Origin of the sequence: Azospirillum sp. INR13 (assembly GCF_015390205.1) — a bacterium.
Lineage (GTDB): Bacteria > Pseudomonadota > Alphaproteobacteria > Azospirillales > Azospirillaceae > Azospirillum.
In genome coordinates this window covers 110,256-164,326 of record NZ_VUOI01000008.1, presented here as the reverse complement: position 1 = coordinate 164,326, position 54,071 = coordinate 110,256, and the positions used below count along the sequence as shown (strand labels likewise).

The following is a 54,071-nucleotide window of genomic DNA, read 5'->3' as shown; positions in this document are numbered from 1 at the left end:
TTGGCCGGGTCCGGAAGTCGGCTGGGCGATCATGCGGGACTGCTGGGGCCGCGGCTATGCTGTCGAGAGTGCCGCCGCGGCCATCGACTGGGTGTTCGACCATCTCGGCTGGACCGAGGTCATCCATACCATCCATCCCCGCAACACGGCCTCGCAGGCGGTTGCGCGCAGGCTGGGAGCGGAGGTGCGCGGAACCACACTGCTGCCCGAGCCGGTCAACCCGCCCGAGGCCGACGTCTGGCACCAGACGCGCGAAGAATGGCGGGCGCGCCGGCGGCCGGCCGTATTGGCCCGTTGAGGCCGCTTCCTCGTTCGAGTCGCGGCCACCTATTCCCGGCATCCTTCATACGTGTGCGTTTCAGGCGGTCGCATCGCTCCTCATGACGATTGCGGGCTATGATTGGGACGCTGCCCCGCCTGTTCTGCGCCATCCTGCCGTCTTGCAGGCGGGCCGAGCCGGCAATGGACGTTAAATTTCGGTGTCAGGCATAGATTCTTGTGTGTTTTCACTAGAATTTTTGCGGATTGCCTATGCTATTGGTTTAGCCGTTGCATTCCATTCGCAGCAATCCTATTGGCTGACCGATTGCAGGAGGGGCCCGTAAATGGCCAAGGAACAGGCACTCGCCCTCATTAAGCGCCTCGCCACCGACGGCGAATTCCGTAATCAGCTGAACGCCCTCGATATTCCGGGGAAGCAGGCACTTCTGGCGCAGAGCGGGTTCGGCGGCGTCCTTCCCGACCACGTCCGCAGCGCCGCCGCCGCCGCCTTCAATTCCTTGACCGGCAAAGAGAGCGGCTTGGACAGCGACGTGGCGGTCGAATCGATCGCGACGGCTGCTTCCGCTTCGGCCACTTCGGCCTCTGCCACCTCCGCTTCGGCAACCTCCGCGTCGGCGTCTCCGGCACCCGCTTTCTCGGCCCATGCGCAGTCCGCCTCCGCGTCGGCAACTTCGGCGTCCGCGACCTCCGCGGCGGCGCAATCCGCGTCTGCGGTTCCGACCCCGATAGCCTTCTCGGCGGTGGCTGCTCCGGCATCGGCCTTCTCCGCCGCTGCGCAGTCTGCGTCCGCGGTTCCGGCCCCGGCCTTCTCGGCGGTGGCTGCTCCGGCATCGGCCTTCTCCGCCGCCGCACAGTCTGCGTCTGCGGTTCCGGCCCCGGCCTTCTCGGCGGTTGCCGCCCCGGCGTCCGCCTTCTCGGCCGCTGCGCAGTCTGCGTCTGCGGTTCCGGCCCCGGCCTTCTCCGCCGTGGCTGCTCCGGCATCGGCCTTCTCCGCCGCCGCACAGTCGGCGTCTGCGGTTCCGGCTCCTGCCTTCTCGGCGGTTGCCGCCCCGGCGTCCGCCTTCTCGGCTGCTGCGCAGTCTGCGTCCGCGGTTCCGGCCCCGGCCTTCTCGGCGGTTGCCGCCCCGGCGTCCGCCTTCTCGGCTGCTGCGCAGTCTGCGTCCGCGGTTCCGGCCCCGGCCTTCTCCGCCGTGGCCGCTCCGGCGTCCGCCTTCTCGGCTGCCGCACAGTCGGCGTCTGCGGTTCCGGCTCCTGCCTTCTCGGCCGTGGCCGCCCCGGCGTCCGCCTTCTCGGCTGCTGCGCAGTCTGCGTCCGCGGTTCCGGCCCCGGCCTTCTCCGCCGTGGCCGCTCCGGCGTCTGCTCACTCCGCGTCTGCGATGTCGGCGTCGGCGACTTCTGCGTCGGCCACCTCCGCTGCGGCGCAGTCCGCTTCGGCGACCTCCGCCGCAGCCGCTCCGGGGGCGTCGGCCTCCGCCTCGCAGGGGCCTGCAGCGGCGAGCGACGATCCCACGACCGAGGCGTGATAGGATCGAGGCCGGCCTTTCCTTCGGGAGACGGCCGGCCCCGTCCCTTGGCTTCCCGCACTCTGCGGGACTGCAATCCATCTCCCCGAACCGGCCGGAGCCGCGAGTCCTGACCCATCCCATGGCTGACAGCGCATCGCCCGACACCGTCTATCCGGAGTTTCCCGGCATTCGCCTGGGCGACACCGTCCACCGCGCCGCCAAGCGCTTCTTCCTCGGCACCCATCGCACGGCGACGCCGGAAGAGACGCTGGCCCGCATATCGCCCCATTTCGCCCGTTGCGGCATCACGCGGCTGGCCGACGTGACCGGGCTGGACCGCTTGGGAATCCACACGGTCATCGGGCACCGGCCGAACAGCCCGACCCTGTCGGGCAGCGCTGGCAAGGGCTTCAGCCTCGCCGCCGCGACCGTTTCCGCCGCAATGGAGGCGATCGAGTTCCACCATGCCGAGCATCTGCGCCTGCCCCATGTCGAGGCGGCGTGGAACGACCTGCCGGCGGACGGCCGCATCCCGCTGGACCGGCTGCCGGGGACCAAGCACGGCGCCTTCCGTCCCGACCGGCCGGAAATCTGGACCTGGGGCTGGGATCTGATGAGCGGCCGTCCGGTCGCCGCGCCCTGGACCTCGGTCGGACTGCACAGCATGCCGCCGGGCACCAAGCCGGGCGCCCGCAGCTTCTACGCCATGGGCACCAACGGGCTGGCCAGCGGCAACCATATCCTGGAGGCGATCGCCGCCGGCCTTTACGAGGTGATCGAGCGCGATTCCGTCGCCTGCTGGCGCTATGCCGGCGACCGGCTGAACTGGCCGACGCCGCGGGTCGATCTGTCCAGCATCGACGCGCCGTCCGTCCGCGATCTGCTGCACCGCTTCGAGCTGGCCGGCATCCGTCCGCTGCTGTTCGACGTCACCACGGACATGGGCGTGCCGAGCTACATGGCCATCGTTTATGACCGCGAACTGCGCAAGACCGGCATGAACCGCGGTTATGGCAGCCATCTGGAGCCGGCGGTCGCCATGTGCCGCGCCCTGACCGAGGCGGTGCAGTCGCGGCTGGTCCTGATTGCAGGCTCGCGCGACGACTTCTTCCGCCGCGACCTGGTCCGCAATCAGAATGCCGACGGCAGCGCCGAGATCGCGGCACTGGAGGCGACGCCGATCAACACCAACGGCCGCCGCCGCCTGAACCATGCCACTCCGACCTTCGAAGGCGACATCACCATCCTGCTGACCGTGCTCCGCCGCGCCGGGATCGAACAGGCGCTGGTCTTCGACCTGACCCTGCCGGAAATCGGCATTCCGGTGGTCCGCGTTCTGGTGCCGGGGCTGGAAGGCTATCAGTTCGACTTCTACACTCCGGGTGCGCGTCCGCTGGCCTTTGGGGAGGCGCTGAAAGCGCACGCATCTCAGGCGCAAGTGGGGTCGGTGGCATGAAGATCTGTGTGTTCCTGGGGCCCACCATGCCGGTGGAGGATGCCCGCGCCCTCCTGCCGGGCGCGGTCTTTCTGCCGCCGGCGGCGCAGGCCGACGTCATCAGCGCCATGACCATCCACCGGCCGGACGTGATCGCCCTGATCGACGGGGTGTTCGGCCAGTCCCTGTCGGTCTGGCACAAGGAGATCCTCTATGCCCTGCACATGGGCGTGGCGGTCTACGGCGCGTCCAGCATGGGCGCCTTGCGGGCGGCCGAATGCCATCCCTTCGGCATGGTGCCGGTCGGCGAGGTGGCGCGCGGCTATGTCGACGGCCGGCTGACCGGTGACGACGAGGTGGCGCTGGCCCATGCCGGGCCGGAAGACGGCTGGTTCCCGTTGTCGGAGCCGCTGGTGAATTTGCGCGCCAGCATGGCCGCGGCGCTGGCCGCCGGTGCGGTGGACCTGAGCCTGCATGACCGGGTGATCGCCGCCGCGAAGGCGCTGTATTTCACCGAACGCACCCGGGACCGCATCTTCGCCGAAGCCGGGCTGAGCCGGGAGGAGACGGATCGGCTGGAGCGCTTCCTGGAAGCCGGCGCGATCGACCAGAAGCGCCGCGATGCGGAGATTCTGCTCGGCCATCTTGCCAGCCTGATCATGCCGCCGCGGCCGGCGCCCTTCGACTTCAACGCCTCCCATTACTTCGACGTGCTGTACGAGCGCGACCGCCGCGTCTGCCATGGCGGCAACACCGTGCCGCTGTCGGAGATCGCGTCGCACGCCGCCCTGCACCGGCCGGACTTCGCCGAGATCAACAACGCCGCGCTCGGCCGCCTGCTGATCCGCCAGTTCGCCGAAGTCATGGGCGTGACGGTGGACGAGGCGGCGGTGCGGACGGAAACCCAGCGTTTCTGTGCCATGCGCGACCTCAATGGGGCGGAGGCGCTGGCAGACTGGTGCCGCCGCAACGACCTGACCGATGCCGAGTTCTCTGAACTGATGACCGAACTGGCCGTCGAACGGGCGATGCGGCTCTGGCTGATCCCGCGCCGTTTCCTGGCGCGCACGACCAAGCCGGTGCTGAATGAGCTTCGGCTGCGCGGGCTCTACGAGTCCACCGCCGAGGAGGCGGCGCTGGTCGACCGGGTGATGGAGCTGCATTTCGGCGACGCCAGCCGCCAGCCCAAGGAAACGGTGGAGCAGCTGTTGGCCGAGCATGTCGCCGGCACCGCCTGCCGGGTCGATGCGCCGGCCGACGTCTGGTCCTATGAATATGGCTTCAAGGACCTGCTGGACCTGCGCATCGACCTGATGCGGGCCAAGCAGGTGCGCGACCTGTTCCGCCAACTGGCGGTGGAGGCGGAGGCGGCGCTGGCTCAGGCGGTACCGCAGGAGTCCATGCCGGAACAGCCCGTGCCGGAAGAGGAGATGCAGACGTGACGACCGCAGAGGTGACCATCCGCGTGCCGACCCCGTTGCGTGGCTTCGTCGGCGGGCGCGATCAGGTGACGGTGCCGGGCGCCACGGTGCGCGAGGCGCTGTCGGCGCTGACCGCCGGGCAGGACGCCTTCCGCGACCGGCTGTTCACCGCCGAAGGCGAGCTGCGCCGCTTCGTGAACGTCTATCTCGGCCGGGATGACGTGCGGCGGCTGGGCGGGCTGGAGGCGGCGTTGCCGGCCGGCGCCACCCTGACCCTGATGGTCGCCCTGGCGGGCGGTTGAGGAGCGTCTCGTCATGAGCTTGAAGGACCGCCGCCTTGCCGATCTGCGCGCCCGCATCGCGGAAGTGACCGCTGCCGATGCGCTCGCCCTGCAACGGGAGGGTGCCCTGCTGGTCGATGTCCGCGAGGACGAGGAGACGGCGACCGGCAGCCCCGCCGGGGCGCTGCGCCTGCCGCGCGGCTTCCTGGAATTGCGGATCGAGGAGAAGGCGCCCGACCCGGCGCGTCCCCTGCTGCTGCTGTGCGCCGGTGGCACCCGGTCGCTGTTCGCGGCGGAGGATCTGCTGCGGCTGGGCTACGGGGATGTGCGGTCGGTCGTCGGCGGCTTCTCCGCCTGGAAGGCCGCGGGTCTGCCGGTGGAGGTGCCGCCGCAGCTCGACGCCGCCCAGCGCGAGCGCTACCGCCGCCACCTGACCATGCCGGAGGTGGGAGAGGCTGGGCAGCACAGGCTTCTGCGCAGCCGCGTTGCGCTGATCGGTGCCGGCGGGCTGGGCTCGCCCATCGCGCTCTACCTCGCCGCCGCGGGGGTCGGGCGCCTGACCCTGATCGACGACGACCGGGTCGAGCGCAGCAACCTGCAGCGCCAGATCCTCCATGCCGAAAGCCGGCTCGGCCAGCGCAAGGTGGAGAGCGGGCGCGCCGCACTGCTGGATCTCAACCCGACCATCGAGGTGGTGTCGCACGACACGCGGCTGGAGGCGGCCAATGTGCTGGACCTGCTGGCCGACCATGATGTCGTGGTCGACGGGTCCGACAATCTGCCGACGCGCTATCTGGTCAACGACGCCTGCCTGCGGCTGGGCGTGCCGAACGTCTATGGCGCGATCTTCCGCTTCGAAGGGCAGGTGTCGGTGTTCGGCGGCGCCGCGCCGGGGCTGCGGCCCTGCTATCGCTGCCTGTTCCCGGAACCGCCGCCGGCCGAATACGCACCGTCCTGCGCCGAGGCCGGCGTGCTGGGTGTGCTGCCGGGCGTGATCGGCACCATCATGGCGGCCGAGACGATCAAGCTGCTGCTCGGTCTCGGCGAACCGTTGGCCGGCCGGCTGCTGCTCTATGACGGCCTGCGCGGCGAGTTCAACGAGATCGCGGTTCCGGTCGATCCGGACTGTCCGTCCTGTTCGGCGGGCGCACGGCCGGAGTTGAGCGACATCGCGGCGGTCTGTGCGGGGTGAACGGTGCGGGGGTGTCCGCCCCCTCTCCGGCCGGGGCAGGCGAAAGCCTGCGCTCAGGCCGCCGTCTTCTGGACGATGACGTTCTGGACCAGCTTCTTCAGCGCGACGAAATCGACGGGCTTGGTCACGAGCTCTGTCGCGCCGATGTCCAGCGCGCGGCGGCGGTTTTCGGTGTCGCCATAGGCGGTGACCATGATGACCGGCACCTGCGGAGCGTCCGCGCGGAGGCGCTGCAGGAAGTCGAGACCGCTCATGCCGGGCATATTGATATCGCTCAGGACAAGAACAGCTTCCGGTTGCAGGCCGGTGTTCAAGCTTTCAAGTGCCTCCTCCGCAGAAGAGGCGAAGTGAAGGGCCAGTTCTCCACGGCGCAATTCTGCGCGAAAGCGCTGACGGAACAGATCCTCGATATCCGGTTCGTCATCGACGACGAGGATTCCCAGGGTCATGACTTCCGGCGCTCCCCTAGCGACATTGCCGTCACGGTTCGTGGCAGCGTGATCGTAAACTCGGCATGCTCGTTTTCGATGCTGGATACGTCGAAACGGCCCCTATGCTGATGTACCACGATGTCATAGCTGAGTGAAAGGCCTAAGCCGGTTCCTTCGCCGGTCGGCTTCGTGGTGAAAAAAGGCGTGAACAGCTTGTCGACCACGGCGGGTGGCATGCCGACGCCATTGTCGTGAATCCGTATGGAAACTTCAGTTCCTCTTGTTTCGGTTGTCACCGTCAGCGTCGGTTCATAAACCGGGTCGCCACAGGTCAACTGCCGCTTGCGGACGGCGTAAAAGCTGTTCGTGAACAAATTGACCAGGACACGCGACATGTCCTGCGGAACCAGCTTCACCTCACCCACATCCGCGGCGAATCGACGCTCCAGCGTGGCGTTGAAGTTGCGGTCCTGGGCGCGCACGGCGTGGTAGGACAGAGACAGAGCCTCTTCCACCAAAGCGTTCAGATCGGTCGTCTGCCATTCGCCGCCGCCGCCGCGCGAATGGGCCAGCATGCTCTTGACGATGTTGTCGGCGCGCCGGCCATGGTCGGCGATCTTGCGCAGGTTGCTCTGCAGGCTGTCGACCAGATCGTCCACGTCGGCGCGGGTCGCGTCGTCCAGATGGTCGTTCAGCGGTTCCAGCAGCGCCAGCATCTCGTCCAGCAGCTCTCCCGACAGTTCGGCGAAGTTGTTGACGAAGTTCAGCGGGTTCTTCAGCTCGTGGGCGATGCCCGCGGTGAGCTGGCCGAGCGATGCCATCTTCTCCTGCACGATCAGCTGCTGCTGGGTCTCGCGCAGTTCTTTCAGGATCGCTTCGGCCCGCTCCTTGGCCTCCCGCAGTTCATCCTCGATCCGCTTGCGGTCGGTGATGTCGTGCTGGGTGATGACGTAGCCGCCGTCGGCGCGCGGAGCGGTGCGGATGTCAAGGATGCGGCCGTTCGTCGGCACCTGGCGTTCGGAATTGATGACGCCCTTGACCAGGAAGCGGGTGCACAGCTCCGCCACCGTCTCCTCGCAGGGGACGTCGCCGTAATCGCCGCGCCGGTGATTGTAATGGAGCGTCTCGGCCACCGGGGTGCCGGGCGGGAACATGCCGGGGGGATAGTCCCACAGCCGGAAATACTCGCTGTTGGCCCCTTCCAGCCGCAGGTCGCGGTCCAGCATCAGCACGCCGTTGGGCATGGCGTCGATGGCCGCCTGCAGCAATTGCCCCTGATGCGGCACCTCGGCATTGGCGGCCTCGGGGCGCATCTGGGTCAGCATCTCCATCACCGCGGGCGTACCACCCCAGGCCACCGGCTCCAGCAACTGGTCGAACCATTGGATGCTGGTGTCGGCGCGGTGGCGCTTGATGCGGCGGGCCAGCGGCTGGGTCGGACCCTGCAGGCAACGGGCATAGGCGTTGCGTTCCGCCAGATGGGCATCTTCCGGGACCAGCGTCATGACATCGGGCAGGGCCATCACCTGTTCCGCCGACTCGTAGCCCAGCAGGCGGGCCAGCGTGCCGCTGCAATGGAGGATCACGCCGTCGCGATGGACGATCAGGCCCGGCATCGCCGCGACCAGCTGGTCATGGTAGAGCCGCGCCCGGTCCAGCGAGTGCGCCACCGATTCCTCCGGCGAATAGGACGACAGCGGGGGCAGGGATCGGAGCAGATCGGTCTTGTCGTGCATGGGCAAGGATCCCGAAGATGTCGTCCACAGGGCTTCTGCCGCTTACCGGGCAGGATCAGGGGGCGGCAGGATCAGGGAGCATCCAGCGGCAGCCGCAGGAGGACGCTGGTTCCGCGGCCGACCTCGCTGTCGATGTCGATCTCGCCGCCGAGCTTGCCGGTGACCAGGTTGAACACGGCGTAGAGCCCCAGCCCCATGCTGCCGGCACCGCGGCGGGTGGTGGTGAAGGGCTGGAACAGCCGCGGCCGGATGTCCGCCGGGATGCCGCGGCCGTTGTCGGACACGCGCAGCTCCACCCGGTCCTCCCCCAGCATCCGCACCGAAACCGTGACTTTGCCGCCGGGGCGGCGGTCGGCGGCTGCATCCTCCGGCATCCCGTCCCCGGCATCCGCGCCGATGGCGGCGATCGCAGGCTCCTGTTCGAAGGCGTGGGCGAAGGCATTGGTCAGCAGGGCCAGCAGCACCTCGGTCAGCGCGCCGGGATAGGTGTCCAGCGCCAGCCCGTCCGGGCAGTCCAGCGACAGCTGGTGTCCCGCCGCCGCCGGCTGCACCTGCACCGCCAGCACGATGTCGGACAGGTAGTCGCGCAGGCCGACACTGCTGCGCGGCGAGCTGGCCTTGCCCTCCGTCACCAGCTTCAGGCTCTGGATCAGGGCGGCGGCGCGTTCGATGTTGGCGACCAGCAGGGTGGAGACCTCGCTGGCGGTGCCGACATAGTCCTGGAAGTCGCTCTTGCGCAGCTGGCCGCCCTTGAAGGTCATGATGATCGCCTCCGACGCCGTCTGCAGGTGGGTGGCGGCGGTCAGCGCGATGCCGACGGGCGTGTTGATCTCGTGCGCGACCGCGGCGATCAGCTGGGCGATCACCGCCATCTTCTCCGCCCGGATCAGGTCGGACTGCATGCGCTCCAGGTCGGCCAGCGCCTGTTCGGCCGAATCCTTGGCGCTGCGCAGCGCCTCCGCCTGCACCTTGCGTTCGGTGATGTCGTAGAGCCAGACGATGAAGACCGGCTGGTTCTCGTAAGTGGTGCGGTCGACGGACAGCGCCATCCACACCGTCCGCCGATCCTCGCGCACGTAATGGATTTCGTCCGACGCGGGCGCAGCCCCGGGCGGCCGGTCGGGCAGCCTTTCCCGCACATGGCGGAACAGGGTGGGGGAGCAGCGCTCGTGCATCGCCTCCGCCGGCACGCCGAAGAGGTCGGTGCAGCGCTGGTTGCAGTAGAGCAGCTCGCCGGTCTCGGTGATGATCGACACGCCGATGGGGCTGCCGTCCAGCACCCGGCGCAGGCGGGCGGCCTGGGCGCGCGATGCCGCTTCGGCCGTCCGCGTCTCCTGCAGCGCGTCACGCAGCCGCCGCACGGCGCGGCAGGCCTCCAGCGTCTTGTGGATGGTGGCTTCCAGATCGCTGAAATCGATGGGCTTGATAATAAAGTCGAAGGCGCCGCGGTTCATCGCCGCCCGCACGTTGCCCAGGTCGCCATAGGCGGAGACCATCACCGCGCGGATGTCGGCATTCACTTGCGGCAGATGGTCGAGCAGGGTCAGCCCGTCCATCCCCGGCATGTTGATGTCGCTCAGCACCATGTCGATGTCGGGCCGGGCGCGCAGGGTTTCCAGCGCCTCCTGCCCGTCATGGGCGAACAGAAACTCCAGTTCACCGGCGCGGACGGCGCGACGGAAACGCTGCATGATCAGCGTTTCGACGTCCCTCTCGTCGTCGACAACCAGAATCTTTCCCATCCCGCCTTCCTACCGCCAACCCGCCCGACCCGTGCCGCAACCGGATCCGGGCGCCACACCATAAGCGCGGATCGCCCGAACGGGAAGCACCGTGGCGTACGGTGCCCCATCGGTTGTATGGCACTGTGGCCCCAACCCGGGATCAGGCTGCATGACGGGAAGCCCCCAATCGATTATCACGCACGGTCGGCGGGCAGGATAACACGGGATTGCAATGCGGCGAGATGGTTGTGATTGAGACATTGCCGGTCAGCCGGCGGCTCCCTGCGGCGCCTGCGCTTCCGCAAGGGGCAGAGTGAACCAGAAGGTGGCTCCCTTGCCCGATTCGGCGTCCAGCCCGGCGGGGGCGTCCTCCACCCCGATCCGGCCGCCCAGATGCTCGACGATGCGCTTGGCGATGGCGAGTCCCAGGCCGGTGCCGGCCGGCTTGCCCGTCAGTATGTCGCCGGCCTGACGGAAACGCTCGAACACGATGTTGCGGTCCTTCCGCGCCACGCCGGGGCCGCTGTCGATAACCGCGATTCGCAGCGTGTCCCCGTCCAGCTTCGCCTCCAGCCGGGTCCGGCCGCCGGTGGGCGTGAATTTCGCTGCGTTGGACAACAGGTTCACCACCACCTGGATCACCCGGTCCTCGTCGCCGCGCACCGGCGGCAGGTTGCCGGGGATGTCCACCGACAGGGCAATGCCGCGCTCCAGGAACAGCGCCTCGGTCGCCGCGACCGCCTGGGTTAGCAGAAGGGCCGGATCGATGGCCTCGATCCGCCAGTCGAGCGCGCCGGCTTCGATTTTCGCCATGTCGAGCACTTGGTTGATCAGGCGGGTCAGCCGCTCGCTCTCCTTGATGATGACGGCCAGGAACTCCTGCCGCTGTTCGGCTTCCAGGTCCGGATCGTCGTGCAGGATCTCGCTGAGGGCGCGAATCGAGGTCAGCGGCGTGCGCAGTTCGTGAGTCACCGTTGACAGGAAATCGTCCTTCAGCCGGTCCAGCTCGGTCAGCCGGTCGTTGGCGGCGCGCAGCGCGTCGGTGGCGCGCTCCAGCTCCGCCGTCTTCATCTCCAGCTGGCGGCTGTGGGCGATGACGTCGCTGGTCTCGTCCAGCATGCGCAGAAGCTCCGCCGCCTCCACCGCTCCTGCGGAGACGGAGGAGGCGAGCGCCACCCGCGCCGAAGCCCCGCCGATGGCGCCGGCCAGCAGCCGTTCGGCCAGCCGCAGCCGTTCCGGCCCCGCCGGCTCGTCCGGGTCGGCACCGGCGAAGGCCTGCTCGGCGCGCTGCGGCCCGAGGAAGCGGGCAACGACGCGGGCGAGATCGCCGACGCTGGCGGCGTTGCGCCAATCCGCCGGGGACGTCGGCGGCATGGCGGCGGAGGTCGGTTCGAACACATCGACGAAGGCGGCGGCCTGCGCCCGCTCCGCCGCGTCGGGCCGGTCGAACAGCGACAGCCCGACATAGGCGCCGATGTTGGCAAGCGCGCTCCAGAACAGGGCATGGGCCAGCGGGTCCCAGCTCTCCAGCCCGAACAGCGCATAGGGCCGCAGCGCCGCGATGCTCCACGGCCCATCGGCGATGAAGCTGGCGGGCAGCCATCCAGACCGCGCGAAGCTGGGCAGCAGCAGCGTGTAGGCCCAGACCAGCGCGCCGGCCGCCACCCCGGCGACGGCGCCGCGCCGGGTCGCTCCGCGCCAATAGAGCCCGCCGATCAGGGCCGGGGCGAACTGCGCCACCGCCGCGAAGGAGATCAGCCCGATCGACACCAGCGCATAGGCCGATCCCGCCAGCCGGTAATAGCCGTATCCGAACAGCAGGATCGCGACGATGGCGACCCGCCGGACCATCAGCAGCAGCGGCGCCGGATCGGCCGAGCGCGCCAGCGCCGCCGGCCGGAAGCGCAGCAGCACCGGCACCACGAGGTCGTTGCACAGCATGGTGGACAGCGCCACCGTCTCCACCACGATCATCCCCGCCGCCGCCGACAATCCGCCGAGGAAGGCCAGCAGGGCCAGCCACTCCGCCCCGCCATGCAGGGGCAGGGCGACCACGAACAGGTCGGGGTCCACCCGCCCGCCGAAGGTCAGCAATCCCGACAGCGCCACCGGCAGGACGAACAGGTTTATCAGCAGAAGATAGAGCGGGAACAGCCAGACGGCACGGTCCAGCTGGCGTTCATCCACCGATTCGATGACCATCACCTGGAACTGGCGCGGCAGGCACAGCATCGCCGCCGCCGACAGGATGGTGGTGGTGACCCAGACCCCGGATGCCGCCCCTTCCAGCGCGATGTCGCCGCCGAACAGCCGGGCGAGGTCGGGGCGGGCAGTGGCGGCGGCGAACAGGCTGTCCAACCCGCCGTGCAGGCCCCAGACCACGAAAATCCCCACGGCCAGGAAGGCGACCAGCTTCACCAGCGATTCGAGTGCGATGGCCGCGACCATGCCGGGGTGATGCTCCGCCGCGTCGATCTGGCGGGCGCCGAAGACGATGGCGAACAGCGCCATCACCGCGGCGATCAGGAACCCCTGGTCGAGGAAGAGGGCATGAGTGGTTTCCAGCCCGCCGCCGGTCAGCGCGTCGAAGCTGACGGCGACCGCCTTCAACTGCAGGGCGATGTAGGGGGTGACGCCGATGGTGGCGGTCAGCGCCACGAGTCCGCCCAGCAGGGGGCTGTGGCCGTAGCGCCTGGACAGGAAATCGGCGATGGAGGTGATGCGCTGCGCCTTGGCGATGCGCAGGATCTTGCGCAGCAGCAGCGGGGCCAGCAGCATCAGCAGGGTGGGGCCGAGATAGACCGGCAGGAAGCCGATCCCCAGCGTCGCCGCCCGCCCGACCGAGCCGTAGAAGGTCCAGGTCGTGCAGTAGACCGCCAGCGACAGGGCGAAGACGGTGGGCGAGGCGATGACGCTGCGTCCCGCCGCCTGCCGCCGGTCGGCCCAATGGGCGATGGCGAACAGGGCGGACAGGTAGGCCAGCGCTGCAACCAGGACCGTGCCCCAATCGAGCCCGACCTCCATGCCGCCCCCTATCGGGTCCGGCCGGCGAGCGCCGCCAGCAGGATCACCACAGCCCAGACGCCGAAGACCCCGGCATAGAGGGCCGGCACCCCGAGAACCGTGCCCTCCACCCCGAACAGGCCGAGCAGCGGCGGGCTGAACAGCACGGCGGCCAGCAGGAACAGCCCGGCCATGCGCTCGCGGCGGCGGGGCGCGGGCTGTTCGTCGCGGGCCGGCGCGCTCAAAAGGCGCGTTCCCTTGCGGCGAGTTCGACCAGGATGTTGGCGCCGCGGATGGCGTCGTCCAGCGTCCGCACGTCGCGTTCGCGCAGCATCTCGATCATCCGCAGGAAGACCGCGGCGGTGACCAGGCTGTCGCCCAGCGCGGTGTGGCGGTCGACCACCTCGATGCCCAGCCGCTCGGCGATGCCGTCCAGCGTGTGGTCGCCGTCATTGCCCAGCAGCATGCGCGACAGCAGCATGGTGTCCAGCACCGGGCAATCGAACGCGACACCCGCCGCCCGTTCCTTCATCTTCAGGAATTTCAGGTCGAAGGCGGCATTGTGCGCCACCATCACCGCACCGGAGACGAAGCCGCGGAACTGCGGCAGCACGGCGTCGATGGTCGGCTTGCCCACGACCATGCCGTCGGTGATGCCGTGGAAGGGGACCGACTCCGGCGGGATCGGCCGCTTCGGGTCGACGAGCGTGTTGAAGGTCTCCCCGGTCAGGATGCGCCCGCCGACGACGCGGACCGCGGCGATCTGGATGATCTCGTCGCCGGTGCTGGGCGACAGGCCGGTGGTCTCGGTGTCGAACACGACGTAATGCAGCCGGTCGAGCGGCGTGCGGCCAAGCTCGCTGGTCGCCAGCGGCTGGTGCAGCAACCCGAAGTCGAAGAACTCCGGCCGGGCGCCGGCCCGTGGCCGCGGCTGGGCGGAGCGCGGCGACTGCGCCGGCGGCAGCGGCACGCGCAGCCGTGCCCGTGTTGCGGTCCCGTCGGCGGTGGGCAGCGGCTCGCTCCAGGCGGTGCTGCGGTGGTGCTGCAGCACGTCGCCGGCACTCAGGCCCCCCAGCCCGCCCGGCAGCGTCTGGTCCAGCCAGCCGTCCAGCGTGGCGCTGGGCACCGCCGGCCCCTCCCACACCAGATCGAGATAGACCCAGCGGTCGCCGTCCTGCGGCCCGGCGGCCTCCAGGTCGAAGGCGGTGGCGCCGGTCAGGCCGTGCACCTTCTCGATCAGATAGGCGAACAACAGGACCAGCCCGTGGCTGTCGCCATGCACCCATTGCGGCAGGCCGGTCAGCGTGACCGTGGTGGGGGATTCGGTCCCGACCCGGTGGGCAACGAGGTTGATCAGGTTGTTGGAGTGGATGTCGCTCATCGGCCAGCTGCCGGTGACGACGTTTGCGGTAGGCGGCGGTCACCTGCTCCAGCCGGCGGGACAGGCTGTCGCAGGAGTCCAGCATCGAGCTTTCGAAGGCCGCACGGTCGCCGGGGCCGAGGTCCGGCGCGTCGTACAGGGTCTCCACCGCGGCACGCAGGTTGGCGATCGGCGCGCGGAACCCCTCCGTCGCCTCGCGCAGCAGGGCGTCGCGCTGGCCCAGCGCCGCCAGTTCGCTGGTGGCGTCGGACAGGGTCAGCACATAACCGGTGATGACGGGAGGCTCGTCCGATCCCGGGTCGGGGTCCTGCAGGATGGCGCTCATGCGGCCTTCCAGCAGGATGCGGCCGTCGGTGGTGGCGCCGACGAACTGGGCGGTGGTGCCGTGCTCGTGATTGATGTGCCGGCCTTCGCGCACCCGCAAGGAGAGCCGTTCCAGCGTGTGGGTCAGCGGCTCCGCCACCACGAAATGAAGCAGCGAGCGGCCGAGCCCCAGCTCCCCGGTCAGGTGCAGGATGTCGAGGGCGGTCTGGTTGTAGAGCAGGATCTGGTGCCGGGTGTTGCAGACCAGGACGCCTTCATGCAGGTCGCGCAGCACGGCGGCGAGCTGGGTCTTCTGCTCCTCCGCCTTGGCGGTCGACTCGGCGACGGTGCGGGCGATGTCGCGGCGGACCTGGGCCAGCTTGTCCGACAGGTCGTTGACCGCGCGGGCGATCGGCTGCAGGTCGCCGTAGCGCGCCAGCGGCACCCGGCCGCCGACCGCGCCCTCCGCATTGCCGTGGGCGATCAGCCCGGCCTCCCGCCCCAGCGTTTCGGCAGCGCGCAGCAGGTAGCGGTCGACCGCCAGCCACAGCCCCCACACCGCCGCCGCGCAGGACGCCGTCATCACCACGGCATAGGTCAGCAGCGGATCCGCGGCATCCGACCCGCGCACCGCCATCGCCAGCCCGACCGACAGCGCCACCAGCCCCAGCCCGGCGGCACGGAAGGCCAGCGGGACGATCCGCCGGGGCTGTGGGGCAGGGGTGGTCACGGACCCGGTCACGGCGCCGGCTCCACGCTTCCGGCCGCCGGCAAGCCGAGATGGCGGCGGACGGTGGTCAGCAGGTCGCGGGTGGAGAATGGCTTGGTGATGTAGTCGGTGGCGCCCAGCGCCAGCCCCTTCTGCCGTTCGACGTCGCGGCTGCGCGCCGTCAGCATGATGATGGGAAGGGATTTCCAGGCCGGGTTGGTCCGCAGGGTCTGGCACACGTCGAAGCCGTCGCGCTTCGGCATCATGGCGTCGAGCAGGATCAGGTCGGGGGTGAAGCTCTCCACCGAGCGAAGCGCCTCGTCCCCGTCGCGGGCGATGCGCACGTCGAACCCGGCGCGCTGCATGAGGACCTGGAGCGACAGGACGATGCTGGGTTCGTCGTCGACGACCAGGATGGTCGACTTCATGGCGGGGCGTCCTCCGGTGCGCCGGTCTGCTGCCGGCTTCCCAAATTTGTGGCCGGGGCAATGCATTCGTGCCCTGGAATGTCCATGGTACGAGCAAAGACAAGCGGGGATCAAGCGGCACTCCCGGCTCCCCCGACCAAAGAACGGGGGTGGGTGGCACAAGAAAAAGCCCGGCCGCGACCAAATGTCGCCGCCGGGCCATCGCTTGCATGACAGGTTGTCGCAGGGAAAGGACCGGCATCGCGCCTCCGCCGGTCCGTCAGGGGATCAGCGGGCTGTGATCACGACCGGGTTGAGCCCCATCTTCGTTTTCAACTGTTCCGCCTCGCGCTTGGCTGCGGTCTGATCGGCGAATCCGCCGACGCGCACCGCCCGCCAGGACCGGTTGGAGTTGTCGGTCCAGTCCACCGTATAGGCCTGGAAGCCGCCGCCCTGCAGCCGCTGCGCCAGCGAATCGGCGTTCGCCGTCACCGAGAAGGTCCCGACCTGCACGGTATAACGCCCGGCGGGCATCGAAGCCGGCGGGGTGGCGGCCTTGGCCGGGGGCTTCGCCTCGCCATTGGCGGAGGGAGGCACAGATGCCGTGGCCGGGGGAGCCGGCGGGGCGGCCGGAGTCGCGGCGGGGGAGGCAGCGGCGGGCGGACGCTTGGCGGCTTCCTTCGGCGGGGCCAGCATCGCCTGGAGGGAGCCGGTGTCGGCAGGCCCGCCGGCGGCCGGCTGCTCCGGCTTGGCAGCATCAGGCTTGACGGTATCGGGTTTGGCGGCTTCCGGCTTCTGGGCGGCCGGTGGCGGTGCGCTTTCGGCCGGGGCCGTGGCGCGCGGCTTCGGCGCGGCGGCGGGCGCCGTGGCCGGGACGGCCGGCGGTTCCGGCACCTTCAGCACCGGCGGCGGGCTGGCGGGCAGGGCGGCGACCGGCGGCGGCGGGGCGGCGGACGCGGCCGGCGGTGTTGCCGGGGCTGCCTGGGTGGGGGGTGTCTGTGCCGGCGGCGTGACGGCTGCGGCCGGCGCGCTGTTGGTCGCTGCGCCGGACGGTGCCGCGTTGGACGGCGCAGCGTTTTGCTGTGTGGCGTTTTGGGGCGCGCGGGTGATGGCCGGGGCCGGCACCATCGGCGAGGAGGTGTTGGCCGCCGTGGTCACCGGCTCCGGGTCGCCCGATCCGAGATACACGACACCGACGGCGATGCCGCCCGCCGCCAGCAGGGCGAGCGCGATCTTGCCCAGCGGCAGGCTGCGGCTTGCCGGCTCTTCCTCGTCGTCCTCGACCTCGTCCTGCTGCTCGGCGTGCAGATCCTCGTTCAGGGCACGAAGCAGCTTGGCGATGTCCTCGTTCTCCGGCGGGGGAGTCTCGGAAGGTTTGCCGTTTGCTTTCATCTCGTCCTTGAACGTCGGTGTCGACAGGGTGGGAGCCTGCCGGGGCGGTGGCTTGAGCGTCACGGTCGACCTGCGCTTGCCCGTCATGGCGGGCCGGCTGGAAACAAAGAGGGGCCTTCCGGCGGCCGTTCCGCGGAACACGGACCGGCTGCGGAAAGCCCCTTCTCTTTATCGTATTTTACCGCCCCATCAAACCGCCATGCGGTCGCGCCCGGCGGACGGGCGATGCAAAGAAGGGGCTGCCGTCCCGCGGTGCCGGTCAGCCCTGATGCGGCTTGGCCGGATCGACCGGGTGCGGCTGGGTGGCGGTGGGAGGCGTCGGGTGGACGGTCGAGGACGCGGCCGGGGGCACCGGAGCCTGCGTGACCGGCTGCTGGGCGGCAGGTTGGACGGGCGCCGGGTTGATCGCGGCGGGCGGGGCCTGGGCTGCGGTCTGGGCGGGAGCCGCCTGCGTCTCGTCCTCCTCGTCCTTCAGGCCGGACTTGAAGGCCTTCACGCCCTTGGCGATGTCGCCCATCACGTTGGGCAGCTTGCCGGCGCCGAACAGGAGAAGCACGATGACCAGAACGATCAACCAGTGCCAGATGCTGAAACTGCCCATCGATCAATACCTCTGCAAATCGGTCGGAGCGGACGACGTCGCGGTCGCCACCAATGTGAGTGCCCCTTCCGCGCCGCACAAGAGGCGAGCGCCGAAGGAACCCGATAAAGGCGGCGCCCTCAGGCGGCCGGCCCGCTTTCCGCCGGTTCTTCCGGCAACTGGTGGCGCATGATCAGCGGCGCCTGGAACGCGCTGAACACCAGGGTCAGCGGCATGATGCCGAACACCTTGAAGTTCACCCACATGTCCGTGGAGAAGTTCCGCCACACGACCTCGTTCAGCACGGCCAGGACCAGGAAGAACCAGGCCCAGCGGATGCTCAGCGTCCGCCACCCGTCGTCCGACAGGCTCAGCACGGTGCCCAGCAGCCGCTTCATCACGTTGCGCCGCATCGCATGGGCGACGAACAGCACCGCGGCGAACAGCAGGTTGACCAGGGTCGGCTTGATCTTGATGAACAGATCGTCCTGCAGCCACAGGGTCAGGCCGCCGAACAGCAGCACGAAGCCTGCGCCGACCACCGGCATGATCGGGATGCGGCGTTCCAGCCGCCACGACACCGCGACCGCGATGGTGATGGCGACCATGAAGACCGCGGTGCCGGTCATGATGCCGGCCTGGGAGTTGGCGACGAAGAAGGCGGCCAGCGGACCGGCCTCGATCGCCAGGCGTGCGAACTGGTTCATACCCCTCACATAGCCTGAACCGGCCGCCCGTGAAAGGGGCGAATGGTGGCGGGCGGGGCATTCGGACGGATGATGGCGGCCGCTCAGAACTGCGCCGACAGCCGGAGCGAGCCGTAATTGGTCAGCGACTTCTGCCCGCGGAACTCAGGCGTCTGCAGGGTCTGGGCATAGGTCAGGCCATAGCGGCCGTAGCGCAGCGTCAGCCCGGCCTGCACGCTGCCGACGAAGGGATGCTTGTCGACGGACCGGCTTTCCCGGAAGGTGTTGCCGTCCAGGAAGATGTTGCGCGCGACGGCCCGTCCCTCGGCACTGGCGTAGACGTACCAGGAAAAGCGCCCCGGCCGCTCCGAATAGGGGGAGTCCTGGTAGGGGATGCTGGAGGTGGGGCGGGTCACCAGGGCGCCGACCGGCGGCGGCATGTTGCCGCCCAGCCGGACCGTGCTCCCCATCGCGGCGAAGGTCAGCACGTTGCCCAGGCTGCCGGCGACGTGGGGGCTGAAATCCCATTCCAGCGGCCCCAGCGCGTTCGGCTTCTCGCCGCGCCAGACATGCTCATAGCTCAGCACCACGCCGGGCTCGTCGCGCAGTTGGTAATTCCAGCCCTCCGGATAGGTGGCGCCGCCGACGATCTTGTGGACCGTCTTCTGCGTCTGCTCGGCCAGCGAGGACGGTCCGACCATGCCGAGGTCGAGGTCGATGCGGTCGACCGCCCGCGGCGCCTCGTTCAGCACCGACACCCGGCCATAGAGCCAACCGGCATAGGGCCGGTCGTCGGGGTCCGGATTGCGGACCTTGAGGTTGCTCGGCGTATAGATGTTCTGGCCGAAGGCGAAGCCGTAGCGCCGCACCCCGCCGGGCTCGATCCAGGGAACGAGGTTTGCCAGCCAGTCGATGCTGCCGTAGGTCGGCCGCGCGCCGGAGAAATAATAGAACTGGAAGCCGTTCGAGTAGTAGCGGTCGGTCCCGCCGCCGAACAGGTCGTTGTCGATCCAGAAACCGATGGCGGGGCCGGAAGCCGCGGGCGCGTCGCCCGGCGGCGGGGTGGTTTCCTGCGCGCTTGTCCCCGTTGCGGTCAGCAGCAGGGTCGCAAATGCTGCGGCCAAAGTGGGGCCGCTGTTCGTCGCCATTCCGGCACGCTCCATCCGTTTCGCAGGGTAACGGATGGAGGGGGAGTCTGTTGCGATGCGGTGCGGCTTCTTTGGGGGTAGGGGTGTTGGCTTCGATTGCCCCCACCCCAACCCTCCCCCGCTCTCAGCGGACCTACGGTCCGCCTGCCGCGTCAGCACAAAGCATAGCTTTGTGCGAGAGCTGGGCGGGGGAGGGGATAAGTGCTTGTTTGGCAGGGTAGCGGCAGTCCCTCCCCCGCCCAGCGGGGGAGGCTAGGTGGGGGCATTCGCCAGCCGACACCAAACCCTCATGCCTGTGCCCGCAAGCCCTCCACCGCCTCGTCCAGCGTCATGTCGATCCGCTTGATCCCATGCAGCGCCAGGAAGCGCGCTTCGTTCTTCGACAGCTCGCCGGGGATCACCGCCCAATGGCTGTCGGAGGAGCGCTTGGCGATCTGCCGGGCGAAGGTGCGCTGAATCTCGTGGTCGAAGCGGCAGCCCAGGAACAGGAAATGGCGTCCCGCCCGGCGCTCCTTCACGACGGCGGGGATTGGAGTCTGGATGTCGATCTCCGTCAGGATCTCGACATAGTCGCTGTCGGAGATCAGATAGTTGCCGGCCGGCGTCACCGCGCCCGACGGCTTGTAGAGCACGGTGTCCCAGCCGGCCGCCGCATCGGCCATCGTCTCCGCACCGTCGGGGGCGTAGTAGCGCACCCATTCGCCGGTCGATTGCGGGTGCGACACACCCTGTATCTGGCCCCAGCTCCGGTCGGCGGCGGCGCTCAGCAGGCTGTCCAGGACATTGTCGTACCAGACGTCGACCAGCAGGGGCGGGGCCGGGATCGCGGCAAGCAACGTGTGGACGGGGGTCGCCGGCACAGGCTGGCGGAAGATCTCGTTGAGGATGGCCTCCAGCGTCTTGCGGTGCTTGCGCGTCTCGATGAACTGGGCGACGGCGGTCAGGTTGGAGCGGATGCGGCCGGGGGCTGCGACCTTGGCGTTCAGGCGCTGCACCAGTTCCGCCGAATTGCGCGGGATCGGGCACTGGTCGGGCGGCAGCAGTGCGAAGGCTCCGGGGCCGAGATAGGGCACCACCTGCCTTGCCGCCAGCGCCGCAGCGATATCGGCCAGCGCCGCCGCGGCGTCCGGCACCGTGACGGAGTCGGAATCGGTTGCCAGCGTGGTGTCGGTCATGGAAGGCTTCTCCCTGGTTTTCTAGAGCTTGGTTTTCTAGAGCCTGATTTTCTAGAGATAGATCGCGGCGCCGGCGCCGGTGTTGACGCTGGCGTCCTTCAGCGTTTCCACGATGAAAGCGACCTGATCGCGGGTGATCTTGCGGTGCAGCGGCAGGGCGAGCACACGGTCTGCCGTCTTGGTGCAGACCGGGCAGGCGCCGCGGCCGGCCCGGTCCTCACCCAGCGCTTCGATGTAATATTGCTGGGTGTGCAAGGGCTGGCCGTAATCGCTGGCGTCGATGCCCTGGGTGTCCAGATCCTCGATGATCGACCGGCGCCCCGACGCGGTGAAGCGGGTGCCGAGATGGACGCAATAGACCATCGGGTTGACCACCTCGGCCCCCGGCCCGCGATAAGGCGGCTTGATCCCCTCGAAGCTCGCCATCGCCGCGTCGTAATAGGCGATGACCAGATTGCGGCGGGTCAGGATCTCCGGCAGGCGTTTCAACTGGACCAGGGCGAGCGCGGCGTTCAGATCGCTCATCCCCGTCTGCCAGGGCAGGGTGCGGGTGATGACCACCGTGTTGCGGTGCTCCGTCTCGCGCCGGCGCATGTAGCGCAGCCGGTGGGCGAGGTCGCGGTCGTCGGTGACGATCATGCCGCCTTCGCCGGCCAGCAGGATGCCGGGTTCGGAAAAATCGAAGACCGCAGCGTCGCCGAAGGTGCCGACCATCTGGCCCTTGTAGGTTGAGCCGATGGCCTCGGTCGAATCCTCCAGCAGGATCAGCCCCTTGGTGTCGGCCAGCGCGCGCAGCTCGTCCCAATGGGCGGGGTGGCCGTTGACGTTGGCTGCCAGGATCGCCCTGGTCTTGGGCGTGACAAGTGCCGCCGCCTTTTCCGGGTTGATGGTGTGCTGCCAATAGTCGATGTCGACCAGCACCGGCGTGGCGCCGGACAGCGCCACCGCATGCTGGACCTGATGCCAGCCGAAGGGGCTGCACAGCACCTCGTCCCCCTCGCCGATGCCATAGCCCTTCAGCATCAGCAGCGTCGCCATGGTGCCGCTGGACACCGCCACCGCATGGTCGCGGCCGACATAGGCGGCGAAGGCATCCTCGAACGCCCGCACCATCCGTCCGTCGCTCAAGGCCCCGGAGGACAGCAGGCGGCCCAGCATCTCGACCTCCGCGCCCGAGATGTCGGGGTCGGTCAGCGGGATGTAGTCGTCAACCTCGTCGTCGGCGGCGGGGGAGGGATGTGGAAGGGCTGCGGCGGCATCGCTCATTCACTCGTCCTCGTCCCGTTGGGCGATCACGACGCCGGTGGCAAGCTCCGGCTTGTCGGTGATGAGCCAGCAGTGGTTGTTGCCGTCCACCAGATGCAGGTCGAAGCCCGCCTCCTCCCGGAAGGGATCCTCCGCCATCACCGCGGCCATGGCGCCGGTGACGGTCTTCAGGTCCGGGTTGGCCTCGCGCACGCCGCGGACCACGGCGTCGAGTTTGCCGCCACCGGCGAACAGCCGGCCGGCAAGCGTGGCGATGCTGTCGATGCGTTCGGGAGACAGGGCCATGGGCGTCACTCCGTTCCGCGTTTCTTGGCGTCTACGGTGATCGGCAGGCGGGTATCCGCCGCCATCTCCGGCAGATCGAGCGTCCAGCCGTTGGCGATCTTGATCCAGCCGCCCCACAGACCCGGCTTCTCCATCTCGACGATGGGTTCCTCCAGGTCCTTCTTGGCGACGTAGATCGTGTATTGCTCGGACGCCTTGCGGATCATCACCTTCATCACCGGCACTCCATCCTGTTGTTCTGATTCGTTTTTGTCTCAGGCGGCGACCAGCCGGGCATGCAGGGCCGGCAGTTCCGACAGGACGGCGTCCACCTCCGCCGCGGTGGTGTAGCGGCTCAGCGAAAAGCGCAGGCTGGCGGCGGCCTGGGCGCCGCTCAGCCCCATGGCGGTCAGCACATGGCTCGGCTCGTTGCCGCCGGAGGAGCAGGCGGCGCCCATCGACACGGCGATCCCGGCCCGGTCGAGCCGCATCAGCAACTCCTCCGCATCCAGCGGATGGCCACGGCCGTCGGCGAAGCGGATGTTGCTGGTGTTGGGCAGCCGGGCGGCACCCGCGCCGTTCACCGCGGCACCGGGCCAGCGGGCGAGGATGCCTGCTCCAGCCGGTCGCGCAGGAAGGCGATCAGGTCCGCTTCGTCCAGCCAGAGGGATGCCAGCGACGCGGCGGCGCCGAAGCCGACGATGCCCGGCACATTTTCCGTTCCGCCGCGACGGCGGCGTTCCTGATGGCCGTGGATCAGCGCGTGGAAGGGCGCGCCCTTGCGGACATAGAGCGCGCCGACCCCCTTCGGCCCGTGCATCTTGTGGGCGGACAGCGTCAGGTAATCGGCGATGCCGCAATCGACCGGCACCCGGCCCGCCGCCTGCACCGCGTCGCTGTGGAACAGCGCGCCATGGGCATGGGCGATGGCGGACGCGCCTTCCACCGGCAACAGCACGCCGGTCTCGTTGTTGGCCCACATCATGGAGACCAGCGCCGTCGCCTCCGTCACCGCGGCGGCGAGATCGACCAGCGAGGGCAGGCCGTCGCGGTTTACCGGCAGGATGGTGACGCGCCAGCCGCGCTGGCGCAGGTCGCCGAACAGGGCCAGCGTCGCCGGATGCTCCACCGCGGTGGTGACGATGTGGTCGCGGCGGTGGTCGGTCTCCTCGATGACGCGGAGCGCGCCGAGGATGGCGGCGTGTGTCGCCTCGGTGGCGCTGCCGGTCATCACCAGATCGGCCGGCTTGGCGCCGATGAGGGCCGCGACCTGCGCCTTGGCCTCGCTCACCACGCGGCGGGCGGCCATGCCGGCGGAATGGGGACTGGACGGGTTGGCGAAACCCCCGAACAGGTGCGGCATCATCGCGTCGCGCACTTCCGCAGCCAGGGCGGTGGTGGCGTTGTTGTCGAGGTAGATCGTCATCGCATCACCCCCAGCCATCACATCACACCGGGCACGCCGCGCCGCGACCCGTCGGCCGGGACGATTTCCTCCTCCAGGCAGCCGACGACGGTGCCGCCGGGGAACTCCACCAGATAGACCGGCAGGCCGCCCTCTTCGGTGCGGCCGACGCGGACGATCACGCCCGGCGTGCCCTTCGGCGCCAGCAGCGCGCCGTCCGGCACCTGGGGGTGGCTGCCGTCGTTGAGCAGGTCCTCCTGCACCGTGACCCGCAGGCCCCAGTCGTACAGCGGTTCGCGCGGCGGGATGAAACCGGGCTTGGCGGCGGCTTCGACGTCGGACATCGCGAGGCTCCTTATCAGGTGTGGACCAGTGTTCATTGCGGGTCGTTGCAGTGGGCGTCGATCACCTCCAGCTCGCGCGCGCGCATGCCGACGACGACCCGCTTTTCATAAAAATCAACGGCATAGATGTAGTACATCTGCAGATAGGTCCCGATGGAGATGACGTAGCCGACATCGCCCTCGCGGATCAGGAAGTCGCCGACCGGCCGACCGGGATAGGTCCCGTCGTTGCGCACGTCGCGCAGCGCCTTGACCTTGAAGCCCTGTTCCAGCACCGGCGGGCCGACCAGCTCGTTGGCATCCTCGGCGCTGCGGGCGCGCTCGCGGCGGTATGGGGCGGCGGCTTCGATGTCGGTCATGGTGCTGGCGCTCCGTCCGTTGATGGCTGCTAGAGGGGCGGGAGATCGTTGGCGATGGTGAGCCCGGCGGCGCGCTGGCGGGCGATGGCGCGGACCTCCTCCTCCGGGTCGTCGAGCAGGGGGCCGAGTTGCCCGGCGTCGATCCGCCCGGCGACGGCGAGGCGGACCATCCAGTCGGCATCCTGCAGCAGCACATGCAGCTTCGACGCCGGCAGCCGCTGCGCCACCACCAGCCGCACCCGCGGGCTGTCGTCCCAGGCGAGGCTGGGCAGCCAGTCCATGGAAAGGCGGCGGGCGACCTCCACCCGAACCTCCGGGTCCTCGTCATGCATCATCGCCGGCAGCATGCCGTCGGGGATCCGCCGCACCACGCGCAGCCGCACCGAACAGTCGGGGTCGCGCATCAGCGGGGCGAGGTCGGCATCCTCCAGCCGGGCGGCGACGGCGATCCGCACCTCGCGGTCGGGGTCGTCGCGCAGCTTCAGCAACAGCCGGCGCGGCAGGCGGCGGGCCAGGACGGAGCGTACCGTCTCGTCCGGGTCGTTCATCAGCCGTGGAAGCTGGAAGATCGGGGCGAAGCGGGCCGCGTTCGCCCGCACTTCGAAATAGGGATGGCCGAGATGGCCGGCGGCGAGGTCCGGATTCCATTCGAAGAAGCGCTGGATGCGCTTGGCGTAGCGGTCCTGCACGCAGGCCTTCAGCGGCAGGCAATGGCCGGTCAGCTTGCCGCCCGCAGGAAGGGCGGCGGTATCCGGGTCGAGCCGGCGCTCCTTGTGGTCGCAGCCGGTGCAGTCCACCGGCTCGCCGCGCCAGTCCAGGGATTCTAGGATGTCGTCGCTCATGCGCCGGCTTCCTCATGCTCATGCTGGTCGGCGATGGCGATCAGGCGGGATGCCCCGAAGCGGTCGTCGGGGTCTAGGTCGCGGACCTTGCCCAGCGCCTCCCGCCCGGCGTCGAGCCGGCCGGTGCGCAGCAGCAGATAGCCGATGGCGACCAGGGCGAACAGGAACAGGCGGGGCGCCGGCTCCAGCCCCCGAAAATCGGCGGTGGCCGGGGTGACGGCGCGCCAGTCGGTGTGGTTGACGCCGAGCGCGGCCATGGCGTGGCCGATCATGCGCTCGCCATAGACCAGCGCCCGGTCGAGATTGGCCTTGTAGAAGTGGAACTTGTAATGGCCGAGATCGACGAGGCGATGGCCGGGAGCAACCTCCGCCGCGCGGGCGAGATGGGCGAGCGCCGCCTCGCCATCGGCATAGCTGGCGGCGGCCAGATGCAGGCAACGTTCCGCCTCGGGCGGAAGATCCCCGCCGTAGTAGCGGCGGGCGAGCCAGTCCTCATCCACCTCGTCCAGCATGGCGCGGTGCTCCTGGGGTTCCCCCTCCCCACCAGGAGGGAGGGGATTTCACATCACGCCGGGACGCAGCAGTCGGCGGGGCAGACGGCGGCGCATTGCGGGCTGTCGAACTGGCCCTGGCATTCGGTGCATTTGGCCGGGTCGATGACGTAGGTGCCCTTCTTCAGGCTGATGGCGATGTTCGGGCACTCGGCCTCGCAGGCGCCGCAGACGGTGCATTCGGCGGACTTGATCTTGTAGGCCATGGCTCTCTCCTTCGGTGATGGGATGGCTGTGGAAGGGGGGAAGAGGAAGGGGCGTCAGGCACGTCGCGCGGTCAGTGCCCCGGTGCGGATCACCGCATCCTGGCCGGCGCGGGACTGGACGACGCCCTGGCCGAGCCGCTCGGCGTAGTCCTTGAAGTAGGCCAGTGCCGATTCCTCGATGTAGTCGAAGGCGAAGCGGTCGACCGGCTCGATCCCGGCCTCGGCCAGCGACTTCGACGGGCAGCCGCCGATCTTGGCGACGAACACCGCGGTGCAGTCGTTGATGGCGGCCAGCACGCCGTCCAGCGTGTCGACGTCGCCGGAGCCGCCTTCGCAATACTGGTCGACGCGGCGGTGGCCGACGAACTTGGCGCCGCCCGGGCCGACCTCGTAGATCTGGAATTCCTTGGCGTGGCCGAAATGCTCGTTGATGCGCTCGCCGCCCTTGGTGGCGACGGCGATCAGGATCGGATCGACCGCGGTGCCGACGCTGTCGCGGACATCGGCCTGCGCCGCGGCCTTGGAGGCGTGGCGGCCGGCGCGTTCGGCCTCGACATGCTCGCGGTAGCTGCGGCGCGCCTCGTCGTCATAATCGATGGCGCCCATCGCCTCGATCTTGTCGGCGGTGAACTCCTCACCGCGATCCTCGCCCAACAGGCCGACCGCATCGGCGCGGCACTGGCGGCAATGGCGCATCAGCTTGGCCCCGCCCTCGCAGGCGTCCTGCACCACCTTCAACTCCTGCGCGGTGGGGCCGCGCTGGCCGTTCAGGCCGAAATAGGTGCCGTGGGCGGGGTCGGAGATCAGCGGCATGATGTTGTGCAGGAAGGCGCCGCGGCTCTTGACCGCCTTGTTCACCTCCAGCAGGTGCTCGTCGTTGATCCCCGGGATCATGACGGAGTTCACCTTCACCAGGATGCCGCGCGAGGTCAGCATCTCCAGCCCCAGCATCTGCTGCTCATGGAGAATTTTCGCGGCGTCGATCCCGGTCCAGCGCTTGTGCTTGTGGAAGATCCACGGGTAGATCCGGGCGCCGACCTCCGGATCGACCATGTTGATGGTGATGGTGACGTGGTCGATGTTGTATTGGGCGATGGTGTCCACATGCTCGGGCAGGGCCAGACCGTTGGTGGACAGGCACAGCTTCAGGTCCGGCGCCTTTTTCTGCAGCATTTCGAAGGTGGCGAAGGTGTTCCTGCCGTTCGCCGCCAGACTGTCGCCGGGGCCGGCGATGCCGATCACCGACAACTGCGGGATTTCCTGGGCGACGGCGAGGATCTTCTTGAGCGCCTGATCGGGGGTCAGCTTTTCGGAGACCACGCCCGGCCGGCTCTCGTTCGAGCAATCGTATTTGCGGTTGCAGTAGTTGCACTGGATGTTGCAGGCCGGGGCGACCGCGACATGCATGCGGGCGAAATAGTGATGCGCCTCTTCCGAATAGCAGGGGTGGTTCTTCACCTTCTCCCACACCGCCGGGTCCATGTCGGCCGGACCGTCCCCCATTTCTCCTAAGGGGCCGCAGGACGACGACGAACAGCCGGACGCCGCCTCGGGCGCTGCCGGCATCGCCGCGGGCGGGGCCAGTTCCCCAAGCCCGAAGATGCTGTCGAGCGAAACCACGTTGCTCATCATCCACTCCTTCCCTGCCGTGCCGGACGACACCGTTGGACGAAGTGGAGAAAAGCAAGTTCGGGGCCAGAATGGGAAATGCAGCGTTTACAAAGGCTTGGCAGGATTTGTCGGCATCGCGGACGCTGTCGTCATTGCGACAATGGCGGGGCCAGCCAGGGGCTTTGTCGGGGTGCCGACAAACCGGTCAGGCAAGTTCGCCGCGGAAGGCGACGACATGGTCCTGGCCCTCGTCCAGCGCCTCCGCCCCGAAGCCGATCAGGCCGCTGCCGACCAGCTTGGTCGAATCGCGGCGCAGCACCAGCGGCGGCGATCCGCCGCTGCGGATGAAGGTGCCGTTGGTGGAATGGTCGGTCAGCAGGAAGCTCTCGCGGGTGAAGTCGATCACCGCATGCTGGCGCGAGGTCTGGCGCGAGGCGATGCGCAGGCCGCTGCTGTCCTCCCGCCCGATGGTGACGCGGGGCAGCGCGCGGCTCATCGCGATTTCCTGTCGCGGTAGGACAGATGAAGCGTCACCATGGCATCGCCGGCCTCCGTCACCATGGAGAAGCCGAGCGTGGTGCTTTCGATGGCGTCGTCGGCGTCGTCGGCGCTGCGGACCCGGTGGACGCGGATCGGTGCCGTCTTGCCCTTCATGGCGACGTTGTTCAGCGGTTTGGTCCGGTCGCGCAGGTCGGGCGACAGGCCGTCCACCAACGCCTGGGTCACCAGGATTTCGCCCTGCCGCGCGATCTGCTGTACCCGTGCGGCGACGTTGCAGGCGTCGCCCGTAGAGGTCGCCCACCCCTTCGATCACCGGGCCGTGATGGATGCCGATGCGCAGCCGTAGGCCATGCCGGTCCTGTCCGTCGATCATCGCGCAGGCGGCGCGGACGCTGTCGTCGCAGGCCGGGAAGGCGGCCAGCAGCCCGTCGCCCAGGCTCTTGATCACCCCGCCGCTGTGCTCCTCGACCAGCTGGCGCAGGTGGGCCAGCACCTGTTGCGTCAGCGCCGCGGCGGTGGCGTTGCCGATGCGCTCGTACAGCATCGTGCTGTCCGCGATGTCGACGAACATCAGGGCGAGGGGCTTCTCAAGCGAGGGCAAGACGGAAATCCGTTCGATCGGAAAGATGCCATCGAACCGAAGGCGCGGCAGGGTAGCATGAAACCGCGGCGGGGTGCGACGGCAGTGGTCGCACCCCGCAGGGTTCCGGTTGCGGCATCCGTCAGCCGACCGTCTTAGAACCTCTTGATCTCGATGTTGTATTTGCGGAGCGCGTAGCTGACTTGGCGGGTGGTCATGCCCAGCAGGCGGGCGGCCTTGGCCTGCACCCAGCCGGTGCGTTCCATCGCCCACACCAGACGGTCGCGCAGGGGACCCGACTCCGGTTCGTCCAGCGGCAGGTCGGGGTTGTCGGCGGGCTGCGGCGCCGGGGCGGAGGGAACCGCGGGGGCGGCGGCGGCCGGTTGGGGAGCGGGCAGGGGGGCGATGGCGGTCGGCGGCAGCGGCTTGGACGCGCCGCAGACCGGCGCCGGACCGGCGGAACAGCCCGATGCGCAGGCCGGCCACTGCGTTCCGCCTGGCGTCCCATTTGCCGGTGGCGGCACCGCAGGCGGCATGCCGGCGTTGGTCGGCTGCTGCGGACGTCCCAAAGCCGGGTTGGCGCCTGACGGGTTGGTCGGGGTGCCGCTCATCGACGGGGCCAGCCCGCCGACGGCGGCTCCCATGGTGCGGTACTGGAACAGCACCGACGAATTGCAGAGATTCATGCTGCAGGACAGGTCGGGCACGCGGATGGTGCCGTTGCGGCATTGGGTCGCCGCGCGCTCGATGCAGTTTTCCAGTTCGCGCACGTTGCCGGGCCAGGTGCAGCGGTTCAGAACCTCCAGCGCGTCACGGTCGATGTCCAGGGTCAGGCCGTTGTCCCGGGCGAATTTGGCGATGAAATGCTTGGCCAGCATGGCGATGTCGCCGCGCCGCTCGCGCAGCGGCGGCAGGTGGATCGTCACCACGTTGATGCGGAAATACAGATCGGCGCGGAACTTGCCGTGGCCGACCGCCTCCTCCAGGTTCAGGTTGGTGGCGCAGATCAGGCGGACGTCGGTCTTGATCGTCTTCGACCCGCCGACCCGCTCGAACTCCTGTTCCTGCAGCACGCGCAAAAGCTTGGCTTGGAAGTTGGAGGAGATGTCGCCGATCTCGTCCAGGAACAGCGTGCCCCCCGAGGCCAGCTCGAACCGGCCCTTGTGGTCCTTCTGGGCGCCGGTGAAGGATCCCTTCTCGTGGCCGAAAAGCTCCGACTCCAGCAGAGATTCGGGCAGGGCGGCGCAGTTGACGCGGATGAAGGGAGCGTCCTTGCGTGGCGACAGGTTGTGAATGGCCCGCGCGATCAGTTCCTTGCCGGTGCCGCTCTCGCCGCGGATCAGCACGGTGGACTTGAAGGGCGCCAACCCGATGCACCTGGGCCAGCACGTCGACCATGTTGGGGCTGGTGCAGACCACGTCGTTGACCGGCGCCACCACCGGCCGCAGCTCCTTCTGGACGCGGAAGGTCTCGCGCATCATGAAGCGCCGTTCCTCCGCCACCGTCCGGTGCAGGCGCACGGTCTGGCCGATCAGGTTGGCGACCATGGTCAGGAAACGGACGTCGGAGCCGAAATGGCCGCTGGGGCCGTCGTCGGAGATGCGGTCGATGGTCAGCACGCCGACGACGGTGCCGGCCGCCTTGATCGGCACGCCGACCAGCGACGCCACCTGCTCGTCCAGGTCGTCGCGCCCGCCGGAGCGGTTGTTGAACAGCGGCTCTTCGGCCAGATTGGGGACGACGGCCGGCATGCCGGTCTTCAGGATGCGGCCGCTGATGCCCTCGCCCTGGCCGTAGTCGATCTCCTGCGCCGTCGAACCCTTCGGCAGTCCAAGCGCCGCGACCAGACGCAGCGCATTGTCCTCTCCCTGGAGGTAGACGCGGCCACGGTGCATCTGCAGCTGGTAGGACAAGGCGCGCAGCACTTCGCGCAGGGTCTGTTCCAAATCCAGCGACGACCCGAGGATCTTGCTGACCTCGTAGATCGTCAGCAGCTCAAGGCTGGAAGATGACGCGGACTGGGCAGCACTCGGCATGATCGATCCCCTCGCTCTGCTTGGGACCCGGCCACGCGCCGGATGGAATGATCCGGCCGTCGCAACGCGTCGGGTCCTGGCGTCAGCGCCTTGATCCGTCCCTCCCGAAAACCGCGGCGACCGTTGGTCCGGCCGCGCCGTTCGTGCCCCGTTTCCTGATGCCCCGTTTCTCGGTGCCCATTCGGCGGACCGGGCTTGGCTGCGGCCCGTTCGCACGCTGCCGACCGGTGGAAAGTGTCCGTGACTACTCGCCGAAAGGCAAGACTTTTTGCATAGATTCTGTTGCGCTGCACAATGGGCTTGGCCATTGGTGACAAGGCGGTTTCATGTTAGTAACTGACTGGTCAGTTATGAAGAGGGCTGCACCATGCCCGACCGCGTTCCCCGTCCCGAACCGGAAGCCCCGCCGCGCTGGCGCCGCCGCAAGGACGCCCGTCCGCAGGAGATCGTCGCTGCGGCGATGGATGTCTTCGCCGAACGCGGCTTCGCCGCCGCGAAGCTGGAGGAGGTGGCGGTACGCGCCGGCGTCAGCAAGGGCACGCTTTATCTCTACTTCCCCAGCAAGGACGAGCTGTTCAAGGCGGTGATCCGCGCCGCCATCCTGCCCAATCTGGAGCAGGCCGAAGCCCTGGCCGCCGCCGTCGCGGGGCCATGCTTTCCGGTGCTGGAGCGGCTGCTACGGATGGTGGCGCATCTGGTTGCGACCACGCGTGCGGCCACCATCCCGCGGCTGGTGATCGCGGAGGCCGGCAATTTCCCGGACCTTGCCGCCTTCTACCATCGCGAGGTGATCCGCCGCGGCTTCGGGGTGCTTGCTTCGCTGCTGCAGCGGGGGATCGCGAGCGGGGAGTTCCGTCCGGTAGAGGTCGATCCCACCGTCCGCCTGATCGTCGCCCCGCTGCTGATGAGCGCGGTCTGGCGCACCTCCTTCGACGGGCTGGACGGCGAACCGCCGCTGGACGTGCCGGCTCTGGTGGAGGCGCATATCGGCAACCTGCGCCGTGTGCTGCTGCGCGATGTGGGGGAGGGCGTGCCATGAGCGGTGTCATGGGCGGCCTCGTCGATGGGCTGGCAGCCCTCGCGCTGGCGCTTGGGCTTCCCTTCGGTGCCGGCGGGCCGCCGCCGCTCGCCCATGGCTATGTCGAGGGGGAGTATCTGCGCATCGCCGCCCCCAGTGCCGGAACCCTGGAAAGCCTGTCGGTGGTCCGCGGCGCACAGGTGGCGGCGGGGGCGCCTCTGTTCGCCATCGACCGGGCCACGGCCAATGCGGAGCGCGACCGGCTGGCCGCGGTGCTGGCCCAGGCGCGGGCTCAGCGTGCCGACCTCGCCACCGGCAAGCGGCCGCAGGAGGTGGCGGTGCTGACCGCGCAGAAGGCGCGGGCGGAGGCGGCCCTGCGCTATTCCTCCGCCGAACTGGCCCGTCAGCAGGAACTGGTCGCCCGCAAGGTCACCTCTCCCGACAAGCTCGATCAGGCGCGCGCCGCCTACGACCGCGACCGCGGCCAGTTGGCGGAGGCCGACGCGCAATTGGCGGTTGCAGCCCTGCCCGCCCGGCCGGAGCAGTTGCGCGCCGCCGACGAGGCGGTGTCGCAGGCGGAAGCGGCGCTGTTCCAGGCGGAACGGCGGCTGGCCGATCTCGCGCCCGCCGCTCCGGTCGCGGCCCTGGTGGACGACACGCTCTACAACCCCGGCGAATGGGTGCCGGCGGGTTCCCCGGTGGTGTCGCTGCTGCCGCCGGACCGGGTGAAGCTGGTGCTGTTCGTTCCGGAAACCGCCATGGCGGCGGTGGCGCCGGGTACGGTGCTGTCGGTGCGCTGCGACGGCTGCCCGCCCGGCCTGTCGGCGCGGGTCACGCGCATCGCCTCCCAGGCGGAATACACCCCGCCGGTGATCTACAGCGTCGGCAGCCGCGAAAAGCTGGTCTTCCGGGTGGAGGCGGTGCCGGGCCGGCCGCTGAATCCGGGGCTGCCCGTGGATGTCTGGCCCACCGATGTTCGGCCGGCGGAGAGGCCGCAATGACGGCGGAGGCCCCTCCCGCCATCGACGTGCGCGGGCTGGTGAAGCGGTTCGGCAGCAAGACCGTGGTCGACGATGTGTCGATCCGGGTGGAGACCGGGGAGATCTATGGCTTTCTCGGTCCCAACGGGTCGGGCAAGACCACGACGATCCGCCTGTTGTGCGGGCTGCTGACGGCGGATGCGGGGGAGGGGACCTGCCTCGGCCTCGACATCCGGCGGCAAAGCGCGGAGATCAAGCGGCAGGTCGGCTACATGACCCAGAAGTTCAGCTTCTGGGAGGATCTGAGCATCGCCGAGAATCTGGATTTTGTCGCCCGCATGTACGGCCTGCCCGACCGGCGGCGGCGGGTGGCCGAGGCGCTGGACCGGCTGGGGCTGTCGAACCGCCGCACGCAGCTGGCGGGGGAATTGTCGGGCGGTTGGAAGCAGCGCCTCGCGCTGGCCGCCTGCATCCTGCACGAGCCGAAGCTTCTGCTTCTCGACGAGCCGACCGCGGGCGTCGATCCCAAGGCGCGTCGGGAGTTCTGGGACGAGATCCACCGGCTGGCCGGGGAAGGGCTGACCGTGCTGGTCAGCACCCATTACATGGACGAGGCGGAGCGCTGCCACCGCATCGCCTACATCGCCTATGGCACGATGATGGCCCACGGCACGGTGGAGCAGGTCATCGCCGATTCGGGCCTGCACACCCGTCTGGTCGCCGGCGAAGGCCTGCATCGCATCGCTGAGACGCTGGACGGTGAGCCGGGGGTGGAGATGGTGGCCGTCTTCGGCAGCCGCCTCCATGTCAGCGGCACCGATGCCGTCGCCCTCGACCGGGCGCTCGCCCCCTGGGCCGGACGGCCGGATCTGCGGATCACCGCGACGGACCCGACGTTGGAAGACGTCTTCATCCACCTGATGAACCGCAGCACCGACAACTTCCGCTGAGGAACTTACTCGGTCTGGGCCGAGGTGACGCCGGTGTTCTTGTTCCACTTCAGCGTCAGCTTGGAGATCTGGCACAGGTTCAGCCCGTCCCAGACCGCCGACTCCCCGTCGTCATAGACGACCTTCATGTCCCACTTGCAGGTCTTCTCGGCCTTGGCGAAGGAAACCTCGAAGTACTCGCCGTCCTCCAGGAGGTCGCGACCGAGGATGTCTTCGTCCCAGCTGTTGTTGTTCTTCTCGGACACATAGATGTGCTTCAGCGCGTAGCCGGTCTTGTTGACGATCGTGAAGTCCTGCTGGCCGGCGAGTGCCGCGCCGTGCATCAGGAACAGCGAGGACGCAACCAGCAGGGCCTTGGCGGCGATGTTCTTCAAGATGATCTCCGTGGGAGGAAACAAGTTTGTGTCGAATTCTGGGCATTGAAATCGAGAGGCGTCAACAGTTGAGTTAATCCGAAAGTTAAGTGGGAGACTAAACGACTGTTTATTGCCGCTGCGGGAAAGAAACTGTCAGTGCTTCTTGATTGCATTCTGGTAATGACGGTTAACAACCATTCATTGATTGCGATAAAAACCATCAGCGTGTCAGCCGCGCCATCGGGCCGGAGGTGCCGCAGGGCCGGTCGCCGGTTGCAAGAGGCCAATGGTCGCAAGCGCTTGGCGCGTCGGGAACTTTGTCGCGGCGCACATGATATGGTACATGATGAAAACCGGCATCGGACGCCGGGCAAGATCATGACCAAGTTCTGGACCGCTGCCGGTCCCGCCGGGGCGGTCCCAATCCAGGGGAAGGAACAACGCATGTCGGGATTCAAGGACGCGCCGCCGGATGACCGTTCGGAGCTGACTCCGGAGCAGGAAAGCGCCATCCGCATCGTCGCCAACAACCTGCACCGCCTGAACGACGCCGTCGTCAAGGCGGTCGAGGCCGGCGTGACGGTGGAGCTGATGCGCACCGCCCGTTATCACAACGAAGCCGGCAACTGGGGCGACCAACTCACCCCGGTGATTCGTCCGGGCAAGTGAACGCATCCGGCCGATCTGGCCGGATCCTCCGCGAAAAGGCCCCATCCGTCCAGCGGGTGGCGGCCTTTTTTCGTATGCCGATAAAATTCCACCGATGACGGAAGAAAGGGTGGCCGGCGGCGGCGGCGGGCACAAACTTCCTGGGCATTCCGCTATCGATGCGAGGCCCAGCCATGCCGTCACGCGATCCCGACCGGCGCGCAGCAGCAAGCCGTGAACCCACCAACTCCCCCAACGCCGCGGATGACGCCACCCCGACGTCCGGCGACGTGAACGCGATGTGGAAGCTGCACCGCCTGGAACAGCCGACCTTCGACGACTTCACCCGCGGCCTGTGCCTGGGCCTCGTCTGGTGCATGGCGATGTGGACGCCGATGTTCGTCAGCGCCCTGACCTGATCCCGACACTGATCCCGACAGGGGGCAGCCGCCGGATCGGAGCATCGAACTACACTCCGGCCAGGGACCTGATGCGCACGGCGAGCTGGTCGGGGGTGAAGGGCTTGGCAAGCACCGATGCCGTGTCCGCCCCCATGGTCGCCAGCGATTCCGGGCTGTAGCCGGATGCCAGCAGGACGCGCAGCTGCGGCCAGCGTTCGCGGATGTGCCGTGCCAGATCGATGCCGGATACGCCGCGGGGCATGACCACGTCCGATACGACCAGATCGAAGTCGCGGTCGGTTTCCAGCAGTTCCAGGGCCGCCACGCCGTCTTCGGCGGTCTCCACGGTGAAGCCCTCCTGGGTCAGCCCTTCCACCGTCGCCATCAGGACCAGGGGATTGTCTTCCACCACCAGGATGCGCAGCGGGCGGTGACCGGCCACCGGCGCAGTGGGGGCGGGGGCCGGTTCCGGCGGCCTCATTTCGGTCAGCGGCAGGTCGATGCGGACACGCGTGCCTTCGCCCGGCCGGCTGTCGATGGTGGCATTGCCGCCGGACTGGCGGGCGAAGCCATAGACCATCGACAGGCCGAGCCCGGTGCCCTTGCCGACGCCCTTGGTGGTGAAGAAGGGATCGAAGGCGCGGGCGATCACCTCCGGTGGCATGCCGGCCCCGGTGTCCGCCACCTCGATGCGCACGCTGCGCGGCTCCGGTCCGGGCGACGCGGCTAAGCGGATCCGTCCGCCGCCGGGCATGGCGTCGCGGGCGTTCAGAACCAGGTTCAGCACCGCCATTTCCAACTGCACGGAATCGACGGCGACCGCCATCGGCACCGGCGCGATGTCCCATTCCAGCGCGACGTCGGCCCGGACCGACCGTTCCAGCAGGTCGCCCATCCGGCGCAGGCTGTCGCCCAGATCGACCACGGTCGGATTCACCGCGTCCTGGCGCGAGAAGGACAGCAGCTGGCGGGTCAGCTTTTCCGCCCGTTCCAGCGCGGTGTTGGCGCCCGTCAGGAAGCGCTGCCCTTCCGGTGGCAGATGGCGGCCCAGCAGATGCATGTTGGCCATCGCCGCGGTCAGCAGGTTGTTGAAGTCGTGGGCGACTCCGCCGGTCAGCTGGCCCAGCGCCTCCATCTTCTGGCTCTGGCGCAGGGCCTCCTCCAGCCTTTCGCGGTTGCGCACCTCTTCCGCCCAGCGGCGCACCGCCGCATTCTCGGAGGCGGCACGGCTGTAGGCCAGCCAGGCGATCAGGGCGAGCGCCAGTGTGGCCGGGGCGACGAAGGCGCCGTCCAGCGCCATGTTGCGCCACCAGGACCGGGTGATCTGGGACTGATCCAGCCCGTAGACGACATAGACCGGGAAATCGCCGACCCGTTTGTAGGCGAACACGCGCTCCAGACCTTGCACATGGCTGACGTCGGTGCGGAACAGCCCTTCGACCGGCTGCTTGCGGATTTCGCCGCGCAGCCCGCGGTCGGGCGGCAGGGTGGGGAGCGCCGCCGGCCCTTGCCGCCCTTCCAACGGCGGGTAGCGCATCAGGATCACGCCGTCGTCGCGGATCAGCGAGATGGATTCTCCTTCGGCGCCGATGACCTGCTGATAGAAGCTGAAGAAATAATCGGGATTGACGATGGCGGCGATGATCCCGTCGAAGTTGCCGTCGGGACCGCCGGGGCCGCTGCGGCGCCGGCTGATGCCGAAGGTGGCCTTTCCAGTGGCTGCATCCGCGATCGGTCCGGCGATGAGCAGGCCGGCGTCGCTCTCCCGCTGTTCCCGGAAATCGGCGCGATCTCCGATGTAGCTGTTGCGCGACGGGAAGACGCGGCTGGAATTGCGCACGGTACCGGTGGAATCGGTCAGACCGATGGCGCCGACCTGGTCCAGCTCTCCCACCAGGGTCCGCAGATAGCGGTGCAGCGACTCCGATTCGCCGATCTCGCGCCAGCTTCGGCCGTGGACGCGCTCGTCCACCCGGTCCAGAACCTGCGCCATGGTGTCGAACACCTTCAGCACATGTTCGTGCAGAATCAGCGCGTTCTTGCGGCTGCTCCGTTCGGCCTCTTCCTGGGCCTCTCCCCGCTCGCGCCATCCGATGCCGGCGAACAGCACAAGCGGCAAGGCCACCGACACCGCCAGCAGGAGGCGAAGCAGCCGCAGGGACCCTCTGCGATCGGTCCGGCTTTCGGGGCTGCGAAAGGGCATTGCCATCCACTGTTGGGAAAAAGGAGCGGGACGGCCACGGGGACGCCGCCCCTATCACCTTGGACGATGCATTGAAGCCGGGGCAATTCCGACTTCCGGCTGGTCCGGCCTTACGATTCGCAGGTGCAGGCGCGCGGGAACCGCCCCTCGGTCCAGCGGCGACGGCGGATGTCGGCCTCGTCCTCGCCGGAACGCGGCATGTTGCAGACGGCGCCCAGCCGGTCGCGCAGATGGTCGAGATGGGCGTTGGTCAGGATGGCGATGCCGGCGAAGAAGGGCTCCCGGCAGCGGGTGGCGACCCGGCTGCAGAAATTCGGCACCCAACGCAACGGATGGCGGTCGAGGAACCGGACCGCGTCGGCGGCCTGGCCGCGGTCGAGCAGGGTGGCCAGCAACGCCAGTTCCACCGCGACATGGTCGTCGGGCAGCCGGTCGAACGGCGGGCGGCGAAGTTCCGTCTCCAGCCCGGTCCGCCAGCGCTGGAGCGAGGCGGCGGCCTCGGCCCGGACCCGCTCGTCCATCCACGGCCCTTCCATCGGGCAGGCGCGCAGGTCCTCGCCGTGGTGGATGGCGGTGAAATCGGCGGCCAGAGGGGCGAGACAGCGGCGGGTGATCCGTTCGGGCAGATCGCTCACCACCTCGTCCACCAGGGCGGCGGCCTGAAGGGCGTCGTCGCGGTCGAGCGTAAGCGGACCGCGGCCTACCGGGCTCTGGCGCAGTGCCGTCAACAGAGCCGGCGTCGGCTCCTCCGCATGGAAATGAGCGAGGCGTCGCAGGGCCTCGGCCGAGATGCGGAGGCCCGCGTCTTCCCGGGCGGCGGCTGGGGAGTTGGCCGCTCCAAGACGCTCGGCCGTTTCGAGAACCATGCTCTCCACGCTGTTCCTCCCGGCTGTCGGGCCTGACCGGGCGTGTGCCGGAACCGGGCCGCATGGGAACGTTGCACGAATGGGCTTCGTGTCTTGTCGGCTTCTTGGCTTGGTACCGTCGGCGGCCGATCGGCGGCCCGAACGTTTGCGCGATCTTGTTCGTAGTCTTTACTACCAGCGGGACGATCCATGGTCAACGCGGCGGATGGGCATGAACCGGACGGCGGCGGGAATAGACCGGCGGTTGCCTTGCGGCGCGATGTCCGGCCATATCGACGGATTCCAATCCCCGTGCAGGAGCCTGCCCGCCATGCCGCTTCCCCTCATCGAACAGGCCGACGCCGAACCGGAGGTACGCGCCGTCTACGACGACATCAAGGCGACGCGCAATGTCCCGGACGTGAACAATTTCTGGAAGGTGATCGCCCATCATCCGCCGACGCTGGCGCGGACCTGGGACAGCCTGAAGGAGGTGATGGCCCCCGGCGCGCTGGATCCGCTGATGAAGGAGATGATCTTCGTCGCGGTCAGCGTGACCAACAACTGCCAGTACTGCATCCGCTCGCACGAGGCGGCGGCGCGCCGGCTGGGCATGACCGACGCGCAGTTCGGCGAACTGATGGCGGTGGTGGGAATGGCGAACGAGACCAATCGCCTCGCCGTCGGCTATCAGGTGGAACTGGACGAGCGGCTGAAGTGAAGCGGCGTCAAGCGGCCCGCTTCTGCGGCTGGGCCGCCGCCTTGTCCGGCCGCTGCCCAACCTGTTGTCCAACCTGCTGCTCGATCTGCTGTTTCGGGCGCCGCTCCAGACGACGTTCAGGCAAGCCGTTGATCAGGTCGCTGCGGACGGTGAAATGGGCGATGCTGCGCCCGTCGCCCAGCTCTTCGCTGGCAATGCGTTCCACGCGCACCTCCACGTCCCAGCCGATCTTCGCCCAGGCGGCCCGGATGCGGCGGGCCAGCTCGTGGGCGCCGCGCTCGCTGAAGCTGTCGAGCCTCCCGGCGGACGGGCCGGGATGGAAGCGGGGATAAAGCTGGGGCATGGCCGTTTCTCCTTGGCTGAGGCGGCGCACCGGGCATGTCCGGCGGTCCGCGCAGCGAAGGAATAGTCCATAATGGATTATAAGGGCCATTGAATACCGATACCGGATCGGTATAGCCTCAGGGCTCCTGCAGACCCACGACGGTGTGCAACGTGTCGAGGTCCTCCAGCGGAACGGCGAACTCGCGGTCGGCCGGCCGGTACTCGCGCAGCACGACGGCATCGGGGCCGCGGCGCACGAACTCCTTCACCAGCACCGCCTTGTTGCGTTTGACCACCACCACCCCGGCCCCCGGCGCCGGCGGTTTGTGAGGGTTGACGTGCAGCAACTGCGCCGGCCGAAAGCGCGGCATCATCGATTCGCCGACGACATACATGGCGTAAGGATCGCGGGCGTTCTTCAGATAGTCGGGACGGGCGATCCAGTCGATCGGCCCGTCCTCCAGGAACATCTCCTGGTCCACCCCGCCGCGCGCCGCCGCCCGGACCGGCATGGATGCCGCCGCCTGGGCTTGTTGCACCCCGACCGGCGGCGTTCGCAGCAGCGGCGGCATCGCAGGCCGCGCCGGGCGTGCCGCCGCCGGGACGGCCGGCAGGTCGAGGCCGAGCAGCACCGCGGGCTCCACGCCCAGCGGCTGGGCGAGCTTGACCGCCCAATCGACGGTCATCTTGCGCTGGCCGGTCTCCAGCTTGTTGATCTGGGGCTGGGAGGTGCCGGCCAGTTCGGCCAGCTTCTCCTGGCTCAGCCCGGCGGCCTGCCGCAGTTCGCGCATGGTGGTCATGGGCTGTTCATACCAAAACGGCTTTGGAAAGTCCAACACTGCGGAATAAATCCAGTTGCGCGTACAACCCGGCTTGGTCTAAACCATTGCGGTATGACGCTCGATGACTGGCTCACCCGGACCGCAACCAAGGAAGAGGCCTTCGCCGCCCTGATCGGGACGAGTCAGGCCACCGTCAACCGTTACCGCCATGGCCGCCGGGTTCCCCGTCCGGCGGTGATGGCCCGCATCGCCGCCGCGACCGGCGGGCAGGTGACGGCGAACGATTTCCATGGGCTGGCGGGGGAGGGCTGAGGGCAAAATGCGCGCAACAAAAAAGGCCCTTTCCCACTGGGAAAGGGCCTTTTCCGTGAAGCTGCCGCTCGTTACGAGAACAGGCTCGACACCGACCGCTCCTCGCTGATGCGCATGATCGCTTCGGCGAGCAGGGGGGCGATGGTCAGCTGGCGGATGTTGCGGGACACGCGGACCGCCTCGGTCGCCTGGATGCTGTCGGTGGTGACCAGCTGTTCCAGCGGGGAGACGGCGACGCGGGCAACCGCACCGCCGGACAGGACGCCGTGGGTGCAGAAGGCATGGACCGACTTGGCGCCGGCTTCCATCAGCGCGACGGCGGCGTTGCACAGCGTGCCGCCCGAGTCGACGATGTCGTCGATCAGGATGCAGCGGCGGCCGTCGGCGTCACCGATGATGTTCATCACCTCCGACACGCCGGCGCGCTCACGCCGCTTGTCGATGATGGCCAGATCGGCGTCCAGGCGCTTGGCCAGCGCGCGGGCACGGACCACGCCGCCGACGTCCGGCGACACGATGGTGACCTCGCCGATATTCTCGAAGGACTGGCGGATGTCCTTCTCGAAGACCGGCGCGGCCATCAGGTTGTCGGTGGGGATGTCGAAGAAGCCCTGGATCTGGCCTGCATGCAGGTCCATCGTCAGCACGCGGTTGGCGCCGGCCTGGGTGATCAGGTTGGCGACCAGCTTGGCCGAGATCGGCGTGCGCGGGCCGGTCTTGCGATCCTGCCGGGCATAGCCGTAGTACGGGATGACCGCCGTGATGCGCCGGGCCGACCCGCGCCGCAGCGCGTCGATCGTCACCAGCAGTTCCATCAGGTTGTCGTTGGCCGGGAACGAGGTCGACTGGACGACGAACACGTCCTCGCCGCGCACGTTCTCCAGGATCTCGACGAACACCTCCATGTCGGAGAAACGGCGCACGCTCGCTTTCGTCAGCGGCACGCCGAGACAGGTGGAGATCGCCTCGGCCAGCGGACGGTTGCTGTTGCCGGCAAGCACCTTCATCGGGGTCGGCTCTCTTTGCAGGGATACGGCTCAAGGCACGTTCGCCGCTTGCGCGCCGTCGCCCCTTGAAAACGGGGCGGACCATAACAAAGGGGCGTGCCCATGTAAACGTTCGATGACGGTGGGGTCTTTCCCCATTGGGGAATGCCGCCCTGCGCGGGCGGCATGACCGTTGCGCGATCGCCACCCGTTCGGGCCGGTTCAGTTCTGTAGGACGATGGCCGAAAGGCCGCGGCCGTAATCCGGCTCGCCCCGAAGGCAGGAGCGGCGGTAGCTGAAAAAGCGGTCCTCCTCCGCCACCGTATCGTTGGGGCAGCGCTGGATCACCGTGACGCCCGAGTCGCCCAGCCGCCGGGTGACGTAGGCGGCCAGATCGAACAGGAAATGGCCCGGCTTGCGGGCAGGGGCGAAATAGTCGCGGTTACGCGGGTCCTCCTCCTCGAACGGGGCGGGGAATTCCGGCCCCACCTCGTACGAGCGTTGGGCGATGCAGGGGCCGATGCAGGCAACGATCCGGTTCGGCTTGGCGCCCAGCTCCACCATGCGGGCGACGGTCGCCTCGATCACCCCGGCCCGGGCGCCCTTCCAGCCGGCATGGGCCGCACCGATCACGCGGGCCTTGCTGTCGGCGAACAGCACGGGCGCGCAGTCGGCGGTGAGAATGCCCAGAGCGATGCCCGGCTGCCGGGTCGCCATGGCGTCGGCCTTGGGCGCCGTCTCCGGCGTCCACGGCTCCTCCACCACGACGCAGGTCGGGCTGTGGACCTGATGGCAGGTGACGAGGTTTTCGGGCGTCACCTCCATCCGTGCTGCGGCGCGCGCGCGGTTCTCGTGCACCGCCGCGGTTGAGTCGTTGGACCCCAGCCCGCAATTCAGCGAGGCGTACAACCCGGTGGACACCCCTCCGGTGCGGGTGAAAAAGGCGTGGCGGATATGGGTAATGTCGTTCAGCGCGCCGAGTGTGATCACGAACGCCGTCCTTCCCTGTTCTGTGGCTCCCGCTTGCCCAACAGGGCAGGGGGCCGCGATGCACGGTCCGCCCGGTTTGTCCCGATGGCGGTTCCGGTGCTCTTGTCTCTAACCGGTTGTCTGCGTTTGGCCGTCAGAAGCCTGCCGGCGGGGAGGCGTCGGCGAAGGCTCCGGGCGTGGCCAGCGCGACCAGCTTGAACAGCCTGCCCATTTGCGCAGGATCGATCAAGCGGTCCATCGCGCTTTGGATATCCTTGGCCTGGGCCGGGGTAGCCTTGGCCATCAGGGAGGACGCCCGTTGGCGGATGCCCAGGCGGGTCAGCCATTCCCCCTGCTCGACCGGGCCGAAGGATTGGGCTCCCCCTTCCCGCGCGGCGGCGGCGATGCCGGCGAAATCGACATGCGCGGTCAGGTCGGCCTCGCCCGGCGCCTCCAGCACCGGGGCGAAGGCGTGGCGGCGCAGGGCCTGCAGCGTGTCGCCCACCGCCGGACCTTGGGCATAGCCATAGTCGATCGCCAGAGCGGCACCGGGGGAGGCGGCCAGCCGGGCGCCGATCAACCTCGCCACCGCTTGCGAGGCGGGAGAGACCTCCACCACGCTGCCTTCGGGCGCATCGCGGAGCGAGTTGGGCACCAGCCGGCTGCCGGAGCTGCCGAAGGCCTCCAAAACGAAGCGGAAGCGCGGATCGGATTCGGTGCTGTCGGGCTCGACATCCACCAGCCGCTCGAACCAGCCATGGTTCGTCTTCTGCACCTGACGGATCGGCAGGGCGTCGAAGAATTCGTTGGCGATCAGGATGGTCGGGCCGTCCGGCACATCCTCCAACCGGTCGTGCCAGTGAATGGCGTCGCCCAGGATGGGCTGCAGCGTCCGGCGCTGGCGTTCGCGCAGGGCCGGGCTGGTCTCCACCAGATGGACGATGGCGTTGTCGCGGAACAGCGGCAGCACGGCCGCCGCCCGCAGCACGTCGGCCATCAGCGTGCCGCGGCCGGGACCGAGCTCCACCAGATGGAAGGGGCCGGGGCCGCCCAGCCGTGCCCAGCTGTCGACGCACCACAGGCCGACCAGTTCGCCGAACATCTGGCTGATTTCCGGCGCGGTGGTGAAGTCGCCGCCGCTGCCGAACGGGTCCTGGCGGATGTAATAGCCGAGGCGCGGATGACCCAGCGCTTCCGCCATGAAGGAGCCGACGCTGATCGGGCCGTCCATCAGGATGCGGCGGGCCAGCAGATGGGCCAGCGTCTCCGTTTCGGCGCACTCGTCCCCCGCCATGGCGTCAGGCCGGGATGGCGTGGCGCCGGCCGCGCAGGACCAGCCACAGGCCGACCGCGACCATCGGCAGCGACAGCAGCTGTCCCATCGTGGCGCCGGCGAACAGGAAGCCCAGCTGCGGGTCGGGCTCGCGGAAGAACTCGACGATGATGCGCGACAGGCCGTAGCCGATCAGGAACAGCCCGCCGATCGTGCCGGGCCGGTGGCGCAGCGCCGGGCTGCGGATGGCGATCGCCAGCAGCACGAACAGCACCAGCCCCTCCAGCGCCGCCTCGTAAAGCTGGCTGGGGTGGCGCGGCACCTGGAGCGGATCGCGCGGGAACACCATGGCATAGGCGAAATCGGGAGCCGCCCGGCCATAGAGCTCGCCATTGATGAAGTTGGCGATGCGGCCGAAGAAAAGGCCGATGGGGGCACAGGCGGCGATGATGTCGCCGAAGACGAAGGGCGAGATGCCGCGGCGCCAGCAGAACAGCCCGATGGCCATCAGCACGCCGACCATGCCGCCATGGAAGGACATGCCCCCGTGCCACACCTGCAGCGCGTCCAGCGGGTTTTCCAGATAATAGGGCAGGTTGTAGAACAGCACATAGCCCAGCCGCCCGCCCAGGATGGTGCCGATCACCGCCCAGGTCAGGAAGTCGTCGAACTCCTCCGGCTTGGGCCGCCGGTCGGGATCGAGCCGCGCCAGCCCCAGGCAGTAGCGCCAGCCCAGCACGAAACCGGCGAGATAGGCCAGCGCGTACCAGCGGACGACGACGGGGCCGACGGAAAAGGCGACCGGGTCGATGGTGGGAAAGGCGACGACAGGCAGGGTGGCGAGCATAGGAACTCCGGTCAGCGATACGGGTCGGGCTGCGACAGGAAATCCTGCACATAGCGCCGGACACCCTCTTCCAGCTCGGTGAAGGGCTGGTCGAACCCGGCGGCGCGCAGGCGATCCGTCGTCGCCTGCGTGAAATATTGGTATTTGCCGCGCAGATGCTCGGGCATGTCGAAGTACTCAATCCGGGGGGGCAGCCCCAAGGCGGCGAAGGTCGCCAGCGCCAGATCCTTGAAGCTGCGCGCCTTGCCGGTGCCGACGTTGAACAGACCGCTGACCTCGGGATGGTCGTACAGCCACTGCATCACCGCGACGCAATCGTCGACATGGATGAAGTCGCGCAGCTGGCCGCCGTCCTCGAAGCCGTCCTTGTGCGACTTGAACAGGCGCGCCGGATTGCCGGCCGTCAGCTGCGGATGCAGCTTGGCGACCACGCTCATCATGTCGCCCTTGTGGGCCTCGTTGGGGCCGTAGACGTTGAAGAACTTCAGCCCGGCCCATTGCGGCGGCAGGAGGTCGCCGGTGGCGACGGCGCGGGCGATGCGGCGGTCGACCAGATGCTTGGACCAGCCATAGGCGTTCAGCGGGCGCAGCCGCGCCAGCCCGTCGCAGGAGCCGTCGTCGTCGAAACCCGCCGACCCGTCGCCATAGGTCGCGGCGGAGGAGGCGTAGATCAGCCGGCAACCACGCCAGGAGCACCAGCGCCACAGGTCCAGCGTCAGTGCCACATTGTTGGCGACGATCTTGTCGACGTCCCGCTCGGTGGTGGCGGAGACGGCGCCGAGATGGAAGACCGTGTCGATCTCGGCGGCATGCTGGTCGAGGAAGGCGAGCGTCTGCTCGGGCGGCACCAGCGTCGTGACCTCGCGCTTGGCGAGGTTCTGCCACTTCTCGCCGTCGCGGAAGCGGTCGACGACCGCCACGTCGGTGATGCCGCGCGCGGCCAATGCCGCGACAAGGTTGGACCCGATGAAGCCGGCCCCGCCGGTGACCACGATCATAGCGCTGTCCGCTGTTGCTCGACGCGTTTCGTGGGGACTTATAGGCGGGGAGGGGCGTGGGGGCAAGGTTGGGGGCGTACGGGGCTGGCGGTGAATGCCCCCACCCTGACCCTCCCCCGCTCTCAGCGGACCATAGGTCCGCTGAGAGCGGGGGAGGGTCAGGGTGGGGGTATCGAAGCCTACCCCTTACCGCGCCGCCCGGTTGGCCGCGCTCACCAGCGCCCGCAAGCTTGCGGTCACGATGTCGGCGTCGATTCCCACGCCGAACAGGGTCTTGTCGCCGGTCTTCACCTCGACATAGGCGCAGGCCTGGGCGTCCTCGCCGGAGCCGATGGCGTGCTCGCGGTAGTCGACGACGTGCAGGTCGGTGCCGCAGCCCTGGCGCAGGGCGTCCAGGAAGGCGTCGATCGGGCCGTTGCCCTTGCCCTTGGCGGTGATGGTCTCGCCGTTGTGGCGCATCACCACGCTCATGGCGCGGGCGCCGGAGTTCGGGCCGCGCGGCTCGGTCGAATGCTCGACCAGCTCCAGCGGGCTGTCGGCGTCCAGATATTCGGCCTGGAATGCGGCGTGGATATCGGCGGGCGACAGCTCCTTGCCGCTCTCGTCGGCGACGCGCTGGACGACCTTGGAGAACTCGATCTGCAGGCGGCGCGGGATCTGCAGGCCATAGTCCTTCTCCAGCACATAGGCGATGCCGCCCTTGCCGGACTGGCTGTTGATGCGGATCACCGCCTCATAGCTGCGGCCCAGATCCTGCGGGTCGATGGGCAGGTACGGGACCTCCCACTTGCCGGTGTTGGACTTGGTCAGCGCCTTCAGCCCCTTGTTGATGGCGTCCTGGTGCGATCCCGAGAAGGCGGTGAACACCAGTTCGCCCGCATAGGGATGGCGCGGATGGACCGGCAGCTGCGTGCAGTATTCGGAAATGCGGACGATCTCGTTGATGTCGTCGATGTTCAGTTCGGGATCGACGCCCTGGGTGAACATGTTCAGCGCCAGCGTGACGACGTCGACGTTGCCGGTGCGTTCGCCGTTGCCGAACAGGGTGCCTTCGACGCGGTCGGCGCCGGCCAGCAGCCCCATCTCCGCCGCGGCGACGCCGGTGCCGCGGTCGTTGTGCGGGTGCAGGGAGATGATCGCCGACTCGCGGTTCTTCAGGGTGCGGCAGAACCACTCGATCTGGTCGGCATGCACGTTGGGCATCGACATCTCGACCGTTGCCGGCAGGTTCAGGATGACCTTGTTGGTGGGCGACGCCCCCCAGGTCTCCATCACCGCCTCGCAGATCTCGACCGCGAAGTCCAGCTCGGTGCCGGTGAAGCTCTCCGGCGAATATTGCAGGACGATCTCGGTCTCCGGCGTCTCGGCGGCCAGCTGCTTGATCAGCTTGGTGCCGGCGACGGCGATGTCGACGATGCCCTGGCGGTCCAGCCCGAATACGACGCGGCGCTGCAGTTCCGAGGTCGAGTTGTACAGGTGGACGACGGCGCGCTTGGCGCCCTTGATACCTTCGAAGGTGCGGCGGATCAGTTCTTCACGCGACTGGGTCAGCACCTGGATGGTGACGCCGTCGGGGATCTTGCCCTGCTCGATCACCTCGCGGCAGAAGTCGAAATCGGTCTGCGACGCGGCGGGGAAGCCGACCTCGATCTCCTTGAAGCCCATGCGCAGCAGCAGATCGTACATCGCGCGCTTGCGGTCCGGCCCCATCGGCTCGATCAGCGCCTGGTTGCCGTCGCGCAGATCGACCGAGCACCACATCGGCGCCTTCTCCAGGGTGCGCGACGGCCATTGGCGGTCGGTCAGCTTCACCTGGGGGAAGGGGGCGTATTTGGACGGGGACTTCGGCAGGGTCGGGATGCCAGCGTTCGTTTGGGTCGCGGTGCTCATGGCGTCGTTCGGCTCCAGTGGCGGCCCCGCGGCAGTCTCGTGCGGCCGGGGCGGCGGATCGGAATTTGAAAGGCGGAGGGACCGGCGAGGGGTACGGCCGCAGAGCCGCCGGACGTGGCTCAGCGACCGTCGGTAAGTCGCAGTCCCGGCCCCGGCCGGGCGACGCCGGTGCCGGCGCCTTTGCAGACATCGCTCATGGAACTGACACTTCGACCGATTGAAATGGTGTGCGAACGCGACAAACCCGGACGCTTAAAGCGCCGGGCCGAGAAGTCGAAGAAGAGCGTTCTTGCGGTCGATGCAGGTCATAGGCCGCACTCTGCGCAGGTGCGGCAACGCTGTCAAGCCCGGATTGGCGGAAAGCAAACTGCGGGATACGCAAACCATAGCCCCGCTCAGCCCCAGATCAGGTGATACAGGGTCGGCAGCAGCAGCGCCGTCGCCAGCCCGTTCAGCCCCATGCCCAGCCCGGCGAAGGCGCCCGCCATCTCGTTGACCTGCAGGGCGCGGGCGGTGCCGATGCCGTGCGCCGCCACGCCCATGCCGAATCCGCGGGCGCGCCAGTCCTTCACCCGCACCAGGTTCAGCACCCAGGTGCCGAGGCTGGCCGCCACGATGCCGGTGATGATGACGAACACAGCCGTCAGCGACGGCAGGCCGCCGATCTGCTCCGACACGCCCATGGCGATGGGGGAGGTGACGGATTTGGGCGCCATCGACAGGATCGTCACTGCCGATCCGCCGAAGGCCCAGACCAGCGCCACCGCGCTCAGCGCCGACGCCGCCGACCCCACCAGCAGCGCCACCACCAGCGCCAGGGCCGCGCGGCGGACCTCCTGGAACTGGTTGTAGAGCGGAACGGCCAGCGCCACCGTGGCCGGTCCCAGCAGGAAATGGACGAACTGCGCGCCGTCGAAATAGGTGCGGTAATCGATGCCCGACAGGCTCAGCACGCCGGCGATCAGGACGACCGCGATCAGCACCGGGTTCAGCACCGGGCGCCGGCCCAGCTTCTCGAACAGCCACAGCCCGCACTGGTAGGCGACCAGGGTCAGGGTCAGCCCGGCCAGCGGGTTCGCCGACAGATAGACCCAGATCCGGTGAAGGTCGTCGCTCATGCCCGGTCCCCCTTCGTTGGGTTTCCGGCCACCGGTTCTTCCTCCAGCCGCGGGTCGGTGCGGCTCAGCAGGAAGGCCATCAGCTTCGCCGTCACCGCGATGCCGAACAGCGTGCTGCCGAACAGCGCAATGATGATCGGCAGTGCTTCCGTCTCCAGGCGGGTGACATGGACCATCACGCCGACGCCGGCCGGCACGAACAGCAGGGACAGGTGCCGCAGCAGGCCGCCGGCCGTTTCCTGCACAGCCGCGGGAACCCCGCCGCGCAGCAGAAGCCCGGCGAACAGCAGGAGCATGCCCAGCACGGGGCCGGGGACCGGCAGGTGCAGCAGGCGGGCGGCCAGTTCGCCCGCCAATTGGCAGAGCAGCAGAAGCGTCAGGGTTCCGAGCATCGCGGACTCCGGTGGAAGGGGCGCTGTCCGTCCTTCTACCGCAGTGGCGAAGCCGGCGGGCTGCATTCCGCGAATGCGAGCGTCGCGAATCGGCAATGTGGTGGTGCGGGTTCGGAGGGTGCTTACTGCAGCTTGCTGCGCGCGTGGTGGCCGCGGCGGACGATGGATTGCGCCTCAACCGTCACTTCCTTCTTGCCGAACAGGCGCAGGAAGATGGCGTTGACGGTGGCGTGGGCGCTGACGGTGAGGGTGCCGGCCGCCGCGTCCTCCGCGATGGTCAGGGGCGACAGGTCCGATCCCAGGAACCCCCTGGGGAAGGCCTTGTCGAAGAAGCTGCGGATGTGTCCGTCTCGCTGTGAGTCGAACATCACCCGCCCGCCGGCCAGGGCCGCGGCGTCGACCGCCTGAGCCAGCCGCGCCTCCACCGCATAGCTGCGCAGGGCGTCGACGGTGCAGCCGGCACCGAGCACGGTCGGAATGGCAAGGATCAGAGCCACCACCAACAGCAGGTGACGACCTGTCCGCCGGTCTTCGTGCCCGCCATAGGGCAGGGGACGATAGACCAAAGTCATTGCCGGCCTCCCAAGGAATTGCCTATGCGGAAAGGAGTGTTGTCGCTGGATGACCTACTCTTAGCATCATCCGGCAAGCAGGCAAACCAGGAAATGCAACAGAGCGATAGCAAAAGATCGGTTGGGAGTTGCTATGTATTTTACGCAAAGGCGGTAATCCGAGATTGCGCGAACAGCAACAAAGGGTAACTCGACCGGTGCGAAACGGAAAGCGTCACCTCGACTTTGAAAATCGCCTGCGAACCGCGATTCGCTGGTGTCAAAACCAGGACAAGCCGTCTGGTTCCCGCGCCGTTAAGCATTCGTTGGGCTTTTCCGCCGGTAGGCTGGCGCTGTGCGTCAAATCCACATTTTCCTGCCTTGCCGGAGCCAGCCTGCGATGCCGCCGATCCGTCCGTTCTTCCGCAATCAAGCGAATCGATCCTTCCTCGACCATGCGTTGGCCGTGGCGGTGGTGGCGCTGCTGATGATTGGTCTATCGGGCGAGGTCAGGGGGGCGCTGGCCGGCCTGATGGAGCGGGTGGACGGCGCACGGACTGCGCTGCTGGCGCGCTGAACACGCGCGTCGCTTCTCCGTTTCCCTTCCGCCCGCTAGAGTCGGGGCACAACGAGGGGGAGGCGGCCCGATGAAGGGCGGCGTTTGGCGCGTGGCGATGCTGGGACTGGCGGTGGCGGCGGCCACGCTGGTCTTTCTGGGCGTGGAGATCACGCGGCTGGCGGCGGAGGACCGGACCGCCTTCACACGCGGCCTGACGATCTGCGGGATCGGCCTGCTGGCGGTTTGGTTCGCCTTCTCCCGCCTGTCCCGCCATTTCGGCGATCTGGAGCGTCTGGCGGACCGCCTGTCCGGCGGGCGCAGCCGCATCGACCTGGAGCCCTGGTCGGGCGGACGCGGCGGCGAGGTCGGGCGCCTGGCTGAGGCCGCCGCGGGGTTGGTCCGGGGCGGCGGTCAACTGGCAGGCGATGGACCGTTGGCGGATGGCCCATTGGGGCACGGGCCGCTGGGCGGCGGTCGCATGGACCGGGCAGTTCGCGCAGCTCTCGCCCTGACCGACGACCCGTTGCTGATCATCGACGAACTGGGGCGGGTGGAGCGGCTCAATCCCGCCGCCGCCCGGCTGTTGGAGGTGGAGGAGGGCGCCGACATCGGCAAGGCCCTGCTGCGCGACGATCTGACCCGCGCCATCGAACGGGCACGCGGCGGCGGGGCGCCCGTCTCCGCGGTGCTGCGCCGGACGGAGGAGGGCGAACTGTCCGCAAGGCTCGTCGATCTCGGCCTGAATTCCGGAGTGATCCTGTCCTTTCCCGCCCGCGGCATGGCCAACGGCGCCGGGTTGACGGCCAAGCGAGCGCTCACCCTTCGACCGGCCCAGCCAGCCGCCCCCCTGGGTGACGACGAACCGCTGGCCGCATTGCCGTTCGTCGCGCTGTGGGTGGCGACGGCGGGGGTGGAGCCGGACGGCGGTCCGGTCATCGCGGTCGGTACGGTGCGGCTGGCGGGATCGCGCATCTTCCCGACCGTGTCGCTCGCCCTTCTGATCGACCCCATCGATCCGGTGCCGGAGGAGGCGACTGCCCGTCACGGCATCGGCACCGCCATGGTGGCGGGTGAACGCCCCTTCGCCGCGGTCTGGCCGGCGATCCAGGATGCGCTGCACAACTGCATCGCCGTCGGCATCGGCATCGACCAGGCGCTCGCCGCCCTGGCGCGGTCGGCCGCGCTGGCGGGCGTCGCCGATCCCGCCCTGCCGCAGGGCCTGGACCTCGGCGTGCTTGCGGCGGCGCTGGACCCGGCGCTGGCCGGCGCGCGCCCCGACCGGCTCGCCGTCGCCTTCGGCCTTTCCGGCCACCCGCGCAACGGCCCTCAAGGAGAGGCGCTGGCCGTGGCCGAACTGGCCGCCGCGCTGTTCACCCGCCTGACCGAACGCGGCGTGCTGACCCAGGGGCAGGCGCGCGCACTGGTGGCCGGAGGCGTGGCGGCGGGCGCGGCGCGGGCGTCCGGCCAAATCTCCTAGACCGCATCCTCCGCCAGCCGGAAGCCGCTCATCGACAGGCGGGTCTCCGGCCGCAGGTAGTGCCGCGTCCAGGGGCCGGCATGATCGAAGGGAGTCAGGCAGCTGCCGCCGCGCAGGACCATGCGGTTGCCGGCAAGCCGGCCGTTGACCGCCTCGTCCGGGCCATCGGGCCGGCGGTAGCCCGGATAGGTGGCGAAGGCGTCGGCGGTCCATTCCCACACGTCGCCGCACATCTGCCAGGGGCCGGTGCCGTGACAGGTGCCGCAGCGCGGGTGGCGATGGCCGGTGCCCAGCAGATTGCCCATGCTGTCGCAACCGGCGGCGACCGTCTCCCATTCGGCTTCACGCGGAAGGCGCTTGCCGGCCCAGCGGGCATAAGCGTCGGCCTCGTACCAGCTGACATGGCAGACCGGCTCGTCCGGGTCGAGCGGCTGCATGCCGTAGAGCGTGAAGACCCGCCAGCCGGAAACGCCGTTCCGATCGCCGCTCTGCTCGCCGCTGCCGCGCTCCCAATAGAGAGGGGCGCTCCAGCCCTCCGCCCGCGCAGTCTCCCACCCGTCGGACAGCCAGAGCGAGCGGTCGCTGTAGCCGCCGGCCTCGATGAAGGCCAGGAACTCGCCACAGGTGACCGGGCGGGCGGCCAAGCGATAGGGATCCAGCCAGACGCGGTGGCGCGGCCCTTCATGGTCGAATCCGGGCAGCGGGGCGGGGCGGCCGATCTCGACCAGCCTACCGGCCTGTTCCACCCAGCCGGCGGGCGGTGCCCCAAGATGCGGATGGTCCGGTGCCGGCTCATAGGCTGGGCGCAGCGGGTTGGACCACAGGGCGTGCTTGATGTGCAGGAGCATGCGCTCCTGGTGGCGGCGTTCGTGGGCGATGGCCATGACCAGCGCCGGTTCGACCGTGTCCCACAGACCGTCGTCGACCTGCTCGATCAGGTGCAGCACCGCGGCGTTGATCTGATCGCGGTGGCGCATGATCTCCGCGGCGCCGGGACGGGAGAGCACGCGGGGCGGAGCGGCGGATCGCTCGCCGCTCGCCGCGAACAGGTCGAGGAAGACGGGGTCGAAGGGGCGGTAGCCTGGGCTGAAGGGGATCAGCACCGCAACCTCGAACAGCCAGCTGGTGTGGGCGAGGTGCCATTTCGCCGGGGCGCCGTCGGGGACGGTCTGGACCATCAGGTCTTCCGGCGACAGGGTGGCGACCAGTTCCGCCGTGCGGGAGCGCGCCTTCTGGAAGCGGGTGGCGAGAGCCTGCCGCCGGTCGCCGTCCGGCACGGTCGCGCCGGAGTCGGCAAGCGGGCCGGTGGGCGGGCCGGCGGGGGGAATGAGATGCGTGTCGGGCATGATCGGTCCCTCCGGAGTCGGTTACCGTCCGAAGAGTGTCCGCCCGAAGTGCCCCATTTGGAATGCACGCATCCGTGGTGTGGCGGTCACCGCAAATAGCGGCAGCGACCGGATGCCGCACCAGCCCTGGGGTGGAAAATGCGAAGCTCTGACCCAAAAACGAAAAGGCCGCCAAAAAAGGCGGCCTTGTTCATTCGAAGCACAGCTCAGTGTCGGACAAGACTTACTTGATCTTGGCTTCCTTGAACTCGACGTGCTTGCGCGCCACCGGGTCGTACTTGCGGAACGACAGCTTTTCGGTGGTCTTCTTCGGGTTCTTCTTCTTCACGTAGAAGAAACCGGTGTCAGCCGTGCTCACCAGCTTGATGAGGACGGTGTTCTGCTTGGCCATGATCTCGATCCCGACAAAAAATCCGTGCCCCGCCGGCCCGGCGGGGGCGGCGTCGTAGCGGCGGAAAATACCGTCTGACGCCGCAATGTCAAGCCTTATGGGCGGTGAAATCGGTGTCCGACTTCGATTGCCACAGGTCCTGTCGCCTCATTGGCGGGACTCAGCGCTCCGCCACCGTGTTGACCACGGCGCTGGCGACCGCCCGCTGGTACAGCGCCGGCTCGGCCAGCAGCCGCACGGCGACCTTCAGGTCCAGGTCCGGTTCATGCTCCTTCCAGGGGCAGGCTTCGCGCAGGGCGCTCAGCGCATGCTCGTCGTCGGCCGCCTTGGACCGCCAGCTTGCGATCTGCGCCGGGCGCAGCCGCCCCTCGCGCAGGTCGGACAGCAGGGAGTCCGGATCGGTCTGGCCGGCCCGGCTGGTGCAGACGGTGGGTTGCACGCCCTGGCGGTGCAGGGTGTAGCCGGCCGGCGTGTAGATGCGGCTCCAGGTCAGGAACAGCTCGCCGTCGTTGGGCAGCCGGGTGACGGTCTGGACGCTGCCCTTGCCGTAGCTGGACGCACCCACCACCACAGCGCGGCCCGAGTCCTGCAGTGCCGACGCCACCACCTCCGCCGAGGAGGCGGAGCGCCCGTCGACCAGCACCACCAGCGGCAACCCGTCCAGCAGGTCGTCGGGGTTGGCGTCGAAGCGCTGGCGGCTTTCCGGATTGCGCCCTTCGGTGGAGATGATCCGGCCGCGGCGCATGAAAAGGTCCGCCACCGCGACCGCCTGGTCCAGCAGCCCGCCCGGATTGCCGCGCAGGTCCAGCACCATCCCGTTCAGGGTCGGACCGGCGGTCTGGCGGAGGGTGTTGACCGCCGTCCGCAGGCTGGAGGCGGTGGTGGCGTTGAAACGGTCGAGTTTGACGATGCCGACGTCGCCGGTCAGCGAATAGGTGATGGTGTTGGGCACCACCCGCTCCCGCCGCAGCGGCAGG

Annotated in this window: 59 protein-coding genes and 2 pseudogenes (2 of these 61 cut by a window edge); 16 read left to right on the top strand and 45 right to left on the bottom strand. The window is 68.7% G+C overall.

The window, feature by feature from the left end; translation table 11 throughout:
* From F1643_RS09480 to moeB, 6 genes are all read left to right on the top strand, one after another.
* Positions 1–298, top strand: partial view of a GNAT family N-acetyltransferase gene (locus F1643_RS09480; RefSeq protein ID WP_194912766.1) — the 3' portion only. Its footprint begins 257 nt before the window's first position; the window shows 298 of its 555 coding nt (coding positions 258–555); the start codon falls outside the window, past its left edge; its stop codon occupies positions 296–298.
* 307 nt (positions 299–605) lie between these two features.
* Positions 606–1,805, top strand: coding sequence for a hypothetical protein (locus tag F1643_RS09475; RefSeq protein ID WP_194912765.1), 1,200 nt, complete (start codon positions 606–608; stop codon positions 1,803–1,805).
* 121 nt (positions 1,806–1,926) lie between these two features.
* On the top strand, positions 1,927–3,243 hold the full coding sequence (locus tag F1643_RS09470; RefSeq protein WP_194912764.1) for a YcaO-like family protein: 1,317 nt from the start codon (positions 1,927–1,929) through the stop codon (positions 3,241–3,243).
* Positions 3,240–4,664, top strand: coding sequence for a TfuA-like protein (locus F1643_RS09465; protein ID WP_194912763.1), 1,425 nt, complete (start codon positions 3,240–3,242; stop codon positions 4,662–4,664). Before F1643_RS09470 ends, F1643_RS09465 begins: the two co-directional genes overlap by 4 nt.
* Positions 4,661–4,945 (top strand): MoaD/ThiS family protein, encoded by a 285-nt coding sequence (locus F1643_RS09460; RefSeq protein ID WP_194912761.1) that lies wholly within the window; start codon positions 4,661–4,663, stop codon positions 4,943–4,945. The genes F1643_RS09465 and F1643_RS09460 overlap by 4 nt, the downstream gene beginning before the upstream one ends.
* A 13-nt stretch (positions 4,946–4,958) precedes the next feature.
* A complete protein-coding gene (gene moeB / locus F1643_RS09455) occupies positions 4,959–6,116 on the top strand; it encodes a molybdopterin-synthase adenylyltransferase MoeB (protein ID WP_194912760.1) in 1,158 nt (385 codons plus the stop codon).
* 53 nt (positions 6,117–6,169) lie between these two features.
* Here moeB and F1643_RS09450 read toward each other — a convergent pair whose 3' ends face one another.
* From F1643_RS09450 to F1643_RS22780, 6 genes are all read right to left on the bottom strand, one after another.
* Entirely contained in the window at positions 6,170–6,565 is a 396-nt protein-coding gene (locus tag F1643_RS09450) for a response regulator (protein WP_194912759.1), read from the bottom strand.
* Positions 6,562–8,283: a PAS domain-containing sensor histidine kinase gene (locus F1643_RS09445; RefSeq protein ID WP_194912758.1), complete on the bottom strand. Its 1,722-nt coding sequence runs from the start codon at positions 8,281–8,283 to the stop codon at positions 6,562–6,564. The genes F1643_RS09450 and F1643_RS09445 overlap by 4 nt, the downstream gene beginning before the upstream one ends.
* Before the next feature lie 71 nt (positions 8,284–8,354).
* Positions 8,355–10,025 (bottom strand): ATP-binding protein, encoded by a 1,671-nt coding sequence (locus tag F1643_RS09440; protein ID WP_194912757.1) that lies wholly within the window; start codon positions 10,023–10,025, stop codon positions 8,355–8,357.
* Between the two features lie 249 nt (positions 10,026–10,274).
* Positions 10,275–13,031, bottom strand: a complete 2,757-nt coding sequence (locus F1643_RS09435; protein ID WP_194912756.1) for a sensor histidine kinase — start codon at positions 13,029–13,031, stop codon at positions 10,275–10,277.
* An 8-nt stretch (positions 13,032–13,039) separates the two neighbouring features.
* Complete coding sequence (locus F1643_RS09430; protein WP_194912779.1) at positions 13,040–13,255, bottom strand: hypothetical protein; 216 nt, start codon at positions 13,253–13,255, stop codon at positions 13,040–13,042.
* Positions 13,252–14,391, bottom strand: a complete 1,140-nt coding sequence (locus tag F1643_RS22780) for a PolC-type DNA polymerase III (RefSeq protein WP_255542586.1) — start codon at positions 14,389–14,391, stop codon at positions 13,252–13,254. Before F1643_RS22780 ends, F1643_RS09430 begins: the two co-directional genes overlap by 4 nt.
* Here F1643_RS22780 and F1643_RS22775 point away from each other — a divergent pair.
* Positions 14,381–15,529 (top strand): hypothetical protein, encoded by a 1,149-nt coding sequence (locus F1643_RS22775; RefSeq protein WP_255542585.1) that lies wholly within the window; start codon positions 14,381–14,383, stop codon positions 15,527–15,529. The genes F1643_RS22780 and F1643_RS22775 overlap by 11 nt on opposite strands.
* Here the strand turns inward: F1643_RS22775 and F1643_RS09420 are convergent.
* The 22 genes and pseudogenes from F1643_RS09420 to F1643_RS22745 all read right to left on the bottom strand — a co-directional run.
* Entirely contained in the window at positions 15,433–15,831 is a 399-nt protein-coding gene (locus F1643_RS09420) for a response regulator transcription factor (RefSeq protein WP_194912755.1), read from the bottom strand. The two genes, F1643_RS22775 and F1643_RS09420, sit on opposite strands and share 97 nt — an antisense overlap.
* A 267-nt stretch (positions 15,832–16,098) precedes the next feature.
* Positions 16,099–17,265 carry an SPOR domain-containing protein gene (locus tag F1643_RS09415; protein WP_370540547.1) on the bottom strand — a complete coding sequence of 389 codons (1,167 nt, stop codon included), beginning with the start codon at positions 17,263–17,265 and terminating at the stop codon, positions 16,099–16,101.
* A 196-nt stretch (positions 17,266–17,461) separates the two neighbouring features.
* Entirely contained in the window at positions 17,462–17,803 is a 342-nt protein-coding gene (locus F1643_RS09410) for a twin-arginine translocase TatA/TatE family subunit (protein ID WP_194912752.1), read from the bottom strand.
* Between the two features lie 119 nt (positions 17,804–17,922).
* Complete coding sequence (locus F1643_RS09405) at positions 17,923–18,489, bottom strand: septation protein A (RefSeq protein WP_194912750.1); 567 nt, start codon at positions 18,487–18,489, stop codon at positions 17,923–17,925.
* Between the two features lie 83 nt (positions 18,490–18,572).
* Positions 18,573–19,616: a lipid A deacylase LpxR family protein gene (locus F1643_RS09400; protein WP_194912747.1), complete on the bottom strand. Its 1,044-nt coding sequence runs from the start codon at positions 19,614–19,616 to the stop codon at positions 18,573–18,575.
* Between the two features lie 287 nt (positions 19,617–19,903).
* On the bottom strand, positions 19,904–20,791 hold the full coding sequence (locus F1643_RS09395) for an SIR2 family protein (protein ID WP_194912744.1): 888 nt from the start codon (positions 20,789–20,791) through the stop codon (positions 19,904–19,906).
* Positions 20,792–20,842: 51 nt separating this feature from the next.
* Positions 20,843–22,057, bottom strand: a complete 1,215-nt coding sequence (locus tag F1643_RS09390) for a DegT/DnrJ/EryC1/StrS aminotransferase family protein (RefSeq protein ID WP_194912742.1) — start codon at positions 22,055–22,057, stop codon at positions 20,843–20,845.
* A complete protein-coding gene (locus F1643_RS09385; protein WP_014248519.1) occupies positions 22,058–22,342 on the bottom strand; it encodes a hypothetical protein in 285 nt (94 codons plus the stop codon).
* 5 nt (positions 22,343–22,347) lie between these two features.
* Positions 22,348–22,557 carry a putative nitrogen fixation protein NifT gene (nifT, locus tag F1643_RS09380; protein ID WP_194912741.1) on the bottom strand — a complete coding sequence of 70 codons (210 nt, stop codon included), beginning with the start codon at positions 22,555–22,557 and terminating at the stop codon, positions 22,348–22,350.
* A 39-nt stretch (positions 22,558–22,596) separates the two neighbouring features.
* Positions 22,597–22,905 (bottom strand): aminotransferase class V-fold PLP-dependent enzyme, encoded by a 309-nt coding sequence (locus F1643_RS22770; protein ID WP_370540546.1) that lies wholly within the window; start codon positions 22,903–22,905, stop codon positions 22,597–22,599.
* A complete protein-coding gene (locus tag F1643_RS09375) occupies positions 22,902–23,765 on the bottom strand; it encodes a cysteine desulfurase family protein (RefSeq protein ID WP_255542584.1) in 864 nt (287 codons plus the stop codon). The genes F1643_RS22770 and F1643_RS09375 overlap by 4 nt, the downstream gene beginning before the upstream one ends.
* Positions 23,765–24,070, bottom strand: coding sequence for a nitrogen fixation protein NifZ (locus tag F1643_RS09370; RefSeq protein ID WP_194912740.1), 306 nt, complete (start codon positions 24,068–24,070; stop codon positions 23,765–23,767). The genes F1643_RS09375 and F1643_RS09370 overlap by 1 nt, the downstream gene beginning before the upstream one ends.
* Before the next feature lie 32 nt (positions 24,071–24,102).
* On the bottom strand, positions 24,103–24,429 hold the full coding sequence (locus F1643_RS09365) for a nitrogen fixation protein NifZ (RefSeq protein WP_014248515.1): 327 nt from the start codon (positions 24,427–24,429) through the stop codon (positions 24,103–24,105).
* A 29-nt stretch (positions 24,430–24,458) separates the two neighbouring features.
* The gene (locus F1643_RS09360) at positions 24,459–25,271 is read right to left on the bottom strand and encodes a 4Fe4S-binding leucine-rich repeat protein (RefSeq protein ID WP_194912739.1); all 813 of its coding nucleotides are present in this window, start codon (positions 25,269–25,271) and stop codon (positions 24,459–24,461) included.
* Complete coding sequence (locus F1643_RS09355; RefSeq protein ID WP_194912737.1) at positions 25,268–25,783, bottom strand: hypothetical protein; 516 nt, start codon at positions 25,781–25,783, stop codon at positions 25,268–25,270. The genes F1643_RS09360 and F1643_RS09355 overlap by 4 nt, the downstream gene beginning before the upstream one ends.
* Positions 25,784–25,836: 53 nt before the next feature.
* Positions 25,837–26,028: a 4Fe-4S dicluster domain-containing protein gene (locus F1643_RS09350; protein ID WP_014248512.1), complete on the bottom strand. Its 192-nt coding sequence runs from the start codon at positions 26,026–26,028 to the stop codon at positions 25,837–25,839.
* A 54-nt stretch (positions 26,029–26,082) separates the two neighbouring features.
* A complete protein-coding gene (gene nifB, locus F1643_RS09345) occupies positions 26,083–27,657 on the bottom strand; it encodes a nitrogenase cofactor biosynthesis protein NifB (protein ID WP_194912778.1) in 1,575 nt (524 codons plus the stop codon).
* Between the two features lie 187 nt (positions 27,658–27,844).
* Positions 27,845–28,135: an FHA domain-containing protein gene (locus F1643_RS22765; RefSeq protein WP_255542590.1), complete on the bottom strand. Its 291-nt coding sequence runs from the start codon at positions 28,133–28,135 to the stop codon at positions 27,845–27,847.
* Entirely contained in the window at positions 28,132–28,365 is a 234-nt protein-coding gene (locus F1643_RS22760; protein ID WP_255542592.1) for a hypothetical protein, read from the bottom strand. The genes F1643_RS22765 and F1643_RS22760 overlap by 4 nt, the downstream gene beginning before the upstream one ends.
* Before the next feature lie 133 nt (positions 28,366–28,498).
* Positions 28,499–28,684 (bottom strand): annotated as a pseudogene (locus F1643_RS22755) (adenylate/guanylate cyclase domain-containing protein); the annotation flags it as partial.
* 191 nt (positions 28,685–28,875) lie between these two features.
* Positions 28,876–30,087 carry a sigma 54-interacting transcriptional regulator gene (locus F1643_RS22750; protein WP_255542583.1) on the bottom strand — a complete coding sequence of 404 codons (1,212 nt, stop codon included), beginning with the start codon at positions 30,085–30,087 and terminating at the stop codon, positions 28,876–28,878.
* A gap of 211 nt (positions 30,088–30,298) precedes the next feature.
* A pseudogene (locus F1643_RS22745) lies at positions 30,299–30,616 on the bottom strand (GAF domain-containing protein); the annotation flags it as partial.
* A gap of 508 nt (positions 30,617–31,124) precedes the next feature.
* On the opposite strand from F1643_RS22745, the gene F1643_RS09330 reads away from it, so the two are divergent.
* From F1643_RS09330 to F1643_RS09320, 3 genes are read left to right on the top strand one after another with little or no spacing between them, the layout of a single operon-like run.
* Positions 31,125–31,796: a TetR/AcrR family transcriptional regulator gene (locus F1643_RS09330; RefSeq protein ID WP_194912734.1), complete on the top strand. Its 672-nt coding sequence runs from the start codon at positions 31,125–31,127 to the stop codon at positions 31,794–31,796.
* Positions 31,793–32,776, top strand: coding sequence for an HlyD family secretion protein (locus F1643_RS09325; RefSeq protein ID WP_194912731.1), 984 nt, complete (start codon positions 31,793–31,795; stop codon positions 32,774–32,776). Before F1643_RS09330 ends, F1643_RS09325 begins: the two co-directional genes overlap by 4 nt.
* A complete protein-coding gene (locus F1643_RS09320; RefSeq protein ID WP_194912729.1) occupies positions 32,773–33,705 on the top strand; it encodes an ABC transporter ATP-binding protein in 933 nt (310 codons plus the stop codon). Before F1643_RS09325 ends, F1643_RS09320 begins: the two co-directional genes overlap by 4 nt.
* 5 nt (positions 33,706–33,710) lie before the next feature.
* Here the strand turns inward: F1643_RS09320 and F1643_RS09315 are convergent, their stop codons facing one another.
* On the bottom strand, positions 33,711–34,079 hold the full coding sequence (locus F1643_RS09315; RefSeq protein WP_194912727.1) for a hypothetical protein: 369 nt from the start codon (positions 34,077–34,079) through the stop codon (positions 33,711–33,713).
* Positions 34,080–34,505: 426 nt separating this feature from the next.
* On the opposite strand from F1643_RS09315, the gene F1643_RS09310 reads away from it, so the two are divergent.
* On the top strand, positions 34,506–34,730 hold the full coding sequence (locus F1643_RS09310) for a hypothetical protein (protein ID WP_085090721.1): 225 nt from the start codon (positions 34,506–34,508) through the stop codon (positions 34,728–34,730).
* Positions 34,731–34,903: 173 nt separating this feature from the next.
* Positions 34,904–35,128 carry a hypothetical protein gene (locus F1643_RS09305; RefSeq protein WP_149222173.1) on the top strand — a complete coding sequence of 75 codons (225 nt, stop codon included), beginning with the start codon at positions 34,904–34,906 and terminating at the stop codon, positions 35,126–35,128.
* A gap of 49 nt (positions 35,129–35,177) precedes the next feature.
* On the opposite strand, the gene F1643_RS09300 is transcribed toward F1643_RS09305, so the two are convergent.
* The gene (locus F1643_RS09300) at positions 35,178–37,235 is read right to left on the bottom strand and encodes an ATP-binding protein (RefSeq protein ID WP_370540545.1); all 2,058 of its coding nucleotides are present in this window, start codon (positions 37,233–37,235) and stop codon (positions 35,178–35,180) included.
* 188 nt (positions 37,236–37,423) lie between these two features.
* Entirely contained in the window at positions 37,424–38,179 is a 756-nt protein-coding gene (locus tag F1643_RS09295) for a molecular chaperone (protein WP_206692413.1), read from the bottom strand.
* Positions 38,180–38,489: 310 nt separating this feature from the next.
* On the opposite strand from F1643_RS09295, the gene F1643_RS09290 reads away from it, so the two are divergent.
* Positions 38,490–38,879: a carboxymuconolactone decarboxylase family protein gene (locus F1643_RS09290; RefSeq protein WP_194912723.1), complete on the top strand. Its 390-nt coding sequence runs from the start codon at positions 38,490–38,492 to the stop codon at positions 38,877–38,879.
* A gap of 7 nt (positions 38,880–38,886) precedes the next feature.
* Here F1643_RS09290 and F1643_RS09285 read toward each other — a convergent pair whose 3' ends face one another.
* Positions 38,887–39,222: a hypothetical protein gene (locus F1643_RS09285; protein WP_194912721.1), complete on the bottom strand. Its 336-nt coding sequence runs from the start codon at positions 39,220–39,222 to the stop codon at positions 38,887–38,889.
* 118 nt (positions 39,223–39,340) lie between these two features.
* On the bottom strand, positions 39,341–40,003 hold the full coding sequence (locus tag F1643_RS09280) for a LexA family transcriptional regulator (protein WP_194912719.1): 663 nt from the start codon (positions 40,001–40,003) through the stop codon (positions 39,341–39,343).
* Positions 40,004–40,096: 93 nt separating this feature from the next.
* Here F1643_RS09280 and F1643_RS09275 point away from each other — a divergent pair, with 93 nt between their 5' ends.
* Entirely contained in the window at positions 40,097–40,297 is a 201-nt protein-coding gene (locus tag F1643_RS09275) for a helix-turn-helix transcriptional regulator (protein ID WP_109105773.1), read from the top strand.
* Between the two features lie 71 nt (positions 40,298–40,368).
* On the opposite strand, the gene F1643_RS09270 is transcribed toward F1643_RS09275, so the two are convergent.
* From F1643_RS09270 to F1643_RS09230, 9 genes are all read right to left on the bottom strand, one after another.
* Complete coding sequence (locus F1643_RS09270) at positions 40,369–41,304, bottom strand: ribose-phosphate pyrophosphokinase (protein ID WP_109047245.1); 936 nt, start codon at positions 41,302–41,304, stop codon at positions 40,369–40,371.
* A gap of 201 nt (positions 41,305–41,505) precedes the next feature.
* Positions 41,506–42,273, bottom strand: coding sequence for a peptidoglycan editing factor PgeF (gene pgeF, locus F1643_RS09265; protein WP_194912717.1), 768 nt, complete (start codon positions 42,271–42,273; stop codon positions 41,506–41,508).
* 133 nt (positions 42,274–42,406) lie between these two features.
* On the bottom strand, positions 42,407–43,546 hold the full coding sequence (locus F1643_RS09260) for a class I SAM-dependent methyltransferase (RefSeq protein WP_194912714.1): 1,140 nt from the start codon (positions 43,544–43,546) through the stop codon (positions 42,407–42,409).
* Positions 43,547–43,550: 4 nt separating this feature from the next.
* Positions 43,551–44,372, bottom strand: coding sequence for a prolipoprotein diacylglyceryl transferase (gene lgt / locus F1643_RS09255; RefSeq protein ID WP_194912711.1), 822 nt, complete (start codon positions 44,370–44,372; stop codon positions 43,551–43,553).
* Between the two features lie 11 nt (positions 44,373–44,383).
* Positions 44,384–45,370 (bottom strand): ADP-glyceromanno-heptose 6-epimerase, encoded by a 987-nt coding sequence (gene rfaD / locus F1643_RS09250; RefSeq protein WP_194912710.1) that lies wholly within the window; start codon positions 45,368–45,370, stop codon positions 44,384–44,386.
* Positions 45,371–45,556: 186 nt separating this feature from the next.
* Positions 45,557–47,260 carry a 2-isopropylmalate synthase gene (gene leuA, locus F1643_RS09245; RefSeq protein ID WP_194912709.1) on the bottom strand — a complete coding sequence of 568 codons (1,704 nt, stop codon included), beginning with the start codon at positions 47,258–47,260 and terminating at the stop codon, positions 45,557–45,559.
* Between the two features lie 395 nt (positions 47,261–47,655).
* Positions 47,656–48,378 (bottom strand): LrgB family protein, encoded by a 723-nt coding sequence (locus F1643_RS09240; RefSeq protein ID WP_194912707.1) that lies wholly within the window; start codon positions 48,376–48,378, stop codon positions 47,656–47,658.
* Positions 48,375–48,770 (bottom strand): CidA/LrgA family protein, encoded by a 396-nt coding sequence (locus F1643_RS09235; protein ID WP_194912705.1) that lies wholly within the window; start codon positions 48,768–48,770, stop codon positions 48,375–48,377. The genes F1643_RS09240 and F1643_RS09235 overlap by 4 nt, the downstream gene beginning before the upstream one ends.
* A 122-nt stretch (positions 48,771–48,892) precedes the next feature.
* Positions 48,893–49,342, bottom strand: coding sequence for a hypothetical protein (locus F1643_RS09230; RefSeq protein WP_194912703.1), 450 nt, complete (start codon positions 49,340–49,342; stop codon positions 48,893–48,895).
* Positions 49,343–49,721: 379 nt separating this feature from the next.
* Between F1643_RS09230 and F1643_RS09225 the strand changes: the two genes are divergently transcribed.
* On the top strand, positions 49,722–49,898 hold the full coding sequence (locus tag F1643_RS09225; protein ID WP_194912701.1) for a hypothetical protein: 177 nt from the start codon (positions 49,722–49,724) through the stop codon (positions 49,896–49,898).
* A gap of 70 nt (positions 49,899–49,968) precedes the next feature.
* A complete protein-coding gene (locus F1643_RS09220) occupies positions 49,969–51,357 on the top strand; it encodes a PAS domain-containing protein (protein WP_194912699.1) in 1,389 nt (462 codons plus the stop codon).
* Here the strand turns inward: F1643_RS09220 and egtB are convergent.
* From egtB to F1643_RS09205, 3 genes are all read right to left on the bottom strand, one after another.
* On the bottom strand, positions 51,354–52,703 hold the full coding sequence (gene egtB, locus F1643_RS09215) for an ergothioneine biosynthesis protein EgtB (RefSeq protein WP_194912697.1): 1,350 nt from the start codon (positions 52,701–52,703) through the stop codon (positions 51,354–51,356). The genes F1643_RS09220 and egtB overlap by 4 nt on opposite strands.
* Positions 52,704–52,926: 223 nt before the next feature.
* The gene (rpmG, locus tag F1643_RS09210) at positions 52,927–53,094 is read right to left on the bottom strand and encodes a 50S ribosomal protein L33 (protein WP_012974790.1); all 168 of its coding nucleotides are present in this window, start codon (positions 53,092–53,094) and stop codon (positions 52,927–52,929) included.
* A gap of 160 nt (positions 53,095–53,254) precedes the next feature.
* Positions 53,255–54,071 carry the 3' portion of a S41 family peptidase gene (locus tag F1643_RS09205; RefSeq protein ID WP_194912695.1) on the bottom strand. It continues 764 nt past the right edge of the window, so 817 of the gene's 1,581 nt are visible here — the last part of the coding sequence; the start codon falls outside the window, past its right edge; the stop codon is at positions 53,255–53,257.

Coding starts and splice junctions, on each gene's coding strand:
- F1643_RS09475 (WP_194912765.1), top strand. CDS start 606: ATGGCCAAGGAACAGGCACTCGCCCTCATTAAGCGCCTCGCCACCGAC.
- F1643_RS09470 (WP_194912764.1), top strand. CDS start 1,927: ATGGCTGACAGCGCATCGCCCGACACCGTCTATCCGGAGTTTCCCGGC.
- F1643_RS09465 (WP_194912763.1), top strand. CDS start 3,240: ATGAAGATCTGTGTGTTCCTGGGGCCCACCATGCCGGTGGAGGATGCC.
- moeB (WP_194912760.1), top strand. CDS start 4,959: ATGAGCTTGAAGGACCGCCGCCTTGCCGATCTGCGCGCCCGCATCGCG.
- F1643_RS09450 (WP_194912759.1), bottom strand. CDS start 6,565: ATGACCCTGGGAATCCTCGTCGTCGATGACGAACCGGATATCGAGGAT.
- F1643_RS09445 (WP_194912758.1), bottom strand. CDS start 8,283: ATGCACGACAAGACCGATCTGCTCCGATCCCTGCCCCCGCTGTCGTCC.
- F1643_RS09440 (WP_194912757.1), bottom strand. CDS start 10,025: ATGGGAAAGATTCTGGTTGTCGACGACGAGAGGGACGTCGAAACGCTG.
- F1643_RS09435 (WP_194912756.1), bottom strand. CDS start 13,031: ATGGAGGTCGGGCTCGATTGGGGCACGGTCCTGGTTGCAGCGCTGGCC.
- F1643_RS22775 (WP_255542585.1), top strand. CDS start 14,381: ATGTCGCTCATCGGCCAGCTGCCGGTGACGACGTTTGCGGTAGGCGGC.
- F1643_RS22780 (WP_255542586.1), bottom strand. CDS start 14,391: ATGAGCGACATCCACTCCAACAACCTGATCAACCTCGTTGCCCACCGG.
- F1643_RS09420 (WP_194912755.1), bottom strand. CDS start 15,831: ATGAAGTCGACCATCCTGGTCGTCGACGACGAACCCAGCATCGTCCTG.
- F1643_RS09410 (WP_194912752.1), bottom strand. CDS start 17,803: ATGGGCAGTTTCAGCATCTGGCACTGGTTGATCGTTCTGGTCATCGTG.
- F1643_RS09405 (WP_194912750.1), bottom strand. CDS start 18,489: ATGAACCAGTTCGCACGCCTGGCGATCGAGGCCGGTCCGCTGGCCGCC.
- F1643_RS09400 (WP_194912747.1), bottom strand. CDS start 19,616: ATGGCGACGAACAGCGGCCCCACTTTGGCCGCAGCATTTGCGACCCTG.
- F1643_RS09395 (WP_194912744.1), bottom strand. CDS start 20,791: ATGACCGACACCACGCTGGCAACCGATTCCGACTCCGTCACGGTGCCG.
- F1643_RS09390 (WP_194912742.1), bottom strand. CDS start 22,057: ATGAGCGATGCCGCCGCAGCCCTTCCACATCCCTCCCCCGCCGCCGAC.
- F1643_RS09385 (WP_014248519.1), bottom strand. CDS start 22,342: ATGGCCCTGTCTCCCGAACGCATCGACAGCATCGCCACGCTTGCCGGC.
- nifT (WP_194912741.1), bottom strand. CDS start 22,557: ATGAAGGTGATGATCCGCAAGGCGTCCGAGCAATACACGATCTACGTC.
- F1643_RS09375 (WP_255542584.1), bottom strand. CDS start 23,765: ATGGCTGGGGGTGATGCGATGACGATCTACCTCGACAACAACGCCACC.
- F1643_RS09370 (WP_194912740.1), bottom strand. CDS start 24,070: ATGTCCGACGTCGAAGCCGCCGCCAAGCCCGGTTTCATCCCGCCGCGC.
- F1643_RS09365 (WP_014248515.1), bottom strand. CDS start 24,429: ATGACCGACATCGAAGCCGCCGCCCCATACCGCCGCGAGCGCGCCCGC.
- F1643_RS09360 (WP_194912739.1), bottom strand. CDS start 25,271: ATGAGCGACGACATCCTAGAATCCCTGGACTGGCGCGGCGAGCCGGTG.
- F1643_RS09355 (WP_194912737.1), bottom strand. CDS start 25,783: ATGCTGGACGAGGTGGATGAGGACTGGCTCGCCCGCCGCTACTACGGC.
- F1643_RS09350 (WP_014248512.1), bottom strand. CDS start 26,028: ATGGCCTACAAGATCAAGTCCGCCGAATGCACCGTCTGCGGCGCCTGC.
- nifB (WP_194912778.1), bottom strand. CDS start 27,657: ATGAGCAACGTGGTTTCGCTCGACAGCATCTTCGGGCTTGGGGAACTG.
- F1643_RS22765 (WP_255542590.1), bottom strand. CDS start 28,135: ATGAGCCGCGCGCTGCCCCGCGTCACCATCGGGCGGGAGGACAGCAGC.
- F1643_RS09330 (WP_194912734.1), top strand. CDS start 31,125: ATGCCCGACCGCGTTCCCCGTCCCGAACCGGAAGCCCCGCCGCGCTGG.
- F1643_RS09325 (WP_194912731.1), top strand. CDS start 31,793: ATGAGCGGTGTCATGGGCGGCCTCGTCGATGGGCTGGCAGCCCTCGCG.
- F1643_RS09320 (WP_194912729.1), top strand. CDS start 32,773: ATGACGGCGGAGGCCCCTCCCGCCATCGACGTGCGCGGGCTGGTGAAG.
- F1643_RS09310 (WP_085090721.1), top strand. CDS start 34,506: ATGTCGGGATTCAAGGACGCGCCGCCGGATGACCGTTCGGAGCTGACT.
- F1643_RS09305 (WP_149222173.1), top strand. CDS start 34,904: ATGCCGTCACGCGATCCCGACCGGCGCGCAGCAGCAAGCCGTGAACCC.
- F1643_RS09295 (WP_206692413.1), bottom strand. CDS start 38,179: ATGGTTCTCGAAACGGCCGAGCGTCTTGGAGCGGCCAACTCCCCAGCC.
- F1643_RS09290 (WP_194912723.1), top strand. CDS start 38,490: ATGCCGCTTCCCCTCATCGAACAGGCCGACGCCGAACCGGAGGTACGC.
- F1643_RS09285 (WP_194912721.1), bottom strand. CDS start 39,222: ATGCCCCAGCTTTATCCCCGCTTCCATCCCGGCCCGTCCGCCGGGAGG.
- F1643_RS09280 (WP_194912719.1), bottom strand. CDS start 40,003: ATGACCACCATGCGCGAACTGCGGCAGGCCGCCGGGCTGAGCCAGGAG.
- F1643_RS09275 (WP_109105773.1), top strand. CDS start 40,097: ATGACGCTCGATGACTGGCTCACCCGGACCGCAACCAAGGAAGAGGCC.
- F1643_RS09270 (WP_109047245.1), bottom strand. CDS start 41,304: ATGAAGGTGCTTGCCGGCAACAGCAACCGTCCGCTGGCCGAGGCGATC.
- F1643_RS09260 (WP_194912714.1), bottom strand. CDS start 43,546: ATGGCGGGGGACGAGTGCGCCGAAACGGAGACGCTGGCCCATCTGCTG.
- lgt (WP_194912711.1), bottom strand. CDS start 44,372: ATGCTCGCCACCCTGCCTGTCGTCGCCTTTCCCACCATCGACCCGGTC.
- rfaD (WP_194912710.1), bottom strand. CDS start 45,370: ATGATCGTGGTCACCGGCGGGGCCGGCTTCATCGGGTCCAACCTTGTC.
- leuA (WP_194912709.1), bottom strand. CDS start 47,260: ATGAGCACCGCGACCCAAACGAACGCTGGCATCCCGACCCTGCCGAAG.
- F1643_RS09240 (WP_194912707.1), bottom strand. CDS start 48,378: ATGAGCGACGACCTTCACCGGATCTGGGTCTATCTGTCGGCGAACCCG.
- F1643_RS09235 (WP_194912705.1), bottom strand. CDS start 48,770: ATGCTCGGAACCCTGACGCTTCTGCTGCTCTGCCAATTGGCGGGCGAA.
- F1643_RS09230 (WP_194912703.1), bottom strand. CDS start 49,342: ATGACTTTGGTCTATCGTCCCCTGCCCTATGGCGGGCACGAAGACCGG.
- F1643_RS09225 (WP_194912701.1), top strand. CDS start 49,722: ATGCCGCCGATCCGTCCGTTCTTCCGCAATCAAGCGAATCGATCCTTC.
- F1643_RS09220 (WP_194912699.1), top strand. CDS start 49,969: ATGAAGGGCGGCGTTTGGCGCGTGGCGATGCTGGGACTGGCGGTGGCG.
- egtB (WP_194912697.1), bottom strand. CDS start 52,703: ATGCCCGACACGCATCTCATTCCCCCCGCCGGCCCGCCCACCGGCCCG.
- rpmG (WP_012974790.1), bottom strand. CDS start 53,094: ATGGCCAAGCAGAACACCGTCCTCATCAAGCTGGTGAGCACGGCTGAC.